Annotated in this window: 48 protein-coding genes (1 of these 48 cut by a window edge); 24 read left to right on the plus strand and 24 right to left on the minus strand. The window is 69.8% G+C overall.

Annotated features, from left to right (window positions below; translation table 11 throughout):
* Positions 1–2,633: the 5' portion of a TonB-dependent receptor gene (locus O9255_RS02310; RefSeq protein WP_297865213.1), read on the minus strand. The gene continues 166 nt to the left of window position 1, outside the view; 2,633 of the gene's 2,799 nt are visible here — the first part of the coding sequence; the start codon lies at positions 2,631–2,633; the stop codon falls past the left edge of the window.
* 358 nt (positions 2,634–2,991) lie between these two features.
* On the opposite strand from O9255_RS02310, the gene O9255_RS02315 reads away from it, so the two are divergent.
* The 3 genes from O9255_RS02315 to ltaE all read left to right on the plus strand — a co-directional run bounded on the left by O9255_RS02315 (position 2,992) and on the right by ltaE (position 6,370).
* Positions 2,992–4,731 carry a hypothetical protein gene (locus O9255_RS02315; RefSeq protein WP_297865214.1) on the plus strand — a complete coding sequence of 580 codons (1,740 nt, stop codon included), beginning with the start codon at positions 2,992–2,994 and terminating at the stop codon, positions 4,729–4,731.
* Positions 4,732–4,804: 73 nt separating this feature from the next.
* Complete coding sequence (locus O9255_RS02320) at positions 4,805–5,335, plus strand: cytochrome b (RefSeq protein ID WP_297865215.1); 531 nt, start codon at positions 4,805–4,807, stop codon at positions 5,333–5,335.
* An 18-nt stretch (positions 5,336–5,353) separates the two neighbouring features.
* On the plus strand, positions 5,354–6,370 hold the full coding sequence (gene ltaE, locus O9255_RS02325; protein WP_297865216.1) for a low-specificity L-threonine aldolase: 1,017 nt from the start codon (positions 5,354–5,356) through the stop codon (positions 6,368–6,370).
* 29 nt (positions 6,371–6,399) lie between these two features.
* Here the strand turns inward: ltaE and O9255_RS02330 are convergent, their stop codons facing one another.
* The 5 genes from O9255_RS02330 to O9255_RS02350 form a co-directional block, all read right to left on the minus strand.
* Entirely contained in the window at positions 6,400–7,374 is a 975-nt protein-coding gene (locus O9255_RS02330) for a helix-turn-helix domain-containing GNAT family N-acetyltransferase (protein ID WP_297865217.1), read from the minus strand.
* A gap of 103 nt (positions 7,375–7,477) precedes the next feature.
* On the minus strand, positions 7,478–8,269 hold the full coding sequence (locus O9255_RS02335) for a hypothetical protein (protein ID WP_297865218.1): 792 nt from the start codon (positions 8,267–8,269) through the stop codon (positions 7,478–7,480).
* 33 nt (positions 8,270–8,302) lie between these two features.
* The gene (locus tag O9255_RS02340) at positions 8,303–10,357 is read right to left on the minus strand and encodes a M3 family metallopeptidase (RefSeq protein WP_297865219.1); all 2,055 of its coding nucleotides are present in this window, start codon (positions 10,355–10,357) and stop codon (positions 8,303–8,305) included.
* A gap of 31 nt (positions 10,358–10,388) precedes the next feature.
* Positions 10,389–12,143: a hypothetical protein gene (locus O9255_RS02345; protein WP_297865220.1), complete on the minus strand. Its 1,755-nt coding sequence runs from the start codon at positions 12,141–12,143 to the stop codon at positions 10,389–10,391.
* Positions 12,144–12,389 carry a PHB depolymerase family esterase gene (locus O9255_RS02350; protein ID WP_297865221.1) on the minus strand — a complete coding sequence of 82 codons (246 nt, stop codon included), beginning with the start codon at positions 12,387–12,389 and terminating at the stop codon, positions 12,144–12,146. It abuts the gene before it with no gap.
* Positions 12,390–12,425: 36 nt separating this feature from the next.
* Here O9255_RS02350 and O9255_RS02355 point away from each other — a divergent pair, with 36 nt between their 5' ends.
* Positions 12,426–13,448 carry an IS30 family transposase gene (locus tag O9255_RS02355; RefSeq protein ID WP_297865222.1) on the plus strand — a complete coding sequence of 341 codons (1,023 nt, stop codon included), beginning with the start codon at positions 12,426–12,428 and terminating at the stop codon, positions 13,446–13,448.
* 389 nt (positions 13,449–13,837) lie between these two features.
* On the opposite strand, the gene O9255_RS02360 is transcribed toward O9255_RS02355, so the two are convergent.
* The 5 genes from O9255_RS02360 to O9255_RS02380 form a co-directional block, all read right to left on the minus strand.
* Positions 13,838–14,488, minus strand: a complete 651-nt coding sequence (locus tag O9255_RS02360) for a hypothetical protein (RefSeq protein WP_297865223.1) — start codon at positions 14,486–14,488, stop codon at positions 13,838–13,840.
* Between the two features lie 201 nt (positions 14,489–14,689).
* Positions 14,690–15,109, minus strand: coding sequence for a hypothetical protein (locus tag O9255_RS02365; RefSeq protein ID WP_297865224.1), 420 nt, complete (start codon positions 15,107–15,109; stop codon positions 14,690–14,692).
* A 444-nt stretch (positions 15,110–15,553) separates the two neighbouring features.
* A complete protein-coding gene (locus tag O9255_RS02370; protein ID WP_297865225.1) occupies positions 15,554–15,829 on the minus strand; it encodes a type II toxin-antitoxin system RelE/ParE family toxin in 276 nt (91 codons plus the stop codon).
* The gene (locus O9255_RS02375) at positions 15,826–16,098 is read right to left on the minus strand and encodes a ribbon-helix-helix protein, CopG family (protein ID WP_297865226.1); all 273 of its coding nucleotides are present in this window, start codon (positions 16,096–16,098) and stop codon (positions 15,826–15,828) included. The genes O9255_RS02370 and O9255_RS02375 overlap by 4 nt, the downstream gene beginning before the upstream one ends.
* 76 nt (positions 16,099–16,174) lie before the next feature.
* The gene (locus O9255_RS02380) at positions 16,175–17,608 is read right to left on the minus strand and encodes a coniferyl aldehyde dehydrogenase (protein ID WP_297865227.1); all 1,434 of its coding nucleotides are present in this window, start codon (positions 17,606–17,608) and stop codon (positions 16,175–16,177) included.
* 118 nt (positions 17,609–17,726) lie between these two features.
* Between O9255_RS02380 and O9255_RS02385 the strand changes: the two genes are divergently transcribed.
* Positions 17,727–19,055 (plus strand): amidohydrolase, encoded by a 1,329-nt coding sequence (locus O9255_RS02385; RefSeq protein WP_297865228.1) that lies wholly within the window; start codon positions 17,727–17,729, stop codon positions 19,053–19,055.
* 31 nt (positions 19,056–19,086) lie between these two features.
* Here O9255_RS02385 and O9255_RS02390 read toward each other — a convergent pair whose 3' ends face one another.
* Positions 19,087–20,148, minus strand: coding sequence for a hypothetical protein (locus O9255_RS02390; RefSeq protein WP_297865229.1), 1,062 nt, complete (start codon positions 20,146–20,148; stop codon positions 19,087–19,089).
* Positions 20,149–20,320: 172 nt separating this feature from the next.
* Here O9255_RS02390 and O9255_RS02395 point away from each other — a divergent pair, with 172 nt between their 5' ends.
* The 4 genes from O9255_RS02395 to O9255_RS02410 all read left to right on the plus strand — a co-directional run bounded on the left by O9255_RS02395 (position 20,321) and on the right by O9255_RS02410 (position 27,473).
* Complete coding sequence (locus O9255_RS02395) at positions 20,321–22,144, plus strand: DUF294 nucleotidyltransferase-like domain-containing protein (RefSeq protein ID WP_297865230.1); 1,824 nt, start codon at positions 20,321–20,323, stop codon at positions 22,142–22,144.
* Complete coding sequence (locus tag O9255_RS02400) at positions 22,141–22,752, plus strand: exonuclease domain-containing protein (protein WP_297865231.1); 612 nt, start codon at positions 22,141–22,143, stop codon at positions 22,750–22,752. The genes O9255_RS02395 and O9255_RS02400 overlap by 4 nt, the downstream gene beginning before the upstream one ends.
* A gap of 21 nt (positions 22,753–22,773) precedes the next feature.
* Entirely contained in the window at positions 22,774–26,202 is a 3,429-nt protein-coding gene (locus O9255_RS02405; RefSeq protein WP_297865232.1) for a PAS-domain containing protein, read from the plus strand.
* Between the two features lie 62 nt (positions 26,203–26,264).
* Complete coding sequence (locus O9255_RS02410; RefSeq protein WP_297865233.1) at positions 26,265–27,473, plus strand: PQQ-dependent sugar dehydrogenase; 1,209 nt, start codon at positions 26,265–26,267, stop codon at positions 27,471–27,473.
* A 21-nt stretch (positions 27,474–27,494) separates the two neighbouring features.
* Here O9255_RS02410 and O9255_RS02415 read toward each other — a convergent pair whose 3' ends face one another.
* Positions 27,495–28,148 (minus strand): response regulator transcription factor, encoded by a 654-nt coding sequence (locus O9255_RS02415; RefSeq protein WP_297865234.1) that lies wholly within the window; start codon positions 28,146–28,148, stop codon positions 27,495–27,497.
* Positions 28,149–28,247: 99 nt separating this feature from the next.
* Here O9255_RS02415 and O9255_RS02420 point away from each other — a divergent pair, with 99 nt between their 5' ends.
* Complete coding sequence (locus tag O9255_RS02420; RefSeq protein ID WP_297865235.1) at positions 28,248–29,177, plus strand: SDR family NAD(P)-dependent oxidoreductase; 930 nt, start codon at positions 28,248–28,250, stop codon at positions 29,175–29,177.
* Here the strand turns inward: O9255_RS02420 and O9255_RS02425 are convergent.
* Positions 29,153–29,932, minus strand: coding sequence for a VOC family protein (locus O9255_RS02425; RefSeq protein ID WP_297865236.1), 780 nt, complete (start codon positions 29,930–29,932; stop codon positions 29,153–29,155). The genes O9255_RS02420 and O9255_RS02425 overlap by 25 nt on opposite strands.
* Positions 29,933–30,027: 95 nt before the next feature.
* On the opposite strand from O9255_RS02425, the gene O9255_RS02430 reads away from it, so the two are divergent.
* The 3 genes from O9255_RS02430 to O9255_RS02440 are packed head-to-tail and all read left to right on the plus strand — an operon-like array spanning position 30,028 to position 33,165.
* A complete protein-coding gene (locus O9255_RS02430) occupies positions 30,028–31,221 on the plus strand; it encodes an efflux RND transporter periplasmic adaptor subunit (RefSeq protein ID WP_297865237.1) in 1,194 nt (397 codons plus the stop codon).
* Positions 31,222–31,223: 2 nt separating this feature from the next.
* Positions 31,224–32,450: an FtsX-like permease family protein gene (locus tag O9255_RS02435; RefSeq protein ID WP_297865238.1), complete on the plus strand. Its 1,227-nt coding sequence runs from the start codon at positions 31,224–31,226 to the stop codon at positions 32,448–32,450.
* On the plus strand, positions 32,440–33,165 hold the full coding sequence (locus O9255_RS02440; RefSeq protein WP_297865239.1) for an ABC transporter ATP-binding protein: 726 nt from the start codon (positions 32,440–32,442) through the stop codon (positions 33,163–33,165). Before O9255_RS02435 ends, O9255_RS02440 begins: the two co-directional genes overlap by 11 nt.
* On the opposite strand, the gene O9255_RS02445 is transcribed toward O9255_RS02440, so the two are convergent.
* Positions 33,137–33,814: an outer membrane beta-barrel protein gene (locus tag O9255_RS02445; protein ID WP_297865240.1), complete on the minus strand. Its 678-nt coding sequence runs from the start codon at positions 33,812–33,814 to the stop codon at positions 33,137–33,139. The two genes, O9255_RS02440 and O9255_RS02445, sit on opposite strands and share 29 nt — an antisense overlap.
* A gap of 142 nt (positions 33,815–33,956) precedes the next feature.
* Between O9255_RS02445 and O9255_RS02450 the strand changes: the two genes are divergently transcribed.
* Positions 33,957–34,856: a LytTR family DNA-binding domain-containing protein gene (locus O9255_RS02450; protein ID WP_297865241.1), complete on the plus strand. Its 900-nt coding sequence runs from the start codon at positions 33,957–33,959 to the stop codon at positions 34,854–34,856.
* Between the two features lie 66 nt (positions 34,857–34,922).
* Positions 34,923–38,399: a DNA methyltransferase gene (locus tag O9255_RS02455; RefSeq protein ID WP_297865242.1), complete on the plus strand. Its 3,477-nt coding sequence runs from the start codon at positions 34,923–34,925 to the stop codon at positions 38,397–38,399.
* 24 nt (positions 38,400–38,423) lie between these two features.
* Here the strand turns inward: O9255_RS02455 and O9255_RS02460 are convergent, their stop codons facing one another.
* The 3 genes from O9255_RS02460 to acs all read right to left on the minus strand — a co-directional run bounded on the left by O9255_RS02460 (position 38,424) and on the right by acs (position 41,151).
* Positions 38,424–38,795, minus strand: a complete 372-nt coding sequence (locus O9255_RS02460; RefSeq protein ID WP_297865243.1) for a transcriptional regulator — start codon at positions 38,793–38,795, stop codon at positions 38,424–38,426.
* A gap of 13 nt (positions 38,796–38,808) precedes the next feature.
* A complete protein-coding gene (locus O9255_RS02465) occupies positions 38,809–39,111 on the minus strand; it encodes a type II toxin-antitoxin system HigB family toxin (protein WP_297865244.1) in 303 nt (100 codons plus the stop codon).
* An 87-nt stretch (positions 39,112–39,198) separates the two neighbouring features.
* Positions 39,199–41,151, minus strand: coding sequence for an acetate--CoA ligase (gene acs, locus O9255_RS02470; protein WP_297865245.1), 1,953 nt, complete (start codon positions 41,149–41,151; stop codon positions 39,199–39,201).
* 226 nt (positions 41,152–41,377) lie between these two features.
* On the opposite strand from acs, the gene O9255_RS02475 reads away from it, so the two are divergent.
* From O9255_RS02475 to O9255_RS02490, 4 genes are all read left to right on the plus strand, one after another.
* The gene (locus O9255_RS02475; protein WP_297865246.1) at positions 41,378–42,712 is read left to right on the plus strand and encodes a DcaP family trimeric outer membrane transporter; all 1,335 of its coding nucleotides are present in this window, start codon (positions 41,378–41,380) and stop codon (positions 42,710–42,712) included.
* 11 nt (positions 42,713–42,723) lie between these two features.
* On the plus strand, positions 42,724–42,990 hold the full coding sequence (locus O9255_RS02480; protein ID WP_297865247.1) for a hypothetical protein: 267 nt from the start codon (positions 42,724–42,726) through the stop codon (positions 42,988–42,990).
* A gap of 3 nt (positions 42,991–42,993) precedes the next feature.
* The gene (locus tag O9255_RS02485; RefSeq protein ID WP_297865248.1) at positions 42,994–44,613 is read left to right on the plus strand and encodes a cation acetate symporter; all 1,620 of its coding nucleotides are present in this window, start codon (positions 42,994–42,996) and stop codon (positions 44,611–44,613) included.
* Positions 44,614–44,691: 78 nt separating this feature from the next.
* Positions 44,692–45,711 carry a diguanylate cyclase gene (locus O9255_RS02490; protein WP_297865249.1) on the plus strand — a complete coding sequence of 340 codons (1,020 nt, stop codon included), beginning with the start codon at positions 44,692–44,694 and terminating at the stop codon, positions 45,709–45,711.
* A 60-nt stretch (positions 45,712–45,771) separates the two neighbouring features.
* Here O9255_RS02490 and rpmG read toward each other — a convergent pair whose 3' ends face one another.
* Positions 45,772–45,936 (minus strand): 50S ribosomal protein L33, encoded by a 165-nt coding sequence (gene rpmG, locus O9255_RS02495; RefSeq protein ID WP_297865250.1) that lies wholly within the window; start codon positions 45,934–45,936, stop codon positions 45,772–45,774.
* A gap of 12 nt (positions 45,937–45,948) precedes the next feature.
* A complete protein-coding gene (gene rpmB / locus O9255_RS02500; RefSeq protein ID WP_297865251.1) occupies positions 45,949–46,185 on the minus strand; it encodes a 50S ribosomal protein L28 in 237 nt (78 codons plus the stop codon).
* Between the two features lie 291 nt (positions 46,186–46,476).
* On the opposite strand from rpmB, the gene O9255_RS02505 reads away from it, so the two are divergent.
* The 3 genes from O9255_RS02505 to O9255_RS02515 all read left to right on the plus strand — a co-directional run bounded on the left by O9255_RS02505 (position 46,477) and on the right by O9255_RS02515 (position 49,759).
* Entirely contained in the window at positions 46,477–47,232 is a 756-nt protein-coding gene (locus O9255_RS02505) for a ParA family protein (protein ID WP_297865252.1), read from the plus strand.
* A gap of 104 nt (positions 47,233–47,336) precedes the next feature.
* Entirely contained in the window at positions 47,337–48,218 is an 882-nt protein-coding gene (locus O9255_RS02510; protein WP_297865253.1) for an ABC transporter ATP-binding protein, read from the plus strand.
* Positions 48,218–49,759, plus strand: coding sequence for an ABC transporter permease subunit (locus O9255_RS02515; protein ID WP_297865254.1), 1,542 nt, complete (start codon positions 48,218–48,220; stop codon positions 49,757–49,759). The genes O9255_RS02510 and O9255_RS02515 overlap by 1 nt, the downstream gene beginning before the upstream one ends.
* Positions 49,760–49,771: 12 nt before the next feature.
* On the opposite strand, the gene O9255_RS02520 is transcribed toward O9255_RS02515, so the two are convergent.
* From O9255_RS02520 to O9255_RS02530, 3 genes are all read right to left on the minus strand, one after another.
* The gene (locus tag O9255_RS02520) at positions 49,772–50,668 is read right to left on the minus strand and encodes a ParB/RepB/Spo0J family partition protein (RefSeq protein ID WP_297865255.1); all 897 of its coding nucleotides are present in this window, start codon (positions 50,666–50,668) and stop codon (positions 49,772–49,774) included.
* Positions 50,665–51,450, minus strand: a complete 786-nt coding sequence (locus O9255_RS02525; protein WP_297865256.1) for an AAA family ATPase — start codon at positions 51,448–51,450, stop codon at positions 50,665–50,667. The genes O9255_RS02520 and O9255_RS02525 overlap by 4 nt, the downstream gene beginning before the upstream one ends.
* Positions 51,451–51,563: 113 nt before the next feature.
* Positions 51,564–52,559 (minus strand): NAD-dependent epimerase/dehydratase family protein, encoded by a 996-nt coding sequence (locus O9255_RS02530; protein ID WP_297865257.1) that lies wholly within the window; start codon positions 52,557–52,559, stop codon positions 51,564–51,566.
* A gap of 157 nt (positions 52,560–52,716) precedes the next feature.
* Here O9255_RS02530 and O9255_RS02535 point away from each other — a divergent pair, with 157 nt between their 5' ends.
* Both O9255_RS02535 and rsmG read left to right on the plus strand, forming a co-directional pair.
* Complete coding sequence (locus O9255_RS02535; protein ID WP_297865258.1) at positions 52,717–53,295, plus strand: DUF1003 domain-containing protein; 579 nt, start codon at positions 52,717–52,719, stop codon at positions 53,293–53,295.
* A gap of 33 nt (positions 53,296–53,328) precedes the next feature.
* The gene (gene rsmG, locus O9255_RS02540) at positions 53,329–54,018 is read left to right on the plus strand and encodes a 16S rRNA (guanine(527)-N(7))-methyltransferase RsmG (protein WP_297865259.1); all 690 of its coding nucleotides are present in this window, start codon (positions 53,329–53,331) and stop codon (positions 54,016–54,018) included.
* A gap of 7 nt (positions 54,019–54,025) precedes the next feature.
* Here the strand turns inward: rsmG and O9255_RS02545 are convergent, their stop codons facing one another.
* The gene (locus O9255_RS02545; RefSeq protein WP_297865260.1) at positions 54,026–56,608 is read right to left on the minus strand and encodes an EAL domain-containing protein; all 2,583 of its coding nucleotides are present in this window, start codon (positions 56,606–56,608) and stop codon (positions 54,026–54,028) included.
* Positions 56,609–56,632 lie beyond the last annotated feature (24 nt).

Below are 56,632 nucleotides of genomic sequence, written 5' to 3' on the forward strand. Positions count from 1 at the left end.
GCGTTGAACGTGGTCCACGAGGCCACGCGCGCCGTCGTCGCGATCGCCGCCGGGTCGAAGCGGAAATCGTCGTAGTACGAGCCGGTGTAGCTGGCCCAGAGGGCGGCGTCGAAGTCCTCGCTGGTCCAGTCCAGCGCCACCGTGCCGCGCCACTTCGGATAGCGGTACTCGCCATTCAGCTCGACGAGGCGCTGGCCGCCGACGCAGGCTCCATCGCCGCGCAGCGGTGCGACCTGCGGCGAGCACGATTCCGAGCGCTCGAACGAGAGCACGCGGGTGGCGTCGATCGACAGGTCGAGGCGGCCGCCGAGGAAGTCCTCGGCGAGGCCGTGGTCGATGGCGAGGTCCCAGCCGTTGGTGCGCTGGACGCCGATGTTCTGCAGCGGCGCGAACACTTCGCCGGTCGACACGCGGCCGACACCGCCGCTGGCGGTTTCGATGCCCGGCGCGTTGACCGGACGCGGGCGGCTGCCATCCGCGAAGGTGTAGATCAGCGACGGGTTGGTGAGCGCGGCACGCAGCAGGCCGAAGTAGTCGACGTCGACGGTGTTCTTCTGGTCGAAGTTCCAGTAGTCGATGCTGACGGTGGTGCGTTCCAGCGGCGACCACACCATGCCGGCATTCCACGCCTCCGAAGTCTCCGGCTGGAGATCCGGATTGGCGAGTACCTGGCTCAGGATGGTCGGGCGGCCCGAACGGCTGCCGCACCAGTTGGCGAAGAACTCGCTGCCCGAGGCGCAGGGCAGGGTGAACGAGGCCGCGGTGGTGCCGCTGCCCGCTTGCGCCAGCGACGGTGCGCGGAAGCCGGTGTTCCAGCCGGCGCGGAAGACCAGCGCGTCGCTCGGGCGGAAGCGCAGGCCAACGGACGGATTGAAGTCGCCGCCGAAGTCGGAGTAGTGGTCGTAGCGGCCGGCGAGACGAACGTCGAACGTGTCGGTGAAGGGCAGCAGCGATTCGACGAACACGGCCGACGCATTGCGATCAGCATTCGCCGACTTCGAGCCGAAGCCGAACACGCCGGGCTGGCCGGTGAGGCGGTTCACCTCAGCGAGCGGCGACGGACGGTCGGCGATGTCCTCGCGGCGGCCTTCGAGACCGACGGCCCAGGCGATGTCGCGGTCGCCGATGGCGCCGGCGATGCCGTTGAACTTGAGGTCGGCGCTCAGCGTGGTCGATTCACCGTTGCGCGGCACCGTGTCGCGGAGCAGCCGCATCACGTTGGGATCCTGCGTGGCTTGGCCGCCGAACGGGTTGTACCAGAGGCCGCCCGTGGTCGGCGTACAGGTCGTGGTGCCATCGGCGCAGAGGCGGCCGCGGAGCGCGGCGAGCGTGCGCAGGCGGTTGTAGATGCCACCGCTGGCGATCTGTTCGGACTCGCTGCGGCCGTACCCGACGGCGGCTTCCCAGCCCCAGTCGTCGTTGAGCTCGCCGCGCAGGCCGGCGAGCGCGCGCCAATTCTTCGTCTCCACGTCGATCTGGCGCTCGTCGGGGAAGCGGCCCCAGCCGACGATGTCCTGCGTGGCGCCGAGCCCACCGGCCAGCAGGCGGGTGCGAAGTTCGGCCGGCATGTTCGGGTGGTTGAACGCGATGGTGGCCTGCGACCACGGCGCCGGCGCGCTGGTGGCGAAGCTCTCGTTGCGCTGCAGCTGCACTTCGCTGAAGAAGGCGAGGCTGTCGCCAAGGCGCGCGTTGAACGTGCCGTAGAGGCCGAGCTGCTCGAGCTGCGGGTCGAAGGCGGTGTAGTCGCTGCGGTCGACGGCGCAATAGGCGCCGAGGCTGCCGAGCGGGAAGCCCGGGCGGCCGTCGAAACGCTGGCCCGACGGGCAGCTGGCTTCGACGAAGTCGTCGCGGCTGAAGCTGCCCCAGTTGTAGCTCGGGAAAATGCCCTGCTGCGACGGCACGCGCTCGTTGGCGGTGATCGCGCGGTCGCGGTTGTAGAAGCCGTTGCGGCGGAAGGCGTCGATCACGACCAAGCCTTCGACCGTGTCGGTGCTGAAGCCAGCCAACAGGTTGGCGTTGAGCTTGGCTTCGTCGCCGTCGGCGGTCGAATCGCCGATGCTGACGGCGGTGCGCACGCCGTCGAAGCTCTGGCGCAGCACGACGTTGATGACGCCGGCGACGGCGTCGGCGCCGTAGATGGCCGAGGCGCCGGCGGACAGCACTTCGATGCGCTCGACGGCCGCCATCGGGATGGCGTTGATGTCGACGAAGTTCTCCGAGCGCACGCCGTTCGAGAACGAGCTGGCAGCGACGCGACGGCCGTTGACCAGCGTCAGCGTGGAGCCGGCGCCGAGGCCGCGCAGCGAGGCGCCGGCCATGCCGGCCGGCGAATCGGCCTGCAGCGCGCCGGAGGTGGCGGTGCTGAAGTTGCCGGTGCCGCCACCGGTCTCGGAGATCAGCTTCAGCACGTCGCCGATCGAGGCGAGGCCGAGGCGTTCGATCTTGACCGCGTCGATGACCTGCACCGGCTGCGCTTCGGCGAGATCGACGCCACGCAGGTTGGTGCCGGTGACGGTGACGGCGTCGAGGGTCTTGGCGTCGTCGGTTTCGGCGGCAGGCGACTGGGCCTGCGCGGCAACGGACGTGGCGAGGAGCAGCGCGATCGTGGCGCTGAGAGGCTTCTTGGACAGCATGGCGGTTTCCTCAGGGTCGACGGACGACCGCGCCACGGGCGCAGTCGTCAGGGTCTGGTCTTGGGGCATGGATGGCCCCGATGCACGGCGCCGCCGTCGAACGACGGCAACGCGAACGCAACCTCGCTTCGCGCCATTGCGGCACGAAGGAGCTCAGCCGATGGGATCTACTCGTCCCACCACTCGCTGAGATAGAAAGTCCGGGCGATGTGCCGGATGTGGTTGCGTGGCTTGGGCATTTCGGTGGACCGGAAACGTGCTGCTTTCATACTTTGTTCATTTCCACGCCGTCAAGTGCCGACGGATGAAACCTGCTAAACATCGGCGCCTTCCGTCGCTGATCGGGGTGGTTTCGGACATGGATTCACTGTTTTTGCGCGCTGCTTTGCTGGCCTTCACGGGGATCGGTAGCGTCGCTTGGGCGTCGGTCCCGGCCGACGGGCCGACGCGCAGCCTGCTGCTGGCGGGCGGTGCGCTGGCGGTTTGTTCCGACCTCTCGCCACGTGCGTGCGCGACCGCACCGAGCGACGCGACCCGCGGCCCCGCGCGCTTCCGCGTCGACGACGCTGGCATCGCCCGTGCGCTCGATCCGGCCCTGTGGTCCTTGCCCGGTGCGCCCTCGCGCGACGACGTGGCGGCGATGCTCGCGCAGGGGCAACGCGCTTTGGACGCGACGGGTGGAAACGCTGGGGACGTGTTCGATGCAGCGCGCCTGGAATCGGCATTCGCCGAGGCCTGCCTTGGTGGTGGTTGCGCCGAAACGGACCGCCGCCGGCCGTGGTCGGTGCTGCTGGACGTCGAACGCGCGGCGGTGATGGCCGCGCTGGAAGTGCCCCAGCGCACGGAGGGTGGCGCGCGCCCGCTCGAACGCGCACTGCCGGCGCGCAGCCGCGTGCGCGGCGGTGTCGATGTGCTGCGTGCTTTCGTCGCGGAGGCGCAGGCGCGCACCACGGGACGGCCGAAGATCGCCGTGGTGACGGCCTCGGGCTTCGACCCGATGGATGCGGTGGATTTCTACGTCGACGTGTTCCGCGAGCTCGGCGCCGACGCGGTGTGGTGGCCGGTGGATGCCGCAGCGGCCGCGGCGCGGTTCGAGTCGGGGGATTGCGCGGCGTTGCCGCGACTTCGCGTCGAACGCCTCCGGCTTCCCAACCGCGAGGCCGTGTACCCCGACCTCGCCGATTATCAGCGCGCGCACTGCGCCTCGCAGCCGGCCCTGATGCTGCAGGTGCAGGGCGTTTTCTTCGCCGGGGGTGACCAGTGGCGGCATCGGCAGGCCTTCGTGCGGGCCGATGATTCGCCGAACGACTGGCTGCTGGAACTGCGTCAGGCGCATGCGGAAGGCCGGGTGGTCGTCGGTGGCACCAGCGCGGGAGCGGCCGTGCAGAGTGGCTCGTGGATGCTCGGCAATGGCGATGTCGAAGCTGCCGTGTCGCGCGCCGCACGCGTGGCGCCGCCGCCGGAGCCGGGCTGCACGCGTGGCGGGCGCTGCGGCGGTCTGCCCGAAGATGTGCTGACGCTGTGGCCGGCCGGTGGGCTGCGGCTGGCGGAAGACGCGATCGTCGACACCCACTTCTCGGAGCGCGCGCGCGAGCTGCGACTGTTGATGGCGATGCAGGCCGCCGACGCGCGCTGGGGCTATGGGGCGGACGAGACGTCGGCTCTGCTGTTGCGCGAGCGCGACGGTCGTCGCGAGATCCGCGCGGTGGGTGAATCCGGCGGTTGGGTGATGCGCCGCGATGCGGCGATGCGCGACGAGGTCGAGGCCTGGTACCTCGCGCCGGGCGCCGTGCTGGTGGTCGAGCCCTCGGCCGAGGGTGGCGAGCGCGTCAGCCTCGTCCTCGACGCGGAGGCCTCGCGCGCCACGCGCCAGCGTGTGCCGCTGCCTGACTCCGCGTTCGAGGCGGGGGCGCTGCGCACGGCCGCCCAGCGTCTGGCGTGGCGTTGCGGAACCAGCGTGCAGCTGCCCGCGGCGCCGGGCGTGGCGGAACTCCGTTGCGCGGAGGGGGCGCGAGGTTGGAAGGGAGCGGGCGGCATGCAGGGCGTTGGTCCCCTGCGTCTGCGTTTCGTTCGCGAAGGCATTGCCGTTCCGCGTTGATCGACGGCAAACCGGAGGCGACGGGAATGCCCCATCCTGCATCCTCCCCGGTTCCCTTCGACGGACGCCTGACATGAGCACGATCCGCTACGCCGCTTCGCAACGCTGGATCCACTGGACGGTCGCGGGCCTCGTCGCCGCGGCCTATGCGCTCGCAGAGTTCCGCGGCTGGTTTCCGCGCGGCACGCCGATCCGCAGCGCGATGATGCCCCTGCATTTCTGGGCCGGCATCATCGTGATGCTGCTGCTGTTGCCGCGCTTCGCGCTTCGTGCCCGCCACGGCGTACCGCCCGTCACGCCGCCACTGCCGCGCTGGGAGACGATGCTGGGCAGCCTCACGCACGTCGCGCTCTACGCCTTCCTGCTGGTGCAGCCGATCCTCGGCGTGCTGATCCTGTGGAGCGAAGGTCGCGGCATCCCGGTGCCGTTCACGAGCCTCGCCATCCCGCCGCTGTTCGCGCCGGGCGCGGCCATCGAGGATGTCGCCGAGGACGCGCACAAGCTGCTGGCGAGCGTGTTCTACGGCGTGATCGGCCTGCACGTGCTCGCTGCCGTCTATCATCGCTGGCTCCGCCGCGACGACGTCATGCAGCGGATGCTCTGACGCCGACCCTCGCCGACCATGACCCTGCCGACCGCCGATTTCCGCAGCGACACCGTCACTCGCCCCACGCCGGCCATGCGTGCCGCAATGCTCCACGCCGCCGTAGGCGACGACGTGTACGGCGACGATCCGACGGTGAATGCGCTGCAGTCGCGGCTGGCCGCGGATCTCGGTTTCGAGGCGGGGCTGTTCGTCGCCAGCGGCACGCAGAGCAACCTGATCGCGCTGATGGCGCATTGCCAGCGCGGCGACGAGTACCTCGTCGGCGCCGACGCGCACACCTACAAATACGAAGGCGGCGGCGCGGCGGTGCTGGGCTCGATCCAGCCGCAGCCGATCCCGCAGGCGGCCGACGGCACGCTGCCGCTGGAGGCGGTGGGTGCGGCGATCAAGCCCGACGATCCGCACTTCGCGCGCAGCCGCGTGCTCTGCCTGGAGAACACCTGGCACGGCAAGCCGCTGCCGCTCGCCTACGCCCCGGATGCGCGCGCGCTCTGCGACGAGCGCGGCCTCGCCCTGCATCTCGACGGCGCGCGGCTGTTCAATGCCGCCGTCGCGCAGGGCGTGCCCGTGCGCACGCTGGTCGCGCCCTTCCACAGCGTGTCGGTGTGCCTCTCGAAAGGCCTCGGCGCGCCGGTCGGCTCGGTGCTGCTGGGCAGTGCCGAACTCATCGCCCGCGGCAAGCGCCTGAAGAAGCTGTTGGGCGGCGGCTGGCGCCAGGCCGGCATGCTCGCCGCCGCGGCGCTGCACGCGCTCGACCACCATGTCGAACGCCTCGCCGACGATCATCGCCGCGCCCGCGTTCTCGCCGAAGGACTTGCGGCGATTGCCGGCCTCGCGGTCGAGACGCCGCAGACCAACCTGGTGTTCGTCACCGTGCCGGAGGCCGCGTTGCCGCGACTGCGGGCAACGCTCCATGAGTACGGGATCATCGCCAGCGTCGGCGGCCCGCGCGTGCGCCTCGCCACGCACCTCGACATCGACGATGCCGCCGTCGCGCGCGCCGTGGCGGCGTTCTCGGCGGCGATGCGTTGAATCGCCTTCGGGCCTGACCCGCGCGGCCCTCATCGGGTCGCTTCGCCCGCCGGATCGCGCCAGATCATGTAGATGTCGGCGCGGGCGTAATGGCTTCCCGGCTTCACCCCGGGCTGCTGTTCGAAACCGACCTTCCGGTACATCGCGATGGCCGTCTGCAACTTCCCGTTGGTTTCCAGGAACAGCGTGTGCGCGCCTCGCCGGCGGAACTCGTCGATGGCGGCTTCGATCAGCCGTCGCCCGAGGCCGAGGCCCTGGTGCGCCTCCGTCACCGCCATCTTGGTCAGCTCGTAGACGCCGGGCGCATCGAGCATCAGCGCGCAGGTGCCGACCACCTCATCGCCCACCATCGCGAAGAGGATCGTGCCGCCGGGGTCGACGATGTGCTTTTGCGGATTGGACAGCACCTCATGGTCGAAGGGTTCGATGCGGTAGTACTTCGAAAGCCATTCGGCGTTGAGCCGGTAGAAGTGCGGCTGCAGGTCGGGTGACCACGGCACCAGTCGCACGGCGGCCGAGCCCGCGCTGGCTTCGCGGTAGCGGCGGGCGACGTCGGCGGGAAAGGGGTTTTCGTCGAGGCTGCGCTCGAGCTGGGCGAGCACGGCGAGCACGTCGACGCCGGTGGCGGCGAGTCGTGCCTCCACGCCCGCCCGCATCGCTGCCCAGATCGGCCGCGCCTTCAGGAGTTCGGCTTCGGCCTTGGCGCTCAGTGCGAGCCGACGCTCGCGACGGTCGGCCCCGGGTGCGGTGAGCAGCCATCCGTCGCGCACCAGGCGATTGGCGAGCTGGCTCACGGCCGGATGGGTGAGGCCGAGGCCGCGGGCCAAGGCGCCGATGGTCGACGGCCCCTGCACCTGCAGGGCGCGCAGCAGCGGAAACCAGCGCGACTGCAAGGCAGAGCCGTGCTCACGGTAGGCCGCGTCGACCTGGTCGTACCAGCGCTCGGACAACAGCTTGAGGCGGCTCGACAGCGCCAGTGCGCCCTCGTCCTGGATCAGGCCCATGCGACCTCCGGAAGTGGTTACGTAATACGTAACCTATCGCTGGGGCCGGCGCGCTGCAAGGGCTTGGGCGGCGAGCCGCATCCGGCCTGCGGCGAGGCGCCGCTCACTCGGGCTTCGGCAACCCGTCCACGAGCTCAATGGCGTCGGCGGTGCCGACGAAGGGCAAGCCGGCATCGCCCTGGGCGTAAGTGATCAGGCCGACGTACACCCATTCCGGAAAGCGCGGGGCTCGTCCCGGCAGTAGGCCGTCGCCACCGTAGGCGCGCCATGCATCGGGCGTCACCCCGGGCTGCGGGTTCGGCAATTGCCAGTACGCCCGAAGGCTGCGGTCTTCGAGGCCGACGATGCGCAGATCGGCGCGCCCTTCGGGTGCCACGCCCGCGCCCTCGTCGGTCACGCCCGAGCGTCCGCGGCGGGTGTTCTTGCCTTCCACGGTGAACAGGGTGCGGCCGCGGTGCCCCACCACCAGATGCGCGGACTCGGGCGCCTCCAGATCCGGTGCATGCACCTGCAGGCCGGCGAAGACGTAAGCGTCTGCCGGGCGCGGCGGGGATTGGCTGTCCTTGAGGCTGCCAATGCCCACGTTGCGCACGATCACCTCGAAGGGAAAGCGCAGCGGGCGGGCATCAAGACGACCCTGGTCCTTGTTGAAGTGCAGGGTCTTGTTGTTGGCGTTGTCGCTCAGCTCGGCGCGATAGCGGCCGTCGGCGCGCGCCACGCTGGGCAGCACCTCCGCCCGGGCCGTGGTGTAGCCCTGCAGCGGGCCCTCGCCTTCGAAATCATCGGAGAACGGCTGGCCCGCAGCGTCCTCGGGGAAGGGCGGCGCCGCAGGGGTACAGGCGATGAGCAAGGCACCCAGCAGGGGCGTGGTGATTCGACGGAGAGCGGACTTCATGCGCGGTGGGGGTCCAAGCAAGGGCAAAGGCAGCTATGCGGCCAAACCGTAGCTTCGCAGCAGCGCGTTCGGGTCGGGCTCACGGCCGCGGAAGGCGATGAAGCTCTCCAGCGCCGGGCGCGAACCGCCGACCGCGAGGATCTCGCGGCGGTAGCGCGCACCGGTCGCCGCGTCGAACACTGAACCCGCGGCGGCCGCGGCTTCCTCGAAGGCGCCGAAAGCATCGGCACTCAACACTTCGGCCCACAGGTAGCTGTAGTAGCCGGCCGCATAGCCGCCCGCGAAGATGTGGGTGAACCCGTGCGGGAAGCGATGCCAGGCGGGCGGCGTGATTACCGCCACCTCGGCGCGCACGGCGTCCAGCAGCTCGAGGGTGCGTGGCCCGTGCATCGGGTCGAATTCGAGATGGAGACGGAAGTCGTACAGCGCGAACTCCAACTGGCGGACGAGGAACAGGCCGGCGTGGTAATGGCGCGCGGCGGTCATCTTCGCGAAGAGGTCGTCGGGCAGTGCCTCGCCCGTTTGCCAGTGCCGCGCGAAGCGGTCCAGCGCCTCGCGCTTCCAGCCGAAGTTCTCCATGAACTGGCTGGGCAGTTCGACGGCGTCCCACTCCACGCCATTGATGCCCGACACCGCCGGCCAGCCGATCTCGGTGAGCAGGTGGTGCAGGCCGTGGCCGAACTCGTGGAACAGGGTGATGACGTCGTCGTGCGTGAGCAGGCTTGGGCGGCCCTCGACCGGCGGCGCGGCATTGCAGGTGAGGTAGGCCACCGGGATCTGCCCCGTCAGCCCCAGCCGGGTGCGGCAGACGTCCATCCACGCGCCGCCGCGCTTGCCCTCGCGGGCGTAGTGGTCGAAGTAGACGCCGGCGCGCACCGTGCCGTCGGCGTCGAGCACGTCGAAGTACTGCACGTCGTCGTGCCAGGTCGCCACGTCATGACGCTCGCGGAAGCGCACGCCGAAGACGTCGGTGGCGATGTCGAGTACCCCCTTGAGCACGCTCGGCTGCGCGAAGTAGGGCTTGAGCTGCTCTTCTTCGAAGGCGTAGCGCGCGACGCGCAGCTTCTCGCTGGCCCAGCCGACATCCCAGGGCTGCAGGTCGTGCAGTCCGAGCTCGCTCGCGGCGAAGGCGTGCAGCTCCTCCAGCTCGCGGTGTGCGACCGGCCGCGCCTTGGCGGCGAGCTCGCGGAGGAAGGCGAGCACGCGCTCGGGCGTGCCGGCCATCTTGTCCTCGAGGGATTCGTGCGCCGCGCTCGGGAAGCCGAGCAGCTGCGCGGACTCGTGCCGCAGCGCGAGGATCCTGGCGATGCGTTCCGAATTGTCGAACGTGCCGGCCTGCGGCCCCTGGTCGGAGGCGCGCGTGTTGTAGGCGGTGTACACCGCCTCGCGCAGCGCGCGGTCGTCGGCGTGGGCCAGGATCGCCTGCACCACCGGCCCCTTCAGCGTGGCGAGGAAACCGTCTTTGCCCTTCGCTTTCGCTTGGCCCGCCAACAGATCACGCGCGGAGGGCGGCAGGCCGGCGAGCTGCGCTTCGGCCAGCGGCAGCGTCCATGCCTCGGAGGCGTCGAGCACGGCCTCTTCGAACGCGGTGTCCAGCTTCGAGAGTTCGGTCTGGATCTCGCGGAAGCGCGTGCGCGCCGGCTCCTCCAGCGCGACGCCGGAATTGCGGAAGCCGCGCAGGCTGTCCTCGACCAGCATCCGCTGCGCGCGGTCGAGCGCTTCGAAGCCGGCGCCGTCACGCACGGCCTTCATCGCGTCGTACAGGCCGCGGTGCTGGCCGAGCTCGGTGGTGAATTCGGTGATGTGCTCGTCGGCCTCGGAATACACCTCGCGGAGGGCGGGCGAATCCTTCACGCCGTGCAGGTGCGACACCGGCGACCACGTACGCGAGAGCTTCTCGTCCAGTTGTTCGAGCGGCGCGACGAGCGAATCGAAGTCGCGGGCGGCGGGATCGGCGACGAGCCGTTCGACGGCGGCGCGGTAGTCGGCGAGCACCGCCTCGACGGCGGGCACGACGTGCGCGGGCGTGATGGCGGGGAAGTCCGGCAGCAGGGCCGGGGAGAGCAGGGGGTTGTCGGTGGTTCGCATCGCCCAAGGATAGCGACGATGCTGGCATCGATCACCGCGTAGGATCTCGACGGGCCGTGCGGACGGCATCGCTGCGGGTCGCCGGTGGCGTCGCTCCGGTCGTCACCGGGCCGCCTCCCGCAGCCCGTGGCGCGATCATCGGGACGAACTTCCGGAACGAGACGTAGAACCCTTCCCCGTTGCTCGCGCGGCTGCCGAAACGGGTGTCGCCGTAGTACGTCCCCACGGTCACGTTGCCCCGGGTCGACTCCGCCATGGCGTAGTGGATCTCGTCGCCCGCGCCGCCGCCGCGCGAGATGCCGATCAGATCGCCGCGACCGGAAAAGGACAGGACGACCTCGTCGGCGCCACCTTGGTGTGGCGGCGAATCCAGGCGCTTCAGGACCGGCGCGCCCCGGAAGTGCCCCGCGATGGAGAACACGCCATTGGGGAACACCACGAGCTCGCCGCCTTCGTCGTTCCCGGCGCTTCCCACCGGCAGCGCACCCAGCGTGCGGCCCCGCGAGTCCAGTCGCCACACCATCAGGTCCTTGCTGCCGAAGGAGGTCAGGTGGACCGCTGCGTCGAGTCGTGCGGCGGCATCGAAGCGGCCCAAGGCCGTGACGTTTCCCATCCCATCGATGCCAACGCCGCGGACCGACTGCAGGCCGGTGCCATCGGCGAAGCGGACCCAGGCCTCGCCCGATGCGATGGAGAGCCCCGCGACGTAGCCGTCGGTGGAATCATCGCAGCGGCGCGATGCCCCGAGCATCTGCAGGTCGCCCAAGCATTCGCCGGCGAAGGTGATCATTCCGGCTCCGATGGCCACGGCGCGCACCGACGCCGCGCCGGCGCCTCCCACCTGGTGCGACGACAGCGGGCGGAGGCGATCGTCCAGGACCACGACATAACCTTCATCGCCGCCGGAATGTGGCAGCGCACCGAGGGGTGGAACGCTGATGCCCGAGTTCGCGTTTACCGCGACGGCCACGCGGCCGTCGCGCGCATCCAACTCATTGCCGTAGTCGTCCCCCGTGCCGCCCATCGAGATTGCCGAGACGACCGCCGCCGAGGCGTCGAGTTCGGCGACGAAGGTGTCCATCCGGCCGAAGGCCGGGAGGGTGGGAGTGCCTTCGCCCAATACCCCTGTGAACCCTCCGGTGACGAAGATGCGGCCGTCGTCCGAGACCACGATGTCGGTCGCGACGTCGCTTGCAGCCCCCCCGAGGCCCGCCAGGGCCAAGACCTGTCCGTTGGCGTCGATGCGGGCCACGAAGGCGTCGGATTGACCCCGGCTGGTGATCTGACGCCCGCCGAGGGCGAGCGAGCCGGCATAGCTCCCGGCCACCCACACATCGCCATTGGCCGCCAGAGCGACGCCTCTCGCGACGCCGTTGCCGAACAGCGACCAAGCGTACTCCAGCCCGGGGTCGGCGGGCGTGGTAGGCGTCGACGCGTCGAGCTGCCGGCCGACGAAGAATTCGCTCCAGATGCGCTCTGCGGCACCGGGAAAGTACTGATGGCTGGCGCCAGCGACTTCGGTGAACCACGTCTCGGCGGCGCTGTTCCAGCGCTGGGTCCGATGGGTCACGGACCGACCGTCGATGGTGATCGTCTCCGTCACCGAGACCGGCATCCCGCCGCCGTTGTGAGCGACCCATAAGTCGCGTTGCGCGGCATCCTGGACATTCCGCGGCTGCGGGTTGGAGGTTCCCGTGACCTGCGATTCGCGTTCACCCCGCCACAGCCAGATGTCGACCGGCGCAGCGGGTGTGCAGGGTGCTTCCGACCCGCCGTAGGCGCTCAATCACCCCCCGGACACTGGCGCATAGGCGGCGAACAGGCGAGTGTGGGCGCAAGCCAGGCTACTGGCCATCATCGCGCCATTCGAGAATCCGGTGACGTACACGCGGGTCGCGGCGACGGGCCAGCGCCGGGCCACCTCGCTCGGCAGCGCGGCCAAGAAACCGAGGTCGTCGGGGCTGCTGCCGTCGAAGGCGTAACTGTTCCAGTTGAACCCGTTGGCGCCAGCGCGACGGCTTGCTAGTTTCAACTTCCAAGTGCAACGCCCGAACGTCAAGGTTGGGGCATGCCCAGAACGTACCAGCACCTTTCTGCAGAAGAGCGCGGCGTGATCATGGCGGAGCGTCAGCGGGGCAATTCGATGTCCGCCATCGCCCGACTCCTCGGCCGCGCGCCCTCCACGCTGTCCCGCGAACTGCAGCGCAACGGTGGCGGCAATTATGCAGCGCCGATGGCTGGCGTGGCCTATCGTCTGCGTCGCGTTGGGTGTCGCCGCAGACGGAAGCTCATCGAGGGCACGCCGATTTACGGCTTCGTCCGCGACCACCTGCTGTATCGCCAGTGGTCGCCGGAGCAGATCGCAGGGAAACTGCGCGTCATGCACCCCGACGACCTTGCCTCTCGCGTCAGCCACGAGACGATCTACGCCGCAATCTATGCGCATCCGAAAGGCGCACTGCGGCAGGACATGATCGCCGCGCTGCGGCAGGAAAAGCCTGCTCGTGGTCGCGTGCGACGGACGGCGGCCGGTCGCGGCGGATTGCGCATTCCCGACGGCAGCGGCATCAAGCATCGACCGGAAGAGATCGCGCAGCGACTTCTTCCAGGGCATTGGGAGGGCGATCTGATCAAGGGCGCCTTCAACCGGTCGGCGGTCGGTACGCTGGTCGAGCGCAAAACGCGCTTCGTGGTGTTGTGCCGGATGGACGATTGCAGCGCCGATTCGGCATTGGCGAGCTTCACGCGGCAGATGAAAAAATTGCCGGCGTTTCTTCGGGAAAGCCTGACCTACGATCGCGGCAGCGAGATGGCGAAGCATGCCGAGTTGGCGCGTCGCTTGAACATCGACATCTGGTTCGCTGATCCGTACTCGCCTTGGAAGCGCGGGAGCAACGAGAACACGAACGGACTGCTGCGGCAGTACCTGCCAAAAGGCGCCGATCTGTCGGGCGTGTCGCAGACGCTATTAAGCGACATCGCCAGACAGCTCAACGGCCGCCCGCGGAAGACTTTGGGATGGAAGACGCCAGAAGAAGCGCTTGGCGAGGAAATCGAACTCTTTCAACAACGCGTTGCACTTGATTCTTGAGCCTGAGCTTCCATCCGGCGAAATCACCATCACGCGATGGCGATCGGAGACGTCCAGCCATCCGGAGCTGCGCAGGAAGGCGTCCCCGTTGCTGCCGAAGGGATGCAGGGCAAGCACCAGCGGCAAGGGCGTCTGCCCATCCCAGCCATCGGGGGTCGCGACCCGGAAGGTGCGTTCGACGCCACCGACGGTCCACGTCTCGGCCTCGACCCGCGCAGCGACGACCGGATCGGCCAATGGCAGCGACAAGACCGCCAGCATCCACACCAAGAAGTGCCTCGAAAGGGCCATGGCCCACCTTGCTGATGCCCGACTCCCACCCACCAACGCACCACGGGCTTGGGCGTTGACGGCGGAACTGCGTCGGGCCGCCGGAAGTCCCCCGGGGTCTACCGCCAGATTGAGTGCGGCAGGCGCAGGTCCAAGGCCCGGCCCGGGGCGCATTCCGGGGAGAAGTACGAGCCGGAGAGGCCACCGACCTCGGCCCGCTGGGCATAGCTCTCCCGGTAGTAGCGACGGGCGTGGTCGAGCGCCAGCGGCGCGGGAACACCCAGCAGCTCGGCCATGCGCCGGTTGTACTGCACCGCGTGGCACTCGGTGACCCGCTCGTCGAGCAAGCCGCGCACGTGCATCACCTCATGGGTGAACAGGTTCAGGCTCTGGATACCGCGCTGGTCGGCGCTCGCCGGGTCATCGAGGTAATCGCGCAGCGTCGAGCACCACGGTTTCTGCAGCACGATCTCCCCGGTCGCAAGGTTGGCGTGCCCGGCGGCCAGCGCGTTCGGGTCGAGCATCGTGTCGAAGAGGGTATTGCAGTGGACCGACACCGGCCTGCCCTCCGTCAACACGCGCGCCCGTGATTCGAGGAAGCGCTCGAAGCGCCACGTGGACACCGGGGGCCAGGCGAAGCCGATGGCGATCGCACTCACGAGAAGCAGGTAGGGCGGATGGATGGGCTGCGGGTGGTCGCGGTTCCAGGGCGAAAGCAGCTCGCGGATCGCGAGGCAGGCGAAGGTCAATGAAAGCGCGAGCCACAGCATCCGGGTCTATCCAGTGATGACGTCAGGTGGCGACCTCAGCGCGTAGGGATGATCCCGTTCGCGCGACGGGGGATGCTCAGCAGCTACCCGCATCCCACTCCCACTCGCCAAAGGCATTGGTTCGACGCTGGGCCTGAACGCGCATTTGTCGGCCATCGTCATAATCATTACCGGCGCCAAGGCGCCGAGAGACGTGAGGATTCAGAACGCCTGTGACTGCTCACGAGCTTTCGCGGCTTGTTGCGCTTGATCCTGTGCATTCTGCTCGGCCTGCATCGCGGAGAAGGCTTCTTCATCGACAAAACTGAGGAAGGTCGTGGTGCTCGGCCATCCGCGTGACACGCGGATGCTCATGCCATCGTCGCGCTCCCAACGGAAAACAACGTCACCCACCTGAACGTTGCCATCCACCCAAGTGGGTTCGCCGTATTTCTGCGTCACCAGATCGGCCACACGTTGCACCTGTTGCGTATCCATGAAGGAACTGAAGGTGTATTCGGCAAACGCAAACGTTTCGGTGGCATCCACGTAGCCCACCTCGAACGCTGAAGCACCTTGCAGTACCCCACGCGGATCGTAGGTATCGGTCCAGAAGTTGTCGTTTTCACGTTTGGCGCGCATGCCGCCCTGTTTGATGGCTGTGCGAAGCGCGGAGCGCGGAGCGCGGAGCTCCCTTGAGCGTGATGTCAAACAGCTGCAGCGGCGGCAAAGTCGATTCGGGTTCCTCGACGGGTTCAGGCGCGGCATCGACCGTCTTAGCGCCGCTCTCAACTGCGCTGGAATCGCCGGCAGTGGTTGGCTCAGACGGACTGCAAGCCGCCACAAGGAAACTCAGGATACAAACGTTAAACAGCAGCACACGGGGCATGCGGACACATTCCTTTGCGTGAAATCGGCGCATAGTCTAGTCACGCAATGTTCACGAAGCGTTATGAGTGTCGTTATGCCCTGTCTTTAGCGTCGCGCCCTGCACATCCAGCATGGGGCACGCCGAGCGCCGGGACTCGGCGCTGGGCAACCTGCCGTTCGCATACGCACCGTCAAGCCCCAAGCACCAGACAGCCTTCAGCGCCGCTCGCGGTGATGCCAGACGCGAAGAATCACCAGCGCCTCGGCGGTGGGAACGTAACGGACGACATAGGCGTCGAAAGCAAAGTGACGGACTTGCAGTGGTGCGGCCGTCTTCACTTCACGGCCCATCGCAGGGAAATCCGCAAGGCGTTCAATGCGCGCAATCAGCGCGTTGACGATGCGCAGTGCGGCGCCGGGGCTGTGCTCGGCGATGAACACCCTCAGGCGATCAAGATCGGCCAGTGCACGGGCCGAATAGATCAGCTTCACGGGCCGGGCTTCGGTGCCGGAAGCTCATCCGCGGTGCCCCAGGAGCGCATCCAGCGATGTACAGCCTCACCGTCCACCACCCGCCCGGCGGCGACATCCTCGATCGCTTCCAGCGTGTCTGCCCACAGGGCATCGTCCGCGGCGCGCTTGGCCACGTACTCGCGCACAGCCTCGTTGATCACCCAGTTCCGGCTGCGCTGCAGCTTCTCGCTGATGGCCGCGAGGCCGGTTTCGACATCCGGCTGAAGGCGAACGCTGGTCACGGTCATGGCGGGGGTCCCGAACAACTGGATGCAATGTACTACACTGTAGCTGACCCGCATCTGCCACGCCTATCCGGGCCGCTCAGCGCGTCAGGACATCCAGCACCCGCTTCATCAGCCCCGAGTAAGGCTGGTCGAAGAGGAACATGCCGTTCAACCGCGCCTGCCGCATCACCGGCATGGCCTTGCTGAAGGTCAGGAAGCCCTGATGGCCGTGGTAGTGGCCCATGCCCGAGGCGCCAACGCCGCCGATCGGCAGCTCGTGCTGGCCGAACTGGATCAGGGTGTCGTTGACGCACACGCTGCCGGCGACGACGGTGTCGAGCGTGCGCTCGAGGCGCGCGCGGTCGCGGTCGAAGGGATAGAACGCCAGCGGCCGGTCGCGGCCGAGGATGTAGGCGAGCGCCTCGTCATGCGTGCGGTAGCCCTTCACCGGCAGCAGGGGGCCGAAGATCTCCTCCTGCATCACGCGGGCGTCGTCCGGCGGATCGATCAGCACCGTCGGCGGGATGATCTCGCCCGGCGCGGCGCTGCCGTCATCCGGCGCGTGTTGGCGGATGGCGACGCCGCGCTGCTTCGCGTCGTCCAACCACTCGCGCAGGCGCTGCGACTGCCGCGGGTTGATCACGCAGGTGAGGTCGGCGTTGTCGCCCAGCGTCGGCAGCCGCTTGGCCACGGCGGCGAAGAAGAGATCGATGAAGGCCTCGCGCTGCGCTTCCGGCACCAGCACGTAGTCGGGTGCCACGCAGGTCTGGCCGGCGTTGAACAGCTTGCCGGTAGCGATGCGCTCGGCGGCCAGCGCGAGGTCGAAGCCGGGCGCGATCAGCGCCGGCGACTTGCCGCCGAGTTCCAGCGTGACCGGCGTCAGGTTCCGCGCGGCGGCGGCCATCACCTTGCGGCCCACGGCGGTGCTGCCGGTGAACAGCAGATGGTCGAAAGGCAGGGCGGTGAAGGCAGCACCGACCTCGGCGCCGCCTTCGACCACGGTGACGCGCTCCGGCGGGAACACCGCGGCGCAGAGTTCGCGGATCAGCGCGCTGGTACGCGGCGTGAACTCGCTGGGCTTGATCATCACGTGGTTGCCCGCGGCGATCGCGTCGACGAGCGGGATGATCGCCAGCTGGAAGGGGTAGTTCCACGGGGCGACGATGCCGACCACGCCGAGCGGCAGGTAGCGGATCTCGCCGCGCGCGGGCAGGAACAGCAGGTTGATCGGCGCACGCTTCGGCTTCATCCACGAGCGCAAATGCTTGCGGACGTGCTTGATCTCTTCGAGCGTCACCATGACATCGGCGGCCAGCGTTTCGACACTCGCACGGCGGCCGAAATCGGCATTGATCGCCTCGACGATGGCCTCGCGCTTCGCCTTGATGGCCGCGGCGAGATGGTCGAGGTCGGTACGGCGCTGGGCGAAATCGGGGCGCCGCTTCAGCCATGCCGCGCGCAGGGTCGCGAGGCTGGTGGCGAGCGAGGCCGGCGTGTGGGCCGGGGCCTGGGCGGGTTCGCGGCTGTCCATGGGCGTGTTCCGGCTGGTGCGGCGGTCAAGGTTCGCAGTCTACGCTCCCCCCCCGTGGACGGCGTGCTAGCGTCCACACTCCCCCGGCGCCTCCTTCGTTGAACTTGGAGTGCCCGCGATGCCTGCTCCTGCTTGTCGTGCCGCCTTGTCCTTGGCCCTTATCGCCGCCGCGATCGCTACCGCGCGCCCGGTGCAGGCCGATCCGTCGCTCGACGCCGCCATCGCCGCCATCGAGCCGAAGGTGGTCGCGTGGCGTCGCGACATCCACCAGCATCCCGAGCTGGGCAACCGCGAGTTCCGCACGTCGGCGCTCGTCGCCGAGCACCTCAAAGGGCTCGGGTTCGACGTGAAAACGGGTGTCGCGCACACCGGCGTGGTCGGCACCCTGGTGGGCGGCAAGCCCGGCCCGGTGATTGCGCTGCGCGCCGACATGGATGCGTTGCCCGTGACCGAGCGCGTCGACCTGCCCTACGCCTCGAAGGTGCGCAGCACCTACAACGGCCAGGACGTGGGCGTGATGCATGCCTGCGGCCACGACGCGCACGTGGCCATCCTGATGGGTGTGGCCGAAGTGCTCGCGGCACGCCGCGATTCGATTCCCGGCACGATCAAGTTCTTCTTCCAGCCGGCCGAGGAAGGCCCGCCCGCCGGCGAGGAGGGCGGTGCCGAGCTGATGGTGAGGGAAGGCGTGATGCAGAACCCGAAGGTCGAGGCGGTGTTCGGCCTGCACGTCAATTCCGTCCTGCCGGTCGGCCACGTGGCCTATCGTCCCGGCGGCACGATGGCCAGCGCCGAGTCGTTCCGCATCGTCATCAAGGGCAAGCAGGCGCACGGTGCCTATCCGTGGAGCAGCGTCGATCCGATCGTCACCGCCACGCAGGTGGTGATGGGGTTGCAGACCATCGTCAGCCGCAACGTCGAGCTCACGGAGGGCGCCGCCGTGGTGTCGGTGGGCCGCATCACCGGTGGCGTGCGCGCCAACATCATCCCCGAGCAGGTGGAACTCGAGGGCACGCTGCGCGCCCTCAACGACGACACTCGTGCCCTGCTGCGCGAGCGCGTGCGCGCCGTCGCCACCCAGATCGCGGGGGCCATGGGTGCGACAGCCGAAGTGACGGTGCCCGACGGCGTGGCCTATCCGGTCACCTTCAACGATCCCGAGCTCACCGCGCGGATGCTGCCCAGCCTGCAGCGCGCCGCCGGAGCCGAGAACGTGGTGCTGCGCCCGGCCGTCACCGGCGCCGAGGACTTCTCGTTCTTCGCGCAGGAAGCGCCGGGGCTGTTCGTCTTCCTCGGCGGCCGCGACCCCGCCATGCCGGCAGCGCAGGCGCCCGGCCACCACACGCCGGAATTCCAGATCGACGACCGCGGTCTCGACCTCGGCGTGCGGGTGATGGCGGGGCTGGCGCTCGATTATCTCGGCGGCGACGCGGTCGCCGCACCGTGAAGCCGGCTGCCGGCGCCTCGCGCCGACGCGATCAGCGGAACGCCGACCAGCCCTGCGCGGTGTAGAGCAGCAGCTGGTCGGAAACAAAGCCGGGCTGGTCGCGGAACTTCGCGCACATCTCGCGCAGCGCGACGATGCCTTCCGGAGAATCGGCGTCGCAGAACATGCACAGGTCGCGCGCGGGGATGGCCACCACCGCGCCGTTCGGGCAGTCGTTGCGCAGCACGGCCTTCCAGATCTCGTCGACGAGGACCAGCGACGACTCGTGTTCGCCATCGAGGAGGAAGCCGAGGTAGGGCGGATGGTCGACCTGCCGCAGCTGGCCCGGGCGCTTCACGATGGCCATCAGATTCTGCAATGCCTTGCGATGCAGGCCGTCACGGGTGAGGCCGGATTTCTCCCGCGCCTGCTCGTCGACGTAGAGCCAGTTGTCGCCGTTGTCCATCCGGTAGACGACCACGAAGTGCCCGAGCGTGGCGCGCGCCACCGGCCCCGAGGCCTTCAGCATCGTCTGGAAGTCGGCTTCGCTCATGCCCTCCGGACGGGGAATGCCCGGCGTCATCGACAGCGCCGCGCCCTCGGCGACGGCGGTGCCGAGCACCGCGCGCACGGCGGGGAAGGCCTTCTCCGGCATCGGTGAGGGCGTCGCGGGGGTGCCCGTGGCCGCGGCCGCCGCCGCTGGTACCCGCTGTGGCGTGGCCGCCGGAGCCGGCGCTGCAGCAGGCCGCTGTGCCGCCAGTCGTGCGCCGCGCTCGACGCGCGTGATCGCTTCCGCATTCGCCGACGCGGCATTGCGCGACAGCCACCACACGCCTCCCGTGGCGAGCGCGCAGAAGCCGGGCACAAAGGTCGCGATCATCGCCGGATACTTCGCCAGCGCCGGCAGTTCGATGGCCGCGGCGCCGCGGCTGATGGCGTACAGCCCGATCAGGAAGCCCCCGAACCAGCCGACGATGCCGATGCCGGGCGAGCTGAGGGCGAAGCCCGCGAGGGCCGTCATGGCGAAGCCGAACGCCACCAGCAAGGGGAGTTGTGCGGCGGCGATGTCGGCGGACTGGGCGTGGAGCTGGTCGAGCTCGGCGTCGTGGTTCATTGGGGGCACGGGGGGCGGCAGGCGAAGCGGGCATCTGAGCAAAGCGCCCTTCACCTTCGCCAGTCCGGGCCGACGAGCGGATGAACCCGGTGGAACGTGCGGCCTGCCGAGGCGCCAAGCCTCCGCCGATGGTCGAAGGGACGCCGCCGTGGCCCCGTGGCAGCCTTGCGACATGGCCACGCCCGGCTTCGACTTCCATGCTCCCCCATTCGACCTGCTCGACGCAGCGGCGCGCGCGCGCGTCGAAGCCGCGTTGGACCTCGCCTTCTTCGCGCCGGGCACGGTGCTGATCGAAGCGGGGCAGCCGTCGACGCAGGTCTACGTGGTGTTGCGCGGCGAGGTCGAGGCCGGCGACATCGAGGACGGCCGCGAGCGGCTGTTCTCCGACTACGGTCCCGGCGAGGTGTTCGGCGCGTTCGCGGTGATCACTGGCCGGGCGCGCCATCGCTACCGCGCCCGCGGCGAAGTGCTGGCCTTCGTGCTCCCGGCGCCGGTGTTCCGCACGCTGCTCGACGAGCAGCCGCGCTTCGCGGCGTGGTTCCACGAAGGCTTGTCGGCGAAGCGACAGCTGCTGGCGGAGAAGAGCGCACCCTCCGAAGCCAACCGGCTGATGCTCACGCGCGTCCGCGATGCCCAGCTGGCCGAGGCGGTGGCGGTGGCAGCGGACACGCCGATCGGCGACGCGGTGGCCGGCCTGCGCCGGCACGGCGTCGAGTGCCTGATCGTCGAGCCTTCGCCGGGCGAAGAGGGCCCGGGCATCGTGACCCGCACCGACCTGTTGGATGCGCTGGCGCTCGAGGGCCATGGCCTCGCGTCACCGGTGGGCCCGCTCGCGCATCGTCCGTTGATCGGCGTCCGCGAGGACGACGTGCTGTTCCAGGCGCTGGTGACGATGACCGAATCGCACATCGAGCGCGTGGCGGTGCGCCGCGGCAACGCGGTGGTCGGCACGATCGGTTTGGCGGAGGTGCTGAGCCACTACGCCAGCCAGTCGCATCTCATCAGCCTTCGCCTTGCCCGCGCGGCCGACGAGGCGGAAGTCGTGGCTGCGGCGCGCGAAACGGACGCGCTGGTGCGCACGCTGTTCGCGCAGGGCGCGAAGATCAGCTACCTGATGGAGATGGTGAGCGCGCTGAACTCGCGCCTGCTCGCCGCGTTGTTCCGCTTCTGCGTGCCCGAGGCCCTGCGCGAAGGCGCATGCCTGCTGGTGCTGGGCAGCGAGGGTCGTCGCGAGCAGATCCTCAAGACGGACCAGGACAACGCGCTGATCCTCGCGCCCGGCGTCGAACCCGACGCCTACGCCGAGGCGATGGCGCGCTTCGCGGCGCGGCTCGCCGAGATCGGCTATCCGCCTTGCGCCGGTGGCGTCATGGCGAGCAACCCGCATTGGCGTCAGACCCTCGACGGCTGGCGCGGGCGCATCGCCGACTGGCGCCGCCGCGGCGACCCGGTATCGCTGATGGAGCTGTCGATGGTGGTCGATGCCCGCCCGGTGGCCGGCGACCGTCACCTCGTGCAGCCCTTGCATGAGGACCTGATCACGCTGGGCCGCGATGAGGGCTTGATGCGCGAGATGGGCCTCGCCACCTTCCAGTTCGATACGCCGCTCACCCTGTTCGGCCGCGTGCGCGACGGTGGCGATGGGACCGACATCAAGAAGGGGGGCATCTTCCCGCTGGTGCACGGACTACGGACGATGGCCCTGCGCCATGGCGTGGCGCGCAGCAACAGCTTCGCGCGCTGCGAAGGGCTCGTGGCGGCCGGCGCCTTGCCGGGCGAGCTGGGGCGGAACGTGCCGCAGGCCCTCGCGGTGTTCCAACGCTTGCGCCTCGGCCAGCAGCTCGATGCCCTCGCGGCGGGCCGGGTAGCGGACAACCGCCTCGACGTGGCGGCGCTGAGGCACCTCGACCGCGAGCTGCTGCGCGATGCCCTGCGCGTGGTGAATCGGTTCAAGGACCACCTGCGCGACGCCTTGCAGCTGCGCGGCATGACATGAACGCGATCCGCCGGCGCTGGCTGGCCTGGCGCCATGGCGCCGGGCCGTGGGCCGGCCTCTTCGCCGCTCCGCCTGCGGGCGAGGTGGTGAGCCTCGACCTGGAGACCACCGGCCTCGACGTCTCGGCCGACCGCATCCTGCGCTTGGCGGCCGTACCGGTGCGCGGGGGGCGCGTGGTGCTTTCCGAGCGCTTCGAGCGCTGGGTCGATCCGGGCCGCGCCTTCGGCATCGACTCCATCCGCCACCACCGCATCCTGCCCGGTGACGTGGCGTCGGCCGAGGCAGAACGCGTGGTGGTCGAGGCCTTCCTGCGCTGGCTCGGGTCACGGCCGCTGCTGGGTTACTGCATCGACTTCGACATCGCCCTGCTCGATCGCAGCGTTCGGGCGATTACGGGTTTCCCGCTGCCCAGCCGCCGCGTCGACCTCGCGGACGTGGACTATCGGCGGCAGCAGGGCAGGCACCCCGAAACGGCCCAGCGTCGCGATCTCGACGCCATCCTCGCCGAGGCCGGTGTGCCGCCGATGCAGCGCCACGATGCGCTTGCCGACGCCGCCGCGACGGCGCTGGCCTGGTGCGTCCTGCGCGCCCGCGCCGGCGAGGCCTAGAATCGGGCCAAGGGGGAATCGATGGTCCATGGACTGAGCCTGCTGGCGTTTTCGCTGCTCTATGCGGGCGTTCTGCTCGCCGTGGCTTGGAGCGGCGATCGCGCCGGGCCCGCGAACCCGCGTGTGCGGCCGATGCTCTATGCGCTCACGCTCGCGGTGTACTGCAGTTCGTGGACCCTGCTCGGCGCGGTCGGTAGCGCGGCGGGCAACCTCTGGAGCTACCTGCCGATCTATCTCGGCCCGCTGCTGCTGCTCGTCTTCGGTGGCGACCTGCTGCGCCGCATGGTGGTGGTGGGGCAGCGGCAGCGCACCGCCTCGATCGCCGACTTCCTCGCGGCGCGCTACGGCCGTGCGCGAGAGCTCGCGGCGATGGTGGCCATCATCGCCGTGGTCGCAGCGATTCCCTATTTCGCCCTGCAGCTGAAGGCCATCGCGCTCTCCGTGGAGGTGCTGACCGGCATCCCGCGCGGCGATGCGCTGAACGATCCGGCCCTGCTGTCGGCGGGGCTGCTCTCGCTGTTCGCCATCGTTTTCGGAACACGCCACGTCGACGCCACCCGCCATCACCGCGGCTTGATGTGGGCCATCGGGCTGGAGTCGATCGTCAAGCTGCTGGCCCTCGTCGTGGTCGGCTTTTTCGCGTGGCGGCTGCTGGGTGGCGAGATCCCGCCGGCGGTGCGCGAGGCGCCGCTGCCGGCGCTGCCCGATCCGTTCGTGGCCCAGACCCTGCTCGCGTTCCTCGCTTTGCTCTGCCTGCCCCGCCAGTTCCAGGTGCTGGTGGTCGAGTGCCAGTCGGCCGACGACCTGCGCCCGGGCCGCTGGGCTTTCGCGTTCTACCTGGTGCTGGTGTGCCTCGCGGTGCTGCCGATCACCTGGGCCGGCGAGGTCGCGCTGCGCGGCAGCGTGACGCCCGATGCGTGGGTGCTGGCCCTGCCGCTGTCGGAGGGCCGGGTCGATCTCGCGCTGGTGGCTTTCCTCGGGGGCGTCTCGGCGGCCACCGGGATGGTGCTGGTGGCCAGCCTCGCCATTGCGACGATGGTGAGCAACGATCTCGCCATGCCGTGGCTGTTGCGTGGCGCCGACGATCCCGGGCGCCTCGGTCAGCGCATCCTCTGGGTGCGCCGCGTGAGCATCGTCGCGCTGTGCCTCGGGGCGTGGGCTTACTCGCGCGCCTTCGTCGGCAACGTGGCGCTAGCCTCGCACGGGCTGCTGGCCTTCGCCGCCGTGGCCCAGTTCGCACCGGCGCTCATCGGCGGGCTCTACTGGCGCGGGGCCAGCCGTGCCGGTGCGAGGCTCGGTATCGCGCTGGGCTTCGCGGTGTTTTTCTACACGCTGTTGCTGCCGGCCCTCGCCCGCGGCTTCGGCTTCGGTGCCGACTGGCTGGCCCACGGCCTGTTCGGCCTCGCCATGCTGCGTCCGGAGGCGATGTTCGGACTGGTTGGCTGGGACGCGCTCACCCACGGCACCGTGCTGTCCTTGCTCGTGAACGTGATGGCCTTCGTCGCTGCGTCGCTGCGTTACCGGCCGGGACTGGAAGCGCGCCTCGCCGCCGAACCTTTCCTCGCGCCGGACGCCGCGCGCGAGGAACCCGACCCCGAAGCCACCGGGCGTGCCACCGAGGGCGACGTGCTCGCGCTCTGTGCCCGTGTGCTCGGCGACACCGCCGCGCGCGCCGAGTTCTCGGCCTTCGCCGCAGAGCGCGGCCGGCCGCTGAAGCCCGAGGGGCCGGCCGACCGGGGCTTCCTCCAGTTCGGCGAGCGGCTGCTGGCGTCGGCGGTGGGGGCCGCTTCCGCGCGCACCCTGCTCACCGCCGCGCTGCGCGGCAGCGGCATGGCCTTTGGCGAAGTGGTGGCCCTGCTCGACGAGGCCGGGCAGCAGCGCCGCTTCAACCGCGAGTTGCTGACCACGACGCTTGAGCACGTCAGTCATGGTGTCAGCGTGGTGGACGCCGACCTGCGCTTGATCGCCTGGAACCATGCCTACCAGCGCCTGTTCGACTACCCCGATGGCCTGCTTTACGTCGGCAAGCCGGTGGCCGAGCTGATCCGTTGGAACGCCGTGCGTGGCGAATGCGGACCCGGCGATGTCGACGCCCACGTGCATCGCCGGCTCGAGCACCTGCGGCGCGGCGCGTCCCACGTGTTCGAGCGCATCCGTCCGAACGGGCAGGTGATCGAGATGCGCGGCCAGCCCCTCCCCGGCGGCGGCTATGTCACCACCTACACCGACGTGAGCGACTACAAGCGCGTCGAGCTGGAGCTGCGCGATGCCGCCGCCCAGCTGGAGCGACGCGTCGAAGAGCGCACGCACGCGTTGTCCATCGCGCTGGAAGAGACGGCGCGCGCCCAAGGGCATGCCGAGCAGGCGCGACAGGCGACCACGCGCTTCATGACCTCGCTGAGCCACGACCTGCTGCAGCCCCTGCATGCCGCGCGGCTGTTCTCGGCCGCTTTGCGCGAGGCGGAGGATCGCGGCGAGCAGCGCCAACTCAGCGGCCGCATCGATGCGTCGCTGCGCTCGGCCGAGGAGCTGCTGGACGGTTTGCTCGACCTGTCGCGCATCGAATCCGGCCAGCTGCAGGCGCGCCCGCAGGCGCTGGCCTTCGGGCCGCTGCTGCGCGGGCTGGTCGAGCAGTACGAACCGCTGGCGCGCGCCCGTGGCCTGTCGATCGAAGCCGTCGACACCCGCGCATGGACGACCAGCGACCCTGCGCTGCTCCGGCGCGTGCTGCAGAACTTCATCGCCAATGCGCTGCGCTACACCGTCCACGGCGGCGTGCGCATCGGCGTGCGTTGGCGCCGCGATGGCTGGGTGGTCGAGGTGTGGGACACCGGCCCCGGAATCGCCGAGGCGCACCGCGAGCTGATCTTCGAGGAGTTCCGCCGCGTCGGCGCGACTGGCGCCGAGGGGGATCGTGGCCTCGGTCTCGGCCTCTCGATCGCCCAGCGCCTCGCCAATGGTCTCGGGCATCCGCTGTCGCTGCGGTCGCGCGTGGGGCATGGCAGCGTTTTCGGCATCGCCGTGCCGCGCAGCGCACCGGCTTCGAGCGCGTCATCCGCCAGCGGCGAGAGCGAACCGGCCGATGCCATGGCCGGCCTGCGCGTGCTCTGCGTCGACGACGATGCCGACATCCGCGACGCGCTGCAGGCCCTGCTCGCGCGCTGGGGCGTCGCCGTCGAATGCGTGGGGACTGCGACCGAGGCCTTGGCGCTCCCCGACACCTCACGGCCCTCGCGGCTGATCGTCGATTTCCAGCTGCACGACGCGATGGACGGCATCGAGCTCGCCGAAGGGCTCGTCGCGCGATGGGGTGTGATGCCCGTGCTGCTGCTGACGGCCGAAGGCGGCGACGCGCTGCGCGACCGGGCGATGCGTGCCGGATTCACGCTGAGCCACAAGCCGGTGCGGCCGGCGGCACTGCGGGCCTGGCTGGCCGCCGCGCGCGCTTGAACACGCTCCGCTGACGGGCGATCCGTTGCGATTCCACCCTCATTCGACCGACACCCCTCCCCATGCCGCTGACCACCGCCCTGCTTGCCGCCAGCCTCGCCACCACCGCGGCGCCCGCGCCCGCCATGCCGGAAAGCACCGTGTTGTCCGCGCGCAACGTCCCGATCCAGACCGGCGCCCGCCGCGAGGTCTGGATCGAAGGCCTCGAGCATCCGTGGGGCCTCGCCTTCCTGCCGGACGGTAGCGCGCTGGTCACCGAACGTCCCGGCCGCCTGCGCGTGATCCGCGACGGCGTGTTGCAGCCCGAGCCCGTGGCCGGCGTGCCCGAGGTGTTCGCGCAGAACCAGGGCGGGCTGCTGGACGTCGCGCTGCATCCCGGCTTCGCCGGGAACCGCCTCGTCTACCTCACCTACGCGCACGGCACGCCCGAGGCCAACACCACGCGCGTGGCTCGGGCGCGCTTCACCGGCACGGCGCTGGAAGGTCTCGAGGTGATCTTCGAGAGCAACCAGCCCAAGCCCGCGGCCGGCCACTTCGGCTCGCGGCTGGCCTTCCTGCCCGACGGCTCGCTGCTCGTCTCGATCGGCGACGGTGGCAATCCCCCGACGATGCTGGACGGCGCCTTCATCCGCGAGAAGGCCCAGGACCCGGCCAGCCACTGGGGCAAGATCCTGCGCCTCAACGACGACGGCAGCGCGCCCACGGACGCGCCTTTCGCCGGCGGCGCCACTGGCGTCTGGTCGATCGGCCACCGCAACATCCAGGGCCTCGCCGTGGATGCCGCGCGCAACGCCGTGTGGGCCACCGAGCACGGCTCCCTCGGCGGCGACGAACTGAACCGCGTGCAGGCCGGCAACAACCACGGCTGGCCGCGGGTCAGCCTGACCCGCGACTACGTCACCGCCGAGCCGGTCGGCGAGGCCACGCGCCGCGACGGCATGGTCGACCCGGTCCTCCTGTGGGACACCGCGGTCGCGCCGTCCGGCCTTGCGGTGTACGCGGGCGATGCGTTCCCCGACTGGCGCGGCGACCTGTTCTCCGGCTCGCTGGTCAGCCTCGACGTGCGCCGCATCGACCTTGATGACGCCGGCCGGGTGCAGGGCGAGACGGCGCTGCGCGTCGGCCAGCGCGTGCGCGAGGTGGAGGTCGGGCCCGACGGTTTCCTCTACGTGCTGACCGACGAGAAGGCCGGCCGCGTGCTGCGCTTCCTGCCGGCCACGGCGGCCGCGACGCCCGCCGCACCGCAGGCCATCGAGCGCGCTCGTCCCTGAGGGGCCGGCGCGCCGCCGGGCTCAGTCCTCGTCGGGGATCGGTGCCGGCGGTTCGAGGCCGAGCTGGCCCAGCATCAGCACCGCCTGCGTGCGGTTGGTGGCACCGAGCTTGTCGAGCACGGCGCCCATGTGTGCTTTCACCGTGGCCTCGCCGATGCCGAGTTCCCAGGCGATCTGCTTGTTCAGCAGGCCCGCGGCCACCCGGCTGAGCACCCGGAACTGCGCCGGCGTCAGCGTGGCGATGCGCGCGGCGATGGCGCGTTCATCCGGGCCCACCGGCGCGCTGGCGAGGGGCGGCTGGGGCCGGTCGCCGGCCAGCACGGCATCGAGCGTGCGCTGCATTTCCTCCGGCGAAGCCGACTTCGACAGGAAGCCCGCGGCGCCATGGTCCAGCGCGCGGCGGCGGGTGTCGGCGTCGTCGCGGGCGCTGACCATCACGATCGGCAGGGCGGGGTGCTGCGCGCGCAGGTGCACCAGCACCGAGAAGCCGCGCGCCCCCGGCATGGTCAGGTCGAGCAGCAGCAGGTCGGCGTCGGGGTGCGCTTCCGCGAGGGCGAACACCCCCTCGGCATCGCTGGCGTCCCGCACCGCGACGTCGGGCCAGAAGCCGCCGACGAGGCGCTTCAGCGCATCGCGGAACAGCGGGTGGTCATCGGCGACGAGCAGGAGCGGCATGGGCCCGAAGCCTAGCAGCCGGGGCCTCGGCGCGCGCCCTCACCCCGCGCTCGCATCCCGATCACCGCGCCTCGCCGCGGATTGCGCGATGCTACACGCATGCTCAAGACGCTCGCCTCACTGTTCTTCTACGCCCGCTTCCTCGGGCCGTTCTCCACGTTCGGCCATCGGCGCCGCCTGGCGGCCCGCCCCGCCGCGCCCTTCGATTTCCGCGGCCAGCGCTGGTGCGTCACGGGGGCGAGTGGCGGCATTGGCCGCGCCATCGTGCTCGGTGCCTTGCACGGTGGTGCCGAGGTGCATGCGCTGGCGCGCGACGCGGCCAAGCTCGAGGCCCTGCGTCGCGATGCCGGTGAGGGCGCGCGCCGCCTGCACGCCGTTCCGCTGGATCTTTCCCGCATTGCGGAGGGCGAGGCTTGGGCGGCGCACACCCCGCGTTTCGATGTGCTGGTGCACAACGTCGGCGTGATGCTCCACGGGCACACGCTGACGTCCGAGGGCGTGGAAACCAGCTTCGCGACCAACCTGCTCGTGCCCTTCGCGATGACGGCGGCTTTGCGCGAGGCCGGCGCCCTCGACGCCGGCAGCCTGATCATCGCAATGAGCTCCGGCGGCGCCTACGGCGCGAAACTCGATCTCGACGCCCTCGAGGCGCGCGACGCGGCCCACCATGACGGCTTCATGGCCTACGCACAGCACAAGCGCGCGCAGATCGAGCTCACCCGTGCGTGGAACGCGGAGGCGCACGGCCCCCGTGCGCACGTGATGCACCCGGGCTGGGTCGACACCGATGGCGTGCGCTCCTCCCTGCCGGGGTTCCGCCGCGTGTTGCGCCGGGTGCTGCGCAACGGCGAGCAAGGCGCCGACACCGCGCTCTGGCTGGCGGCGACGCGGCCCGAGCCGTCGTCCGAGGGCGAGATCTGGCTCGATCGCCACCGCGACACCGAGCACGCCTTCGCCATGACGCGCGGCGGTGCGAACGCGGAGGCGTTGGTGGCCTTCCTGCGTCAGCGTGCGAGTTCGATCAGGTAAAGCCCGGCGCCGGTCGGATCGTCGATGCGGGCGATGCGGCCCACGCCCGGCGCGTCGAAGGCCGGCACGCTCACGCTGCCGCCGGCCGCGTCGGTGGCCGACAATGCGATGGCGAGATCCGGCACGACCACATACAGCGACCAGTGCGCCGGCAGGTCGCCCCACTCAGCGGTCATCTGCAGCAGGCCGCCGTAGTGCGTCTCGCCGGCGGCGTATTCGCTGTAGCGCGTGCCGGCGGGCGCGTTCGCGGAGTCCTTGAAGCTCCAGCCGAGCAGTTCGCCGTAGAAGCGCTGCGCGGCGTCGACGTCGCGCGTGGCGAGTTCGACCCAGCCGATGCTGAAGTCTTCGAACATCGCGAAATCGCCGCCGGCCGCCGCGTCGGCCTGCCACAAATTGAAGACCGCACCGCCCGGGTCGGCCAGCACGGCGCCGCGGCCCATCCCGGGCACGTCGAAGGGCTCGCCGAAGGGCGTGGCCCCGAGCGCGATGGCCTTGGCGCGCGACGCGTCGACATCGGCCACGAGGAAATAGGCGCTCCAGAACGAGGGCGCGCCCTCGGCGCCGGGCGGTAGGCCGCAGATGGCGCCCACCGCGGCGGTTGCATTGGCCATGAAGGCGTAGGGCCCCATCGGCGTGCCCTGCTCGTCGGCCGACCAGCCGAACACCGTTTTCGCGAAGGCGATGGAGCGCGCGGGCTCCGTGCTCGCCAGTTCGAACCAGCATGGGGCACCGAGCGGCGGGGTGTGGACAGGCATGGTCGTCTCCGGGGCGGCGCACGCGGCGCGAGGCAGGCCGAGCGTGACGCGCTTCTGCACGCTGTGCCAGTCCCGCCCTGCGCTACGCTCCCGTGATGTCGATCACCTCGCCCTCCGTCCTCACCGCGTTGCGTCGCCGCTGGCCCTGGGCCGTCGCGGTGCTTGTGCTGGTCCTCGTCGCCTCGCGCGTGCCCGGCTGGGTGTTCGGTCCCGCCGTCGAGGGGTATCGCGTCGAGGCCCGGCCTCTGCTGGCGAACGTGGTCGCGACGGGCCGTGTCGAGACGCCGTCGCGCGTCACCGTCGGCAGCGAGATCACCGGCACGGTCCTCGAGCGCCCGGTGCGCGAGGGTGATCGTCTGGCCGCCGGCGATGTCGTCGCCCGCCTCTCCGATGACGACGAGCGCGCGAAGCTCGAGGAAGCCCGCGCCACCCTCGCGCAGCTGCTCGAACGCGAACGCCCCGTGGACGCGGCCACCCTCGTCCAGGCGCGCGGCGCGGCGGAACAAGCGCGCCGCGATGCCGCGCGCTTCGCCGAACTCGCAGCGAAGGGCCTCGTGGCCCGCGACCGTGCCGAACAGGCCGCACAGGCCCGCCGGGTGGCCGACGCCGCTTTGGCGGGAGCGGAAGCGCAGGCGCGCGCCTCCGGCCCCGGCGGCAGCACCGAGCGCCTGCTGCGCGATCGCGTCGCCACCGCCGAGGCGGCGTTGGCGCAGAACGTGATCCGCACCCGCGTGGCCGGTACCGTGCTGCGCCGGCTCGCCGAGCCCGGCGACGTGGTGCAGGCCGGCCGCGGCATCGTCGAACTGGCCCGCGAGGGCGACCTGCTGGTCGTCGCGCAGGTCGACGAACGCAACCTCGACCGTCTCGCCGAAGGCCAGTCGGCCCTCGTCTCCGCCGATGCCTTCCCCAGCCAGCGTCTGCCGGCCCGCGTGGTCTTCATCGCCCCGGCCGTCGACCCGCAGACCGGCACCGTGGAAGTGCGCGTCGAAGTGCCCGAGCCGCCGGCCACGCTGCGGCAGGACATGACGGTCTCCATCGACATCGAAGTGGGGCGCCGCGAGCGCGCGCTGGTACTGCCAATCGATGCCGTCGATGCGAGCGACAGCGCCGGGCCGTCGACGGTGCTCGTTGTTCGCGAGGGCCGCGTGCAGCGCGTGCCGGTGACGCTCGGCCTGCGCGGCGTTGACCGCGTGGAAGTGCTCGAAGGCCTCACCGAAGGCGAAGCCGTGCTGCCGCTGGCCGGTGCGCCTGCCGACGGTGCGCGCGTGCGCGTCGCTGCGGCGGAATGAGCGTGGCCCGATTCTGGTTCGAATGGACGCTGGCCACCCGCCTGCTGCTGGAAGGCCGCGCCCAGACCCTGCTGATCATCACCGGCATCGGGGTCGGCGTGGCCGTCATCGTCTTCCTCACTGCACTGATCGGTGGCCTGCAGAAGCAGATCATCGACCGCACGCTCGGCACGCAGGCGCACATCCGCATCAGTGCGCCGGACGAGGTAGCCCGGCCGCTGCGTGTCGAGGGCGAGACGGCGGTGCTCTCCCGCGTTGACCAGCGCGCACAACGCCTGCGCTCGGTCGACCAATGGCAGCGCATCGAAACCGCGCTGGCCGGCTTTCCCGAAGTCACGGCGATCTCGCCGCTGGTGTCCGGCCCGGCGCTCGCGCGTCGCGGTGCGGCCAGCCGCGCGGTGGTGCTGATGGGTATCGATCCGGAGCGCTACGTGCGCATCGTGCCGGTGCCCGACAACGTCAAGGAGGGCCGTTGGCGCATCGTCGGCAACGACGTGGCCATCGGCCGCGAGCTCGCGAAAGATCTTGGTGCACAGTTGGGCGACCGCATCCGTCTCGACACCGGCGACGGCCGCAGCGACGTGTTCACCATCGTCGCGCTGTTCGAGCTCGGCGTGCGCGACCTCGACGGCCGCTTCGTTTACCTCGCGATGAAGCCGGCGCAGAGCCTGCTCGACCTGCCGGGCGGTGCCACCAGCATCGACCTTCGCGTGCGCGAGATCTTCGAGGCCGAAGACGTCGCCCAGCGCATCGCCGCGCGCCTCGGCATCCAGGCCGAGAGCTGGATGACGCTCAACAGCAACATCCTCGGCGCCCTCGCGGCGCAGAGCATGTCGACCAACCTGATCAAGGTGTTCGTGGGGCTGTCCGCCGCCTTCGGCATCGCCAGCGTGCTCGCCGTGAGCGTGGTGCAGCGAGGCCGCGAGATCGGCATCCTGCGGGCGATGGGCACGCAACGCGGCCAGGTGCTGCGGATCTTCCTGCTGCAGGGCGCGTTGGTCGGCCTGATCGGTGCGGCCTTCGGCTGCCTGATCGGCGCTGGCTTGCTGGGTTTGTGGGAGCTGATGGGCTTGGCGCGTTCGGGCCGCGGCGCTTTCGCCCTCGTCGTCACGCCGGCGCTGTTCTTCGGCGCCTCGGCCATGGCGACGGTGGTGGGCATGCTCGCGGCAATGGCCCCGGCGCGTCGCGCGGCACGACTCGACCCGGTGGAGGCGATGCGTGGCGGATGACCTCGTCCTGCGCCTCGACGGCGTGCGCAAGCGCTACAACGTCGGCCTGCCCAGCGAGATCGAGGTGCTGCACGGCCTCGACTTCGAATTGCGCCGCGGCGAGTTCGCCGCGCTGATCGGCCCGTCGGGCTCGGGCAAGACGACGCTGTTGAATCTGCTCGGCCAGCTCGACTCGCCCACCGAGGGCGAGATCGAACTGCTCGGCCAACCGACGCGCGCGCTCGACAACGACACCCGCACGCGGCTGCGCGGCGAGGCCATCGGCTTCGTCTTCCAGTTCCACCACCTGCTGCCGGCCTTCACGGCCCTCGAGAACGTGATGATGCCGAGGCTGGCCCGCGAGGGCCGGCCCACGCCCGCCCTCGTCGCCGAGGCGAAGGAGCTGCTCGAGGCCGTGGGCCTTGGCGCATTGGCCGACCGCAAGCCGATGGCGCTCTCCGGTGGCCAGCAGCAGCGCGTGGCCATCGTCCGCGCGCTGATGGCGCGGCCCGCCCTGCTGCTCGCCGACGAGCCCACCGGCAACCTCGACACGCAGACGGCCGACGAGGTCTTTGCCCTGCTGCGTCGCCTGCACGCCGAGCGCGGCTTCGCCGTGCTGGTGGTGACGCATGACCCGCGCCTCGCCGACCGCTGCGATCGGGTGATCGAGCTGGTCGACGGGCGCATCGTCAGCGATGGGCCCCGCGTCAGAAGCGCCAGCCCAGCCCGACCGTGAGGGCCCACGGGGCATAGTCGGTTTTGATGCGGCCGTTGCCGCGTTCCGCATCGAGCGTCACCTTGCCGGCATCCAGCCAGCGCACGCCGGCATCCATGAACAGGTTCTCGCCGAGGTCGTAGCGCGCTCCGAAGAGCACCTGGAAGCCATCGCCGGTACCGCTGTAGGACGAGCCGCCGATGTCCATGTCGACCTCGGTCAGCCGGGCATAGCCGAGGCCGACGTAGGTCTTCGCCTTGTCCGACCCGAACAGGTCGACGTCGTAGAGCAGGTTCAGGCCGAAGGAGGTGGAGGCGAAGTTGTCGCCGGCGCCCTGCGGGCCAGGCGCGGCAAAACCGGGGTTGCCGGCGTCGACGCTCTGGTAGACGAATTCGCCCTCCACCCGCCAGCCGTTCCCGAAGGCCCAGCCGAGGGCGCCGCCGCCGAGCAGGCCGCTGTCGAGGGCGAGGTTGCGCGACTGGGTGCCGACCGGCGGAGCGCCGACGCCGCTCCAGGTGAGCGTCTGGTCGGACTGGTTGGCCAGCCCGAGCAGGGCGGTGGCGTAGAGGCCCTCGTCGCTGGCCTGGGCGACGGGCGCGGCAGCCAGGGCCAGCCCGAGGCACAGGGCGGCGCGGCGGAGGGAGCGGTTCGGGGTCGGGTGTCGAGTCATTTCAGGGGTCTCCGGGTCAGACCGCGTCGGGGTGCGCGGTGGGTCTAAGCTGCCCACGTCGCCCCACCGCTGGTGTGACCACCGCGTGCCGGCTGCACCAGCGGCACGTTGCCTGCACGAACGGCCGCCCTAAACTCCCGCCATGACCGCCCATTACGCCCGCACCTGGCCGATCGTCGTCATCGCGCTGGCCCTGCTGTTCGCCCAACTCGAGCCGGAGCCGACGCGGACGTTGCCCTGGTTCGCCGCCTGGGCGGTGTGGATTGTGCACATCGGGGTCGGGCTCGCGCTGGCCATCGTCGCCACCCATGCCACGGCGCGTTGGTCCATCCTGAGCGCGGCGCCGGCCTGGTCACGCCTGCTGGTCGGTGGCCTGCTGGGCAGCCTCGCTTTCGCCCCGCTGGCCCTCGGGTTCGAGCGCCTGTTCCCGATGCCGGTGGAAAGCCCCCCTGACGACGTCCTGGATCATTGGGCAGAGGCGGGTGGCGGACTGGCCTTGGTGGCCGAATGGCTGCAACTCGCGCCGAGCTACCTCGTCAGCTGGGCGCTGTTGAACCTCGTGCCGCTGGCGCCCACGGTGATCCGTGAGCCCACCGCGGCGCCCGCGGGTGGCGCGTCGATCCCGCCGGCGGTCGAGGAAGTCGAGGAAGTCGAGGAAGTCGACGCCGCGAACGGCGATGCCCCGATCACGCCGCCGCCCGAGCCGCTCGCATCGTCCTTCTTCGAACGCCTTCCCACCGCCATCGGCCGCGATCTCGTGCGCATCGATGCCGACCTGCACTACCTGCAAGTGCGCACCGCGTTGGGCCGGGCGACGGTGCTGGGCAGCCTCGCCGAAGTCGAGGCCGCGCTGGCGCATGCGGGCCTGCGCGTGCATCGATCGCACTGGGTCGCGTTCGCCCACCTGCGCCGGGTCTCGAAGAGCGCAAAGGGCTGGGCCTGCGAACTGCGCGGCGGCGAGCGCGTGCCGATCAGCCGGCGTCGCCTCGCCGAGGTGCGCGAGCGCCTCGGCAGCGGGTTCGTGATCGATCCGATGGAGTGACCCGTTGTCGTCGCGGGCCCGCTACCCTTGGCGTCGACGCCCTTTCCTTCTCTGGTTCCGCACCGCATGGACGCCGACACCTTCATCGCCAAATGGCAGGGCGTGAAAGCCTCGGAGCTTTCCACCTCGCAGAGCTTCCTGCTCGACCTCTGCGAGCTGCTGGGCGTGGAAAAACCCCACCCCACGCCCGAGCAGGACTACCTGTTCGAGCGCCCCATCACCTTCGCGCATGGCGACGGCAGCACGAGCGCCGGGCGCATCGACCTTTACCGGCGCGGCCACTTCGTTCTCGAATCGAAAAAGCTCAAGGCCGTTGCCCACACCAAGGCCTTCGACGAAGCCCTGCTGCGCGCACGGAGCCAAGCCGAGGGCTACGCCCGCGCGCTGCCCGCCGCCGAAGGCCGCCCGCCCTTCATCGTGGTGGTGGATGTGGGCCAGCGCATCGAGCTCTACGCCGAGTTCTCGCGCTCGGGCGGCACCTACACGCCCTTCCCCGACCCGCGCAGCCACCGCATCGCGCTCGACGACCTGCGCCGCCCCGAGATCATCGAGCGGCTCACGCGGCTCTGGACCGACCCGCTCTCGCTCGACCCCAGCCGAGAATCGGCGCGCGTTACCCGCGAGATCGCCGAACGGCTTGCCGAGCTGGCCAAGAGCCTGGAACGCGCCGGTCACCCGGCCGAAGCCGTGGCGCAATTCCTGATGCGTTGCTTGTTCACCATGTTCGCCGAAGACGTGCGCCTGCTGCCGGCCGACAGCTTCCGCGATCTGCTGGCCAAGTACGCCGCGCAGCCCGAGGTGGCCATGCGCATGTTGGGCCAGATGTGGCGCGACATGGACAGCGGCGGCTTCTCGGCCGTGCTGGCGAACGACGTGCTGCGCTTCAATGGAAAGCTCTTCAAGCAGCCCGACACGCTGCCGCTCGATGCCGTGCAGATCGCCCTGCTCATCGATGCCGCCAAGGCCGATTGGAAGCACGTCGAGCCGGCGATCTTCGGCACCCTGCTGGAGCGCGCGCTCAACCCCGTCGAGCGCCACAAGCTGGGCGCGCACTACACACCGCGCGCTTACGTCGAGCGGCTGGTGCTGCCCACCGTCATCGAGCCGCTGCGCGAGGAATGGCGCGACGCACAGGCCGCCGCGCTAACGCTCGCCTCGGAAGGTGACAGCAAGGCCGCCATCGCCGAGCTGCTGAAGTACCACCATCGCCTGTGCCGCGTGCGCGTGCTCGACCCGGCCTGCGGCAGCGGCAACTTTCTTTACGTCACGCTCGAGCACCTGAAGCGGCTGGAAGGCGAAGTGCTGAACGCGCTGGACGAGCTAGGCTACGGGCAGTTCGCTTTGGCGCTCGGCAGCGACCGCGCCGACAACACCGCGGCCGAAACCGTCGACCCGCACAACCTGCTCGGCATCGAGATCAACCCCCGCGCCGCAGCGATTGCCGAAGTGGTGCTGTGGATCGGCTACCTGCAGTGGCACTTCCGCACGCGTGGCGAGGTGAGCCCGCCCACGCCGGTGATTCGCGACTTCCGCAACATCGAGAATCGCGACGCGGTACTGGCCTACGACCGTGTGGAGTACGTGACCGATGAGCGCGGCGTGCCCATCACGCGCTGGGACGGCAAGACCATGAAGCCCTCGCCGGTGACCGGCGAACCCATCCCCGACGACAGCGCCCGCGTGCCGGTGGAGCGCTACGTGAACCCGCGCAAGGCCGAATGGCCGGGAGCGGATTTCGTTGTGGGGAATCCGCCGTTTATTGGCAAGCTCAAGATTCGCGAAGCGTTGGGCGACGGATATGTCGATGCGCTGAGGAGTGCTTGGGGAGAAGTTCCCGACTCAGCCGATTTCGTCATGTACTGGTGGCATGGAGCGGCGGCGTTGGCTGCAACGGATGCCATTCAAGCATTCGGATTCATCACAACAAACTCTCTTCGGCAGACCTTCAATCGGCGCGTAATTGAGAAGTTTCTTGGCGATACCAAAATGCCCGTATCGCTGGCTTTTGCTATTGCAGATCACCCGTGGGTTGAGGCCAGTGAAGGAGCAGATGTCCGCGTTTCGATGACTGTTGCAGTTTCTGGCAATTGCACGGGAACCTTAGGTGTTCCGTCGATCGATCGCGAAGGCTCGCAGGAACAAGGGTTGGGAGTCGTTGGCCGCAAGGGAAAGATTCATTCCGACCTGCGAGTTGGCGTTGATGTGCTTGTTGCAAAGATGCTGCGATCAAACTCTGTAATCAGCGCTACTGGCGTTATCCCTCATGGCTCAGGGATGACGGTGTCTGGCGACGTCGCTTCGACTTTCGAGCCGAATGCCCCGGTTCGTGATTACCGAAACGGGAAGGACATCGCATCTATTCCACGACGCCTCAAGGTCATTGACTGTTACGGTCTAAGCGATTCAGAGGTTCGCGAAAGATTTCCTACGCTTTATCAGTGGTTGCTTACTCGGGTGAAGCCCGAGAGAGATGCAAACAAGGACGTCGATCTTCGCGAAAAGTGGTGGCTTCACAGGCGAAGCAACGAAGAGATGCGTCGTGCCATTCGTGGCCTTGGCCGGTACGTTGTAACGGTCATGACGTCCAAGCACAGGTACTTTCAGTTTCTAGAGCCTAGCGTCCTGCCCGATCAAATGCTGGTGGTCTTCGGGACGGAGGACGCTTTCAACCTTGGTGTTCTTTCATCAAGCACTCACCTTGCGTGGGCGCTTGTTCAAGGAAGTCACCTCGGCGTCGGTAACGATCCCCGGTACAACAAACGTCGCTGCTTTGAGACCTTTCCCTTTCCCGACTTGCGTGATGACGCTGCATTGCTGTCTCGCATCCGCGAGCTTGGCGAACACCTCGACGCCCACCGCAAGCGCCAGCAGGCCGCGCATCCGGGCCTCACGCTCACCGGCATGTACAACGTGCTCGAAACGCTCCGCAGCGGCGAGCCGCTGTCGCCCAAGGAGCGCGTGATCCACGAGCAGGGCCTGGTGTCGGTGCTGCGCCAGATCCACGACGAGCTCGACGCCGCCGTGCTCACCGCCTACGACTGGGCCGATCTGCTGCCCGTACTGCGCGTGGCGCATGGCAATGAGGCACCCGCCGACGGCCAGAATCGCGATGACGCCAAGCGCGCGTTCGAGGAGGCGGTGCTGGAGCGGCTGGTGATGCTGAACGCCGAGCGCGCCGCGGCCGAGGCGCGCGGCGAAGTACTGTGGCTGCGGCCCGAGTTCCAGAACCCGGCGGCTCAGCGCGGGCCCGAGCAGGCTGAGATGCCCACCGAGCGCAGCGACGACAACGCGCCCGACGACGAGCTCGCTGTGGTCGCTACGCCCGTCCTCAAGCCGGCGCCGTGGCCGAAGGAGCCGGTGGCGCAGGTGCGCGCCGTGGCCGAGGTGTTGGCGGCGAACCGCACGCCGATGACGGTAGACGACATCGCCGCGCGCTTCACCTCGCGCGGGCCGTGGAAGAAGCGCCTGCCAGCGCTGTTGGACATGTTGGCGGCGGTGGGGCGCGCCACGCCGGATGCGGATGGGGTGCGCTGGTCGGCGTGAGTGCGCTGGCCCTAATCTCAGCGATCAAGCCTGCTCTGACTCGCGGATCAGGATTTCCGCCGGGATGCCCAGCTGGGCATAAAGCTTCCGAATCATCGGCACTGTGAGGGAGCGCTTGTGGTTGAGCACTTCATAGACGCGGTTGGTCTGGCCGATGGACACAGCGAGATCCTTGGCGGTCAGGCCCAGCTGCTCCATCCGGAAGCGGATTGCTTCGATGGGGTCGGGTGGCGCGATGGCGTGGCGCTTTTCCTCGTAGGCGTCGACGAGGGTGACAAGGATGTCGAGCTTGTCGAATTCGGCCGTTCCGCGCTTCGGGTCAGCCTCCATGAGCGCGCTGATCTCGCGAAGGGCGGCCTTGTGATCGGCCTTGGTGCGGATGGGGCGAATGTCCATGGGGTCTCCGTTCTCAAGGCTTGCCGATCGTCTTGGCGTCGATCTTGTCGTAGTCGGCATGGGTGCCGATGAACTTGATGAGCACCGTTTCGGTGCCGTAGTGGACGTGGGTGACGAGCCGGTAGGTGTTGCCCTTGATGTTGAAGACCACACGGTTGTCCTGCAGAAAGCTGGCGCTGGCGTAGGCCTTCTTGATGTCGTTGGTGTTCTTCCACACGGCCTGGTTCGCCTCGGCATACCAGGCCTTCAAGGGCTGTTCGCTGTCGGCGTGTTGCTTCCAGAACGCCTCGAGCGTGCTCCGGGCGATGACCCGCATGGCAGTTCTTGGTCTTGCGAGGACTCAACGATAGTCCCATGGTGGGACTAATGCAAGACTGTGCCGCTGGTCAGCGCCGACGAGCGCTCACCGCACCAACCGGTGCTCCACGAGGTGCTGCACCACCGCCGGATCGGCCAGCGTGCTGGTGTCGCCGAGTTGATCGGGCGCGTTCTCGGCGATCTTGCGCAGGATGCGGCGCATGATCTTGCCGCTGCGCGTCTTCGGCAGCCCTGGTGCGAACTGGATGTGGTCGGGCTGGGCGATCGGCCCGATCTCGTGGCGCACCTGCTGCTTCAGCTCGGCCAGCAGCGCGTCGTCCATGGCGATGCCGGCCTTCAGCGTCACGTAGGCGTAGATGCCCTGGCCCTTGATGTCGTGCGGGAAGCCGACGACGGCGGCTTCGGCCACCTTGGTGTGCGACACCAGCGCGCTTTCCACTTCCGCGGTGCCGATGCGATGCCCCGACACGTTGATGACGTCGTCGACGCGGCCGGTGATCCAGTAGTAGCCGTCTTCGTCGCGACGGCAGCCGTCGCCGGTGAAGTACATGCCGCGATAGGCCTTGAAATAGGTGTCGATGAATCGCGCGTGGTCACCGAACACCGTGCGCATCTGCCCCGGCCAGGAGCCCAGCAACACGAGGTTGCCGCTCGTGGCTCCTTCGAGGATCTTGCCGTCGGCATCGACCAGCGCCGGACGGATGCCGGGCAGGGGCTGCGTGGCAGAGCCCGGCTTCGCCTCGACGGCGCCGGGAACGGGCGAAATCAGCATCCCGCCGGTTTCGGTCTGCCACCAGGTGTCGACCACCGGGCAGCGCTCGTCGCCGACCACGCGGTGGTACCACCGCCAGGCCTCGGGATTGATCGGTTCGCCGACGGTGCCGAGCAGGCGCAGCGTCTTGCGTGAGCGCTTCTTCACCGGTTCGTCGCCGTCGCGCATCAGCGCGCGGATGGCGGTGGGCGCGGTGTAGAGGATGGTGACGCCGTGGCGGTCGACGATGTCCCAAAGGCGGCCCGAATCCGGCCACGTCGGCACGCCTTCGAACATCACCGCGGTGGCGCCGTTGCTCAAGGGGCCGTAGACGATGTAGCTGTGCCCGGTGATCCAGCCGACGTCGGCGGTGCAGAAGAACACATCGTCGGGACGATGGTCGAACACGGCGTGGAAGGTCCAGCTCGCCCACGCGAGGTAGCCGCCCGAGGTGTGCAGCACGCCCTTCGGCTTTCCGGTCGAACCCGAGGTGTAGAGGATGAACAGCGGATCCTCGGCGCCCATCACCGGCGCGTCGTGCGTGTCGGGTTGGCCTTCGACCACCGATTCATACCAGCGGTCGCGCGGCATCTGCATGGGCACCGCGGCGCCGGTGTTGCGCACCACCAGCACCGTCGAGACGGTCGTGGTGCCCGGCATCGCCAAGGCTTCGTCGATGGTGGCCTTCAGCGGGATGCGCTTGCCGCCGCGACGTGCCTCGTCGGCAGTGATCACCAGCGTGCTTCCGCAGTCGGCGATGCGGTCGGCCACCGCGTGCGGCGCGAAGCCGCCGAACACCACCGAATGCACGGCGCCGATGCGCGCGCAGGCCAGCATGGCCACGGCGGCTTCGGGGATCATTGGCAGGTAGATGGTGATGCGATCACCGCGCTTCACGCCGAGGTTGGTTAGGGCGTTCGCGAGACGGCAGACGCGGGCGTGCAGTTCGCGGTAACTGATGCGCTGCGCCGGTTCCTTCGGGTCATCCGGTTCGAACAGGATCGCCGTCTTGTCGCCATTCGTGGCGAGCTGGCGGTCGAGGCAGTTGGCCGCGACGTTGAGTTCGCCGTCGCCGTACCAGCGGATGCGGAAGCGCTCGGCATCGAAGTCGACGTCCTCCATCTCGGTCGGGAAGCGCGACCAGTCGAGGCGCTCGGCCAGCGAGCGCCACCACGCATTCGGATCGCGCTCGAAGGTGGCACGGGCCTGCGCCAGGCGGGCGCTGTCGTAGTGCGCTCGTGCGGCGAAGTCGGCGGGAACGGGCAGGCGCTCGTCGGGGGTGGCCATCGGTCGTCTCCAATCGGGATGGCCGCAGTGTGCGGCGCGGGCCGGGAACTGTCTCGCGCCGCGCCTTCGACTTTGGTGGAACGTTCGCGGCGCTTTCGACCAAAGGCGAATGGCCCGGGCCTCGCGCTCGGTGGAGCCTGCCCGGACTGTGAACCACCCGTTCGGAAGGGGAGAGCCGATGCATCGAAATCACGTCCGTCCTTTGGCGCGCGCAACAGGGATCCTGTTGGCTGCTGCGCTCGCGCCCGCCGCCTTGCAGGCGCAGGCCCCTGCCGCCGCGCCGCCGAGTGAACGCGAACAGGCCCTGGAGGCCCGAATCGCGGCGCTCGAGCAGATGGTGCGCGAGCTGGCGGCGAAGCAGGGCGCGCCGGCTACCGCGCCCACCGCGGCGGCCACTCCGGCACCTGCGGCACCGGCCCCCGGCGCCGCGCCGCCCGCGCCGCCGATCCAGTCCACGGTCATCAACACTGCGGGCTGGCCGGGAACGCGCTTCTCCTTCGGCGGCTTCATCAAGATGGAGGGCGTGGCCACCAACACCGATGGCGGCGAGATCCCCGACGCCAGCAACGCGCGCCTGCTCTACGTGCCCTCGGCCACGCCGGTCGGCGGCCCCGACGAGGGCATGGACCTCGATGCGACGGCGCAGTTCTCGCGCTTCTGGTTCAGCAGCGATGCGGCCACCGAGAGCGGCACGCCGGTGCGCGGCTACCTCGAGTTCGACCTGTTCGGCAGCGCGCTCGGCGCCGAAGCCACCACCAACACCTACGGCGTCACCGTGCGCCACGCGTGGGCGAGCTGGGGCCCGTGGATGGTCGGCCAGAACTGGAGCAACTTCCAGGATCCGGCCTCGCTGGTCGACACCATCGACCTGATCGGTGCCACCGACGGCACCGTGTTCGTGCGGCAGGCGCAGTTGCGCTACACCTCGGGCGCCTGGGCGTTCGCGCTGGAGAATCCGGAGACCACCGTCGGCAACTTCCGCGGAAACGGCGCGCGCATCTCGTCGGACGACAACCGCCTGCCCGACCTCACGGCGCGCTGGACCCGTCGCGGCGACTGGGGCCACGTCAGCGTGGCTGGCGTGCTGCGCGAATTGCGCCACGAGACCACCACCGGGATCGACGACACCGGCGCGGGCTACGGCCTGTCCCTCACGGGCCGTCGCGTGATCAACGCCAGCAACGACCTGCGCTTCGGCGTCACCGCCGGCCGTGGCATCAGCCGCTACGTGGGCCTCGGCATCGCGCCCGACGTCCTGCTGGACGCCGGCAACCGGCTCGAGGCGGTCGACATGATGGCGGGCTTCGCCGGCGTGCGGCATGTCTTCAATCCGAAGCTGCGCGGCAACCTCTACGGCAGCCTCGCCACCTTCGACAACGATGTCGCGCTGAGCGGTGCCGGCGCCACGGAGAAGGTCGGCTCCATCGCGGCCAACCTCGTCTACAGCCCGCTCCCGCGCGTCGACGTCGGCTTCGAGGGGCGGCTGGGTCGCCGCTGGCTCGAGAACGGCGCCGAGGGCGACCTCGCCCGCCTGCACTTCCACGTCCGCTACAACTTCTGAGGGTTACCCGCATGAGCACCCAAACACCCGGGAATCCGCCTGAAGGGGTCGTCTTCGACGAAGCCGCCTTCAAGCGCAAGATGGGGGCAGCGATCAAGCTGCTCGTCCTCTTCTGCACCGTGTACTTCTCGGCGGCCGTCATTGCCACTGCCAAGTTCGCCGACATCGCCGGCATCCTGATCTTCGGCATCCCGCTGGCCATCTACACCGGCTTGCTGGTGTTCGTGGTCGGCATCATCGTCACGCGCATGTGCCTCGCGCAGGACAAGGGGGAATAAGCCATGGACAATCCCATTGCGTTCTCCATCCTTGCCGTCAGCCTGGCCCTCGTGGTGTACATCAGCTGGTGGGGCAAGCGCTTCACCACGACCACCACCGACTTCTACGTGGCCGGCGGCAAGATCTCGGCGCGCCTCAACGGCTGGGCCATGTTCGGCGACTACTGCAGCGCCGCGAGCTTCCTCGGCGTGGCGGGTGCCATCGCGCTGGCTGGCGTCGACAGCTGGTGGGTTGCCATCGGTTTCTTCGGCGCGTGGATCTTCGTGCTCGTCGGCCTTGCGGGTCCGCTGAAGAGCTCCGGCAAGTTCACGGTGGCCGACGTGCTGGTTGGTCGCTTCGGCGGTCGCAGCCTGAAGTTCCTCGCCATGGCGACCACCGTCGTGATCGGCACGCTCTACCTGGTGCCGCAGATCGTCGGTGCCGGCCACCTCTTCCAGCTGCTCTTGGGCTGGGACTACAACGTGACGGTGGTCGTCTCGGCGGTCACCATGGGCCTTATGGTGATCCTCGGCGGGATGATGGGGACGACCTACAACCAAGCCATCCAGGGCGTGATCCTGTTGGCGGCCATGCTGGCGCTGTTTGTGCTCGCGACGGTCCTGTATTTCGGTGGCAACCCGTTCGCGATCATCGGCCAGGCCATGGACGCGGTGCCGCCGACCGAGGCCGTGAAGGTCATTGGCCAGGTGGTCGTGCCGCCGGCGGCCGAAGGCGCGGCGCATGGGCCGTTCGTGTTGGCCGAGGCCGTGCGCCAGGGCTTCGCCGACCTGCCGAACGCGCTCACGCCCGGCCTTGCCGTGCCCGACGTGTGGAGCCAGGTGAGCCTCGTGCTCGGCCTGCTGCTCGGCGTCGCTGGACTGCCGCACATCTTGATCCGCTTCTACACGGTGAAAGACGCCACCGACGCCAAGAAGGGTGCACAGCTCACGATCATCGGCCTCGCGGTGTTCTACATCACCGTCCTGTTCGTCGGCTTCGCCACGATGATGATTCTCTACGACGAGCTGATCCAGATGCTCGCCGCCGGCGATCGCGGCCGCGCCACCAACATGGCGATCCCGCTGCTGGGCATGGAACTGGGGGGTGAAGTGGGCCTCGGTCTGATCGCCGCCGGCGCCATGGCCGCGATGCTCAGCACCGCGGTGGGCCTGCTGATCTCGATGACCACCAGCCTGTCGCACGACGTCTATGCTGGCGTGCTGCGCCCGAACAGCAGCGACCGCGAGCGCCTCGTGTTCGCGAAGATCGGTGCCGTGGTGCTGACGGTGGTCGCCTCGCTGGCGTCGGTGTGGCTGAAGGACCAGAACGTCGCCATCCTCGTCGCCATGTGCTTCGGCATCGCCGCCAGCACCTTCGCCCCGGTGCTGATCCTGTCGGTCTGGTGGAAGGGCCTCACCAAGGAAGGCGTGATCGCCGGTCTCGTGGTGGGTCTGGTGGTGTCGCTGGTGTTCACCTTCGCCCGCTTCGCCGCCGTGCCGGACATCATGGGCATCCGCGTGCTTGGTAACCCGGCGCTGTATGGCGTCCCGGCGGCCCTGCTGTCGATCATCGTCGCCAGCCTGCTCACCAAGAACACGGGCAACGCCCGCGAGTTCATGGCGATGGCCCACCGCGACGCCTGATCGGGGCTTCATCGGCTTGCACGGCGCCCCACGGGGCGCCGTGCTCGTTTAGGCTGGTGGGCACCCTGGGGAGAGGGAATGCCGACCACGCGGCCCAGCTACGCCGAGACCCGAGAAACGCTGCGCTGGCGCGTGGCGCTGGTGCTGGTCGCCCTCATGTCGACGCTGATGCTGGCCCTCGGCCTGCTCAATACCTCGCTGGGCCTCACCGATACCGCGCGGCTGGCCTGGATCGTCTTCACGCTCAATGCCACGAGCCTGCTGGGCCTGCTCTGGCTGCCGCGGCGTGCCGGCACCATGGCCTTCTTCGGCGTCATCCTTGGCCTGATCGTGTTCGCCATCGGGTTCGGCTGGTGGCACGAGCGCCCGCTGCACTACTGGGGCTTCCTGTTCCCGGTGGTCGTGGTGTTCTTGCTGCCGGCCTGGCGCGCGATGGCCGCCATGCTCGTGTTCGGGCTGTTTGTCTGCGGCGTCGCGATGGTCCAACTGGAGCCGATCGACGTGGTCCGCTTCGCCAGCGTCTACGGACTGATGGTCTGCTTCGTGACGACCTACGCCCTGCTCGAGGAGCGCGCCGGCATGATGCTGCGCGAGTTTGGCGACCGCGATGGCTTGACCGGCTGCTTCAACCGCCGACGCTTCAACGAGGCCATGGCCCGCCGGGTTGCGCCGCGGGCGGAAGCCACCCGCCTCGGCGTGCTGCTGGCCGACGTCGACCACTTCAAGGCCATCAACGACCAGCGCGGCCACCTCGAGGGCGACCGGGTGCTGATGGCGGTCGCCGCGACGCTGCAGCGCGCGCTGCAGTCGGAGGCGGAGCGCGGCCGCGCCAAGCTCTACCGCTACGGCGGCGAGGAGTTCGCCGTGCTTGTGAGTGGGCGCGACGCCGCCCAGCTCGGCCTGCTGGCCGAGGCCCTGCGCAGCGCGATCGCCGCCGGCGGCGATGGGATCGGCCCCGGCGAGGTGACGATCAGCGTCGGCGTTGCGGCGTGGTGGCAGGGCTCGGAAGCGCCGGAAGCCGCCCTGCAGCGCGCCGACGAGGCGCTCTACGAGGCGAAGCGCGGCGGCCGGAACCGGGTGGTGGTGGCCCCGGGCTGAGGCAACAAAAAACCCGCCTCTCGGCGGGTTTTTCGTGGGGCGGATCGTTCGGCCGAAGGCTTACTTGATCTTCGCTTCCTTGTAGGCGACGTGCTTGCGGATCGTCGGATCGTACTTCTTGATCTCGAACTTGCCGGTCATCGTCTTCTTGTTCTTGTCGGTGGTGTAGAAGTGGCCGGTACCGGCCGTCGACACCAGACGGATCTTGTCGCGCTTCGAAGCCATGGTGGTTCTCCCTTAGACCTTGACGCCGGAGGCGCGGAGCTCGGCGAGGACAGCGTCGATGCCGTTCTTGTCGATCGTGCGCAGGGCGTTCGCCGAAATCTTGAGCTTCACCCAGCGGTTCTCGCTGGCAACCCAGAAGCGGCGCTCGTGGATGTTCGCCGAAAAGGTACGGCGCGTCTTGTTGTTCGCGTGGGAAACATTGTTGCCCGACATCACGCTCTTGCCGGTCAGCTGACACTTGCGGCCCATGTGGCCCTCCTGGGTGCTTCGTGGGTGCCGCCCATTGCCTGGGTGGCTTCGGCCCGCCCCGCGGCCCGGAGGCCGTGCCCTTGAAGGCGGTGGGGCGGAAGGTCCCGCGTGGGCGGGACGGTGCATCCCCATGCGGCCGACGGGCGGACGCAGGGAGCCGCGCACTATGCCAGCGTCCCGGCCTGTGGACAAGTCCGCCGGGTTGGGCGTTCAGGCGGCCGGGCAGCGCACCGTTGCCACCCTAGGCCCATCCCGCCGACACTCGGACGGGACCGAACCGGGGAGAACCGCATGATCGTGACGGTGGCGAACCACAAGGGCGGCGTGGGCAAGACCTCGCTGGCCGCGCATTTGGCCTTCCGGGCCGCGGAGCGCGGCAACAAGGTGCTGGCCGTGGATTTCGACGCCCAGGGCAATCTCACCGGCACGCTGGCCGACCGCGGCAAGGCCCTGAAGGCCGACGGCGCCGAGCGCCTGTTCTTGGCCGACGGGGTGCCGGTCCCGATGCAGGGGGGCGATCCGAACATCCACGTGCTGCCGGCGACCGCCGCGCTCAACGCCACCGACCGCGGCCAGCTCTCGCAGGCCTTCACCGCCATCGGCCACCTGAAGACGCTCAACAAGGAGTTCAGCGTCATCGTCATCGACACCGCGCCGGCCATCGGCCTGCGCCTCACCGCCGCGCTGGCCGCCTCGCAGCGACTCGTCATCCCGCTGCAGCCCGAAAGCTATGCCGTCGACGGCGTGGCCTCGCTGCTGGCCGAGGCGGTGTCGATTTCCGAGCACATGAACCCGAACCTCGCGCCGGCCGAGTTCGTCATCAACGCCATCAATCCGCGGGCCAAGCAGCACGCCACCACCGCGCAGCGCCTGATGCAGCAGTTCAAGGTGCGCACGCCGCACCTGCGTCGCGCCATCGCCGTGGCCGACGCGCTCGCCGCGAAGAGGCCCGTGTGGCGGAACCCGTCGAACAGCGCGGTGGCCAACGAGTGGGCCGTGCTCTGCGACGAGTTGCTGGACGAGTTCGGCGTGGTCGACTGGACCTGAGCCGGGCCGCACGAGCTCCCCGCCGAAGGTCACGGTGACCGCCGGCGGTTTCGCGAGCACCGGAGCGCCGCCGACACTGGCCCTCCCTGATCCCGAGATGGCTGATGACCGTCGAACTGCGGCTGGACGAGGTCTCGTTCCGCTACGGGCGAAAGCCCGACACCCTGCATGCCCTGCGGCTGCAGCAAGGTGCCGGCATCCTCGGCCTGCTCGGCCCGAACGGTGCGGGCAAATCCACGCTGATGCGGCTGCTGGCGACGCTAAGCGCGCCGAGCCGCGGGCGCATCACTTGGAACGGCGGCGACATCGCCCGAGATCCCAATGCACTTCGCCGGGAACTCGGCTACCTGCCACAGGAATTCGGCGTCTACCCGGCCCTGAGCGCGCGCGAGTTCCTCGCCTACCTCGCCGCGGTGAAAGGCCTGGACCGCCGCCGTGGCGACGAGCGGATCGAGGCCTGCCTCGCCGCCGTGGGCCTGGCCCACGCCGCCGATCGACGGCTCGGCGATTTTTCCGGCGGCATGCGCCAGCGCGTGGGCATCGCCCAGGCCCTGCTCAGCGAACCGCGCCTGCTGATCGTCGACGAACCGACGGTGGGCCTCGACCCCGAGGAGCGCCTCCGATTTCGCCAGATCCTCACCGAGCTGGCGGCCGACCGACTGGTCATCCTCTCCACCCATATCGTCAGCGACGTCGATTCCAGTGCCGACCGCATCGCCGTGATGCGCAATGGCCGCCTGTTGGCCCACGTCACGCCGGGCGAGCTGATCGCCCGCGCCGTGGGCCAGGTGTGGCGCTGCACGATCGGCGACAGCGAATTGCCCGCCCTGCGTGAGCGCCATCCGGTGAGCCACGTGGAGCGTGTCGAGGGCGGGCTGCGTGTGCACGTCATCGCCCGCGTCGCGCCGCAGCCCGTGGCCGAAGCGATCGCCCCGGCGCTGGAAGACGCCTACCTCGCCTGCCTGCACCTCACGGACGCTGCCTGATGGACGCGCTGCGTCGCCTTGCCGCGATCAGCCTCGCGGACCTGCGCCAGCGCACCCGGCAACCGCGCTTCTGGTGGGTGCTGGCCCTGCTCGTGGCGGGCGCCTGGCTGTGCCTGCCCGAGGCGGGCAGCAGCAACGGCATGCGCGTCACCGTCGGCGAAGGCCGCGGCTGGTACTCCAGCGCCTGGGTGGGAATGGTCATGGCCCTGTGCGCCTCGACCCTGCTAACGCTGTTCGGCTTCTACGCCGCGCGCGGCAGCATCGCGCAGGACATCGACAGCCGCGGCTGGGAAGTGCTGATGGCGACGCCGATGACCCGCGCCGGCTACCTCGTGGCGAAGTTCATGGGCTTGATGGCGGTGTTCGCGCTCTACATCGGCGCGATGGCGCTCACCGGCCTCGTCGGCCAGTGGGTGCGTGGCGAAGTGGCGGTGTTCGCGCCCTGGGAATTGCTGAAGCCCCTCCTGCTGCTCACCTTGCCGGCGATGGCGGTGACGGCGGCCTGCATCGTCTGGTTCGACCTGCTGCCTTGGCTGCGGGCCACGGCTGGCAACGTGCTGTATTTCTTCGTGTGGATCACGCTGCTCGTGGTGGGCCCCGCCGGCATGTCGGAGGGCGACCTGGCCCAGCCCGCGCCGGACGAGTCGACCGTGCTGCTCACCGACGTCCCTGGCATCACCGTGATGCGCACCGACATCCTGCCGGTGGTGGCGGCTACGCGGCCCGATCTCGTCTCCGACAACTTCCAGATCGGCGGCTCCGGCGAGGATGACCCGTCCGCGCGATTCCCTTGGGACGCGTGGCACCCGGACGCCAGTGCGGTGGTATCACGGCTTGCCCTGATGCTGCTGGCGCTGGGCCTCGCCCTGGCGGCCACGCCGCTCGTGAACTGGGCCGCGAGCCGGCCGCGCAACCGCGTCGATGCGGCGTCGCAGGTCGGTTGGCGCTTGCGTTGGCTGGATCTCGTGCTGAAGCCGCTCGAAGGTGTCGCTTTCGGTCGGCTGGTGGCGGCCGAGTTGCGCCTCGCCCTGCGCCCTCGCGGGGCGTGGTGGTGGCTGTTCGCCCTCGGGGCATTGGGCGCGCAAATCGGTGCGCCGGGCGAAGGCCGCCATGCCGCGTGGTTGGTCGCCCTCGCGCTCGGCCTACCGTACTTCGCCCGTGCGCTGCTGCGCGACGATGAATGCGGCACCGCCGACCTGCTCGCGTCCGGGGAGCGGCGTCGCGGCCAGTTGCGCGCGGCGCGCCTGGCGGCCGCGAGCCTGCTGGCGCTGGGCCTGTCTCTGCCCAGCCTGATCCTCTCCCCGGAACACGCGTTCGCCGTGGCGGCGGCGGCGCTCAGCGTCGCCGCGTGCGGGTTCGCGCTGGCACGCCTCACCGGCAATGCGCGAACGGCGGAGCTGCTCTACGTGCTGGGCGCCTACCTCGCGCTCAACGGCGCGCCCGTCTTCAGCCCCTTCGCCCATCCGCAGGCCACGATGCTGTGGCACGGTGCCGCGTCCGTCGTCGCGGTGCTGGTCGTGCTGATCGGTGACCGGCGCTAGCGCCGGCCGAAGTTAGACCTCGCTGCGGCCGCGCAGCCGCTCGAGCAAGCCCTCGAGCGTCTCGTTGCCGTGGAAATGCAGCACCAGCTGGCCCTTGCCGCCGCGGCCGGATTTCACTTCCACCTTCGTGCCCAGCAGTTCGCCGAGCTCGCGCTCGAGTTGGGCGACATCGGCGTCGCGCTTCACCGCGGGCTTCTTGCCGGGCTTCGTCTCCGGCAGCTTGCCGGCGGCGAGTTCGTGGGCACGTCGCTCCACCTCGCGCACGCTCCAGCCTTCCTCGGCCGCCTGCTGGGCCAGCGCGATGGCGGCCTGCGGGTTGAGCGTCAGCAGGGCGCGGGCGTGGCCCATCTCCAGCTTGCGGGCGTCGACGAGGGCGCGGATGGCCTCCGGCAGCTCGAGCAGGCGCAGCAGGTTCGAAACGGCAGCGCGCGAGCGGCCCACGGCCTCGGCCGCCTGCTGGTGCGTCAAGGCGAATTCGTCGATGAGGCGGGCCAGGGCCTGCGCTTCCTCCAGCGGATTGAGGTCTTCGCGCTGGATGTTCTCGATCAGCGCCATGGCGATGACGGCGCGGTCGTCGACCTTGCGCAGCACCACCGGCACCTCGGCGAGGCCGGCGCGCTCGGCGGCGCGCCAGCGGCGTTCGCCGGCAATGATCTCGTAGCGGTCCTTGCCGACCGCGCGCACCAGGATGGGCTGGATCACGCCCTGGGCCTTGATCGACTCGGCGAGTTCGTCGAGCGCCGCGCCGTCGAAGTGCTGGCGTGGCTGGTACTTGCCGGCCTGCAGCTGGCCGATCGGCAGTGTCTTCAGGACATCGCCCGGCGCCGGCTCGTCGGCCTTCGCGCCCTTGTTGCCGGTGCCCAGCAGGGCATCGAGGCCGCGACCGAGGCCGCGTGCTTTCGTGCTCATCGCGCGGCCTCCTTGGCCAGCTTCTTCTCGCCGCGGACGATCTCGCCGGCCAGCCCGAGGTAGGCGATGCCGCCGCGCGAGGCGCGGTCATACCCGATGATGCTGCGGCCATGCGACGGCGCTTCGGCGAGGCGCACGTTGCGCGGCACGATCGAGCGGAAGACCTTGTCGCCGAAGTGCTCGGTGAGCTCGTTCGACACCGCGCTGGCGAGGTTGTTGCGCACGTCGTACATGGTGCGGACGATGCCGCTGATCTCGAGGGCCGGGTTGAGCTTCTGCTTCAGCGCATTGATGGTGTTGACCAGCGCCGACAGGCCTTCCAGCGCGAAGTACTCGCACTGCATCGGCACGATCACGCCGTCCGCCGCGGCCAGCGCGTTCAGCGTCAGCAGCGAGAGCGAGGGCGGGCAGTCGATCAGGATGTAGTCGTAGCGGTCGCGCACCGTGTCGAGTGCGTTCTTCAGTCGCTGCTCGCGCTGCGACTCGTCCATCAGGCGGATCTCGGCCGCCGTCAGGTCGATGTTCGTGGGCAGCAGGTCGTAGCCTTCCTGCGTCTTGACGATCGCGGCGTCCGCGGTCGCCTCTTCGAACAACACCTCGCACATCGAGGCCTCGAGCTCGCGCTTGTCGACGCCCGAAGCCATGGTGGCGTTGCCCTGCGGGTCGAGGTCGACCAGCAGCACGCGGCGCGGGGTGGTGGCGAGAGCGGCGGCCAGGTTGACGGCCGTCGTCGTCTTGCCGACGCCGCCTTTCTGGTTGGCGATTGCGAGGATGCGGGCCATGCGGGACGCGGGTTCCGTGCAGCCGGCCCGAGGGGCCGGCAAGGCCGTGGATGATGCCACAGCGCCCCGGAGCCCCGGCTCGGGTCAGGCCGGCCGCGGGTTCGGGCGCCTCTTCAGGCCCCGCGGCGCAGCAGGCCGGCCTCGCGCAGGCTGGCGATGGTGGCGTCCAGCAGCTCGGGCAGCGGGGTCTCGCGGTAGCCCAGCCGGGCGATGGCCTTCGAGGAGTCCACCTTCAGGTCGTGGCACGGGAACACGGCGGCTTCCGGGGTGATGTCGGGCATCTTGCCGGTGACCCGCGAGAGGGTGTCACTGGCCCAGGCCACCGACTTCAGCACCCAGGCCGGGGTGGCGCGGGCGGGCGCCTTGCGGCCCAGGCGCTCGCCGATCATGCCGATCAGCTCGACGAAGCTGGCGTGTGCGCCACCGAGCAGGAAGGTCTCGCCCTCGATGCCGTCCTCGAAAGCCCGCACCTGGGCCCGGGCGATCTCGCGCACATCCGCGAAGGCGCCGGAGCCGGGTGGGGCGCCGGGCAGCTTGCCCTGGTCGACCAGCAGGATGAGCCGCGCCCAATTGCGCGTGTCGCCGGGGCCGAGGATGTGGGAGGGCTGGAAGACCACCCACGGTACGCGCGAGCCGCGCACAGCCTGCTCGGCCAGGAACTTGGTGCGCTCGTAGTTCACCCAGCTCTCGCCGCCGCGCTGCGGCACGTCCTCGCGCAGCACGCCGTGGACGAGGTGCGAGTACGCCGAGACCGAGCTGGTGTGCAGGAAGCGCCGGATGCCGGCGGCTTCCGCCGCGCGCAGCAGCAGTTCGGCCCCGCGCACGTTGGTGCGCGTTTGGATCGGGTTGTGCGGGCGCCACTGGGTGGTGTCCGCGGCGGTGTGGAAGATCGCGTCGCAGCCTTCGACCGCCGCCTGCAGGAGGGCCCATTCGGCGGGCCGCTCCTCGCCCAGCGCGGCGCGGACGGGCTCGCCGCCCAAGGCGCGGATGGCGGCATCGCCCGACTCCGAACGCGAGACGCCTCGTACCGTGTGGCCGGCGAGGACCAGTTCGCGCAACAGATGCTGGCCGACGAAGCCGGTGGCTCCGGTGAGCAGGACTTCAGCCATGGGGAGGCTCGCAGCAGGGGGGAGGCCGAAGGTGGCCCATCCGGGGCCTGCGGAACGTGAGCACGGTCGCGCCGTGGCCCAGGATGACGTGGGTTGACGCTTCGGGCCGGCGGGCGGAGGAGAATCCCGGCACCACCCGGCCGCGAGACCTCTCCCCATGGATCCGATGAACGGCACACCGACCAGCACCCCCACCCGAGCCGCGGAGAAATGGTTCGGCAAAGCCCTCGCGGAGGCGAGTGCGGTCGAGCGGCGCGTTCTCGACGTCGCCCTGCGCCAGAAGACCGTCGCCAAGGACGCCGCGCTCCAGGCCGACGCCCAGCGCAGCTTCGGCGAGCGGATGGCCGACGGGGTGGCGGCTTTCGGCGGGTCCTGGACCTTCATCGGTCTTTTCGCCCTCGTCATCGTCCTGTGGTCGCTCGTCAACACGGAGCTGCTGGGCACGGCGGCCTTCGACCCGTATCCCTACATCTTCCTGAACCTGATGCTCTCGATGCTGGCGGCCGTGCAGGCGCCGGTGATCCTGATGAGCCAGAACCGCCAGGCCGAACGCGACCGCATCGCGGCCGCGCACGACTACGAGGTGAACCTGCGCGCCGAGCTCGGGATCATCGCGCTGCACGAGAAGCTCGACGCGTTGCGGGTGGAGCAGATGGCGACGCTCATCGCCACGCAGCAGGAGCAGATCGCCTTGCTTCAGCGCCTGGTCGAGGCGCGCGCGCCGGATGGGCGGTAGGCGCGAACGGCCGGAGGCGCGACAATCGTGGGCATGAATGCTCCGACCGACCTTGGATTCCTGCGCCCCGACCTCGGGCGCGGCCTCGCCGCTCTCGGCCTCGATCCCGGCGCGCCGGTGGAACGCACCGCTCCGGCGGCCGGCGATGACGGCACGCTGGCCGGCGCCCTGCTGGCCTACCTCGCCCTGCTGATGCGTTGGAACGGTACCTACAACCTCACTGCCATCCGCGATCCCGGCGAGATGCTGGTGAAGCACCTGTTCGATTCACTGGCGATGGCGCCGCACGTGCGCGGCCTCGCCACGCTCGCCGACCTCGGCACCGGCCCCGGCCTTCCCGGCATCCCGCTGGCGCTCGCCACGCCGGGCCTCGCCGTCGCGCTGGTGGAGAGCAATGGCAAGAAAGCGCGCTTCCTCCGCGAGTGCGTGCGCCAGCTCGGCCTCGCCCCGCGCGTGCGCGTGCTCGAGTCGCGCGCCGAATCTGTGGCCGAACCCGGCGCGTTCGAGGCGATCACCGCCCGGGCGCTCGACCGCCTCGTGGGCATCCTCGAGGTCGGCGGCCATCTCATCGCCCCCGGCGGCCGCCTGCTGGCGATGAAGGGTGTGCACCCCGCCGAGGAAATCGCCGAGCTGCCGGCCGGCTGGGTCGGAGGCGCCGTGCATCGCCTGTCGGTGCCGGGGTTGGAGGGCGAACGGCACCTCGTCGAGGTGCGGCGAGGCTGAGGCGGCCCTAGACCGCCGCCGGCCGCGCCCCGAGGTCGATCCAGTGCTGCAGCGGCGCGGGGCGGCCGAAGTGGTAGCCCTGGCCCTGGCGGATACCGAGCGTCCACAGCGCCTTGCGCTGCTCCTCGGTCTCGATGCCCTCGCTGACGACCTCGAGCTCGAGCGACGCGGCCATCGCGACGATCGCGCGGATGATCGGCCGCGAACCGCCGCGGGTTTCCGCGCCGCTTTCCAGCGACGTGGCGAAGCTGCGGTCGATCTTCAGCCCGTGCAGCGGGAAGTGCTGCAGGTAGGAGAGCGCCGAGTAACCGGTGCCGAAGTCGTCGAGCATGATGCGCACGCCGGCGCGGTGCAGGGTTTCTAGGGCGGCGCGGGCGAGGTCCTTGCGGTCGATCAGCGCGCCTTCGGTCACCTCCACGCAGACGCGCGAGGGGTGCGCGCGCTGGTCGCGCACCAGGGCGAGGAAACGCGTCGCGAAATCCGGGGCGAGCAGGTGGCGCGGCGACAGGTTCACCGAGACGTAGGCATGGCTTGGCGTCAGGCGGACGAGGTCGCCGATCGCGCTCGCGTACATGCGCCAGTCGATCTCCTCGATCATTCCCGTTTCCTCGGCGAGGCCGAGGAAGGCGCCGGGGGCGCGCACGCTGCCGTCCGGCCGGTTCCAGCGCAGCAGCGCCTCGTAGCCCAGCACGGCGCCGTTGGCGATGCTGACGATCGGCTGGTAGTAGGGCTCGAACTCCTGGTGGACCATCGCCCGGCGCATTTCGCGCTCGAGCTCGAGCCGCTGCTGCGCGAGATGGCGGAGGTCCTCGTCGAACAGCGCATAGCGCTTCCGGCCATCGGCCTTGGCGCGGTACATGGCGGCGTCGGCATCGCGCAGGATCTCCTCGGCCGACGCGTAGTGCGGCTGCGCGACGGCGACGCCGACGCTGGCCGAACTGTGCAGCTCGCGCCCTTCGATGAAGAAGGGCTGGTCGAGCACCTGCATGATGCGTTCGGCGACCTGGATGGCGTCCTCGACGCTGCGGATGCGCTCCAGCAGCACGGCGAACTCGTCGCCGCCGAGGCGGGCGAGCACGTCCGGGTTGCGCACGCATTCGCCGATCCGCTTCGCGGCCTCGCGCAGCAGCGCATCGCCGACGAGGTGGCCTTCGGAATCGTTGATCACCTTGAAGCGGTCGAGGTCGAGGAACAGCACCGCGAACAACCGTTCCGGCTGCGCCTCGTGCTGGGCCATCGAGGCCACGAGGCGGTCGAGCAGGTACTGGCGGTTGGGCAGGCCGGTGAGGCTGTCGTGCAGGGCCTGGTGCTTGAGCTGGCGCTCCACGCCTTCGCGAGCGCTGATCTGCTGGCGCAGCGTCTCGTTGGCGAGCCCGAGCTCGCGCGTGCGCTCCGACACGCGGTGTTCGAGGTCGAGGTAAGCCTGACGCAGAGCGACACCGGCCCGTCGGCGACCGATCGCCGCGGCGATGTGCGTGCCGACGAAGCTCAGCAGTTCGAGGTCGCGGTGGGTGTAGCGCACGTCCGCCCGGTAGCTCTGCACCGCGATCACGCCCACCGGCGCGTCGTCCACCATCATCGGCACGCCCAGCCAGCAGCTCGCGGACTGCTGGCCGGGCAGGGTCGCGCCCAGTGCGTTCAGTTCGCGCATCACCGACTCGGTGGCGAGCAGCGGTTCGCCGCTGTGCAGCACGTACTCCGTCAGGCCCTGGCCGGCCTTCCGGGACGGGCGCGTCGGCGTCCGCTCGTCGACGGAGTACGGGAAGGAGGTCTCGTCCGTCGTCTCGTCCCACAGCGCGATGTAGAAGTTCCGCGCATCGATCAACTCGCCGACGATGCTGTGCACGTCGGCGTAGAAGCGCGCGTCGTCGTCCGACTCATGGCGGCTGGCCAGCGCGGTGATGCGGTACAGCGCGGTTTGCAGGCGCTCGGCGCGTTCGCGCTCGACCACCTCGGTCTGCAGTGCCTCGGTGCGCTGCTGCACGCGGCGCTCGAGTTCGATCGTCGACTGGCGGCGGGCCAGGGCGGTGGCGATGTGCTCGGCCACGTAGGACAGCAGCTGTTCGTCCTCGGCGCTGTAGGTGTGCTCGGGCCGGTAGCTCTGCACGACCACCGCGCCTTGGGTGATGCCGTCGCTGGTCATCGGCACGCCGAGCCAGTCGTTGCTCTCCGGGCCTTGCGCCTCGTCCTGCATGCCGAGGCTGGCGGCCAGCTGCTCGGACGGCCCGCGCAGCGCCTGCTGGCGCTGGATCACCTGCACCGTGAGGCTGCCGAGGAGCTCGGATTCCGGGATCTCCAGGTCCGGGTCGAGGCCGTCGGCGTCCTCGCTGTCGGCGAAATAGACGAAGCGCAGGGTGCGACGTTCCGGATCACGCAGCGCGATGAAGAAGTTCTCCGCGTACATCAGCGTGCCGACGATGCGGTGCATCGCCGCCATGACCTCGGCCGTCGGCTTCGACGAGCTGGCCACCTCGGAGATGGCGAACAGGGCCTCCTGGAAACGCATCGCGTTGGCGCGGCGGTCCAGCTCCGTGCGCAGGCGGGCGATTTCCCGCTCCGCGTCTGCCAACGCCTGCCCGGGCGGCGGCACCGGGTCCTGCGGTGCGGGTCCCGG

It is taken from the genome of Silanimonas sp. (genome assembly GCF_027530345.1).
Taxonomy (GTDB): Bacteria; Pseudomonadota; Gammaproteobacteria; order Xanthomonadales; family Xanthomonadaceae; genus Silanimonas.

What these genes read in the sequence shown, in the direction of transcription:
- O9255_RS02315 (WP_297865214.1), top strand. Translation starts at nt 2,992, where the DNA reads ATGGATTCACTGTTTTTGCGCGCTGCTTTGCTGGCCTTCACGGGGATC.
- O9255_RS02320 (WP_297865215.1), top strand. Translation starts at nt 4,805, where the DNA reads ATGAGCACGATCCGCTACGCCGCTTCGCAACGCTGGATCCACTGGACG.
- ltaE (WP_297865216.1), top strand. Translation starts at nt 5,354, where the DNA reads ATGACCCTGCCGACCGCCGATTTCCGCAGCGACACCGTCACTCGCCCC.
- O9255_RS02330 (WP_297865217.1), bottom strand. Translation starts at nt 7,374, where the DNA reads ATGGGCCTGATCCAGGACGAGGGCGCACTGGCGCTGTCGAGCCGCCTC.
- O9255_RS02335 (WP_297865218.1), bottom strand. Translation starts at nt 8,269, where the DNA reads ATGAAGTCCGCTCTCCGTCGAATCACCACGCCCCTGCTGGGTGCCTTG.
- O9255_RS02340 (WP_297865219.1), bottom strand. Translation starts at nt 10,357, where the DNA reads ATGCGAACCACCGACAACCCCCTGCTCTCCCCGGCCCTGCTGCCGGAC.
- O9255_RS02355 (WP_297865222.1), top strand. Translation starts at nt 12,426, where the DNA reads ATGCCCAGAACGTACCAGCACCTTTCTGCAGAAGAGCGCGGCGTGATC.
- O9255_RS02360 (WP_297865223.1), bottom strand. Translation starts at nt 14,488, where the DNA reads ATGCTGTGGCTCGCGCTTTCATTGACCTTCGCCTGCCTCGCGATCCGC.
- O9255_RS02365 (WP_297865224.1), bottom strand. Translation starts at nt 15,109, where the DNA reads ATGCGCGCCAAACGTGAAAACGACAACTTCTGGACCGATACCTACGAT.
- O9255_RS02375 (WP_297865226.1), bottom strand. Translation starts at nt 16,098, where the DNA reads ATGACCGTGACCAGCGTTCGCCTTCAGCCGGATGTCGAAACCGGCCTC.
- O9255_RS02380 (WP_297865227.1), bottom strand. Translation starts at nt 17,608, where the DNA reads ATGGACAGCCGCGAACCCGCCCAGGCCCCGGCCCACACGCCGGCCTCG.
- O9255_RS02385 (WP_297865228.1), top strand. Translation starts at nt 17,727, where the DNA reads ATGCCTGCTCCTGCTTGTCGTGCCGCCTTGTCCTTGGCCCTTATCGCC.
- O9255_RS02390 (WP_297865229.1), bottom strand. Translation starts at nt 20,148, where the DNA reads ATGAACCACGACGCCGAGCTCGACCAGCTCCACGCCCAGTCCGCCGAC.
- O9255_RS02395 (WP_297865230.1), top strand. Translation starts at nt 20,321, where the DNA reads ATGGCCACGCCCGGCTTCGACTTCCATGCTCCCCCATTCGACCTGCTC.
- O9255_RS02400 (WP_297865231.1), top strand. Translation starts at nt 22,141, where the DNA reads ATGAACGCGATCCGCCGGCGCTGGCTGGCCTGGCGCCATGGCGCCGGG.
- O9255_RS02405 (WP_297865232.1), top strand. Translation starts at nt 22,774, where the DNA reads ATGGTCCATGGACTGAGCCTGCTGGCGTTTTCGCTGCTCTATGCGGGC.
- O9255_RS02410 (WP_297865233.1), top strand. Translation starts at nt 26,265, where the DNA reads ATGCCGCTGACCACCGCCCTGCTTGCCGCCAGCCTCGCCACCACCGCG.
- O9255_RS02415 (WP_297865234.1), bottom strand. Translation starts at nt 28,148, where the DNA reads ATGCCGCTCCTGCTCGTCGCCGATGACCACCCGCTGTTCCGCGATGCG.
- O9255_RS02420 (WP_297865235.1), top strand. Translation starts at nt 28,248, where the DNA reads ATGCTCAAGACGCTCGCCTCACTGTTCTTCTACGCCCGCTTCCTCGGG.
- O9255_RS02425 (WP_297865236.1), bottom strand. Translation starts at nt 29,932, where the DNA reads ATGCCTGTCCACACCCCGCCGCTCGGTGCCCCATGCTGGTTCGAACTG.
- O9255_RS02430 (WP_297865237.1), top strand. Translation starts at nt 30,028, where the DNA reads ATGTCGATCACCTCGCCCTCCGTCCTCACCGCGTTGCGTCGCCGCTGG.
- O9255_RS02445 (WP_297865240.1), bottom strand. Translation starts at nt 33,814, where the DNA reads ATGACTCGACACCCGACCCCGAACCGCTCCCTCCGCCGCGCCGCCCTG.
- O9255_RS02450 (WP_297865241.1), top strand. Translation starts at nt 33,957, where the DNA reads ATGACCGCCCATTACGCCCGCACCTGGCCGATCGTCGTCATCGCGCTG.
- O9255_RS02455 (WP_297865242.1), top strand. Translation starts at nt 34,923, where the DNA reads ATGGACGCCGACACCTTCATCGCCAAATGGCAGGGCGTGAAAGCCTCG.
- O9255_RS02460 (WP_297865243.1), bottom strand. Translation starts at nt 38,795, where the DNA reads ATGGACATTCGCCCCATCCGCACCAAGGCCGATCACAAGGCCGCCCTT.
- O9255_RS02465 (WP_297865244.1), bottom strand. Translation starts at nt 39,111, where the DNA reads ATGCGGGTCATCGCCCGGAGCACGCTCGAGGCGTTCTGGAAGCAACAC.
- acs (WP_297865245.1), bottom strand. Translation starts at nt 41,151, where the DNA reads ATGGCCACCCCCGACGAGCGCCTGCCCGTTCCCGCCGACTTCGCCGCA.
- O9255_RS02480 (WP_297865247.1), top strand. Translation starts at nt 42,724, where the DNA reads ATGAGCACCCAAACACCCGGGAATCCGCCTGAAGGGGTCGTCTTCGAC.
- O9255_RS02485 (WP_297865248.1), top strand. Translation starts at nt 42,994, where the DNA reads ATGGACAATCCCATTGCGTTCTCCATCCTTGCCGTCAGCCTGGCCCTC.
- O9255_RS02490 (WP_297865249.1), top strand. Translation starts at nt 44,692, where the DNA reads ATGCCGACCACGCGGCCCAGCTACGCCGAGACCCGAGAAACGCTGCGC.
- rpmG (WP_297865250.1), bottom strand. Translation starts at nt 45,936, where the DNA reads ATGGCTTCGAAGCGCGACAAGATCCGTCTGGTGTCGACGGCCGGTACC.
- rpmB (WP_297865251.1), bottom strand. Translation starts at nt 46,185, where the DNA reads ATGGGCCGCAAGTGTCAGCTGACCGGCAAGAGCGTGATGTCGGGCAAC.
- O9255_RS02505 (WP_297865252.1), top strand. Translation starts at nt 46,477, where the DNA reads ATGATCGTGACGGTGGCGAACCACAAGGGCGGCGTGGGCAAGACCTCG.
- O9255_RS02510 (WP_297865253.1), top strand. Translation starts at nt 47,337, where the DNA reads ATGACCGTCGAACTGCGGCTGGACGAGGTCTCGTTCCGCTACGGGCGA.
- O9255_RS02515 (WP_297865254.1), top strand. Translation starts at nt 48,218, where the DNA reads ATGGACGCGCTGCGTCGCCTTGCCGCGATCAGCCTCGCGGACCTGCGC.
- O9255_RS02520 (WP_297865255.1), bottom strand. Translation starts at nt 50,668, where the DNA reads ATGAGCACGAAAGCACGCGGCCTCGGTCGCGGCCTCGATGCCCTGCTG.
- O9255_RS02525 (WP_297865256.1), bottom strand. Translation starts at nt 51,450, where the DNA reads ATGGCCCGCATCCTCGCAATCGCCAACCAGAAAGGCGGCGTCGGCAAG.
- O9255_RS02530 (WP_297865257.1), bottom strand. Translation starts at nt 52,559, where the DNA reads ATGGCTGAAGTCCTGCTCACCGGAGCCACCGGCTTCGTCGGCCAGCAT.
- O9255_RS02535 (WP_297865258.1), top strand. Translation starts at nt 52,717, where the DNA reads ATGGATCCGATGAACGGCACACCGACCAGCACCCCCACCCGAGCCGCG.
- rsmG (WP_297865259.1), top strand. Translation starts at nt 53,329, where the DNA reads ATGAATGCTCCGACCGACCTTGGATTCCTGCGCCCCGACCTCGGGCGC.